This is a genomic window from Archangium sp. (assembly GCF_045802675.1).
Lineage (GTDB): Bacteria > Myxococcota > Myxococcia > Myxococcales > Myxococcaceae > Archangium.
In genome coordinates, this window is sequence record NZ_JBJMQO010000026.1 from 57672 (window position 1) to 115342 (window position 57671).

The following is a 57671-nucleotide window of genomic DNA, read 5'->3' on the forward strand; positions in this document are numbered from 1 at the left end:
CTGCGGCCGGAGCAGATTCTCGAGCAGGCGCGCACCAAGGAGCTGGCCGCCGAGGACACCACGGTGGAGCTGCTGCTCACCGCGCTGCTCGAGGACAACCAGCGCCGCATCGACGCGGGCCGCCGTCCGCAGTTCTCCTTCTCGAAGGAGACGGGGGCGGTGACGCTGGAGCGCGCCGGTGCGCCGAGCGAGGCCCCGCCGCTGGAGCTGCAGGCCGCCTTCGCCGCCGCGCTGGGGATTCCGCTCGAGGACGGGCGCCCGGTGCTGCCGAGGACGGGCGCCGCCGCCGCGGCGACTCCCGAGGCCCAGGCCGATGCCGTGCTGCTGACGACGGTGCGCACCGCGCTGAAGGACGCGCGCAAGGCCACGGCTCGGGCGCTGCGCAAGCGCCTGGGCGAGCTGGACGTGGGCACCTTCGAGAAGTCCGTCGTGAAGATGATGCACGCGCTGGGCTTCCGCGAGCTGAAGGTGGCCAAGCGCTCCAAGGAAGGCCCGCTGCTCACCGCGCGCAAGCGCGAGGGCAGCGTGGAGCTGCGCTACGCCATCCGCATGCTCAAGGGCACGCCGTCGCTGGACAGGAAGGCGGTGCAGGAGCTGCGCAAGGACCTCGGCCACTACTCGGCCCAGGTGGGCCTGCTGGCGTGCGCCGGGGACGTGCGCGGGGATGCGCGCACCGAGGCCCAGGCGAGCGGCTCGCTGGTGATGCTGTGGTGCGGGGACGCGCTCGGCGAGAAGTTCCTCGAGGCCAAGGCCGCGGTGAGCGTCACCACGGTGGAGCTGTACGACCTGGACGAGCGCTTCTTCGAGGTGGCGAAGCTCGAGGCCGATGAGGCCCAGAAGCGCCGCGAGGAGCGCCGCCGCGAGAAGCAGCAGGCCGCCCAGGCCGCGCAGCAGGCCGAGGCGGGTGCGTCCGTGCCCGTCGCCGCCGTGGCGCCCACCGAGGCCGTCGCGCCCGCCGCGCTGTCCGAGGAGGAGCAGGGCGAGGAGGGGGACGACGAGGGCGACGACGAGGACCTGGAGGCCGCGAGCGCCTTCGTCGGTGGTCCGGGCGGCGAGGCGGGTGCTCCGGGCGAGGCCGGTTCCGCGAGTGACCGCAAGCGCCGCCGCCGCCGTCGCCGGGGCCGTCGCGGCCGCGGGGGCAAGGGTCCCGAGGGGACTCCGGGTGAGGCCGGTGCCGCCGCCGTTGGGACGACGCCCGCCGAGGGCGCCGCTCCCGCCGAGGGCGCCGCTCCCGCCGAGGGCGCCGCTCCCACCGAGGGCGCCGCTCCCACCGAGGGCGCCACCAACGTCGCCGAGTCCTCCGAGGCCCTCGCGGCTCCGGGAGAGGGGATGAGGACGGCCGCCGAGTGGCAGTCGCCCTTCCCGAGCGTCGACAGTGCCGCTTCGGCCGAGGCCCAGCGCACCGCCGCGGAGGAGTCCGCCCGTGCGGCCGCGAGGCACGCCGAGTCCGCCGCCGAGGGGGCCCGTGCACCCTCGGAGCCGCCGGGAGAGCCGTCTGCGGAGAAGTCTCCCGAGACGTCCGGTGGGCCTGCTTCCTCGGGGGGCGGCGCGCCGGAAGGCGGGACGACCTGACATCCGCGCGCTCTCCTGAGGTGAGGGGAGCGCGGGACTGGGCTAGGGTAGGCCGGTATGAAGCCCGGCCTGCTCATCACCCTCGTGGCATTGATGCTCGGCGCCTGTCGCTCGCGGGAGCCGCGCTTTCCGGTGGAGCACGTCTCGCTCAAGGGCGCGACGGTGGTGGACAATGGCCTGCTCGGCCAGGCTCCATCGGAGGTCCGCGAGCTCTTCTCCGAGACGCTGCTCGACAGCCACCGCTTCGAGCTGCTCGAGGAGGGCGGCAAGAAGGGTAAGGGCAAGCGCGAGCAGGGTGCCTGGTCGCTCACGCTCGAGCTGCCCTTCACCCGCGAGTCACTCCGGGATGGCAGCGCGTACTCCTTCGCCGAGGTGGGCGCGACGCTGGAGTTGGAGCGCCGGGGCCCGGAGGGCGTCCAGCACTACCAGGTGGTGGGACTGGGCGAGGTGCGGGTGGAGAAGAAGGACGCCGAGGCGCGGCGCAAGGCCCTGCGCGAGGCGCTGAATCGGGCGCTCTCCCAGGTGGCCGAGGCGGCCGGGATGCAGCTGGCGGCGGCGGACCGGGAGGACGCGGCGCTGCTGCAGGACTTGCAGTCGCAGGATGACCGCGTGCGCGAGTTCGCGCTGCGGGTGCTCGCGGACCGGCGCAACCCGGCGGCGGCGCCGCTGCTCATCCGGCAGCTACAGGACGAGGATCCGCAGCTGGTGCGCCAGGCCATCGGCGCGCTGGTGGAGATGAAGGCGCGCGACGCGGTGCCGGCGCTCATCGAGCTGGTGAAGGACCGGGAGATTGGTTTCGTGCAGGAGGTCGTCTTCGCCATCGGGGAGATTGGCGGCACCGAGGCCGAGGCGTACCTGTTCACCGTGGCGCAGGGGCATGATCAGCCGGATGTGCAGGCCGCGGCGAAGCAGGCGTTGGACACACTCTACGCATCACACAAGCTCGCCACTCCGGAGGCGCGCGGTACGGACCGCGCGGAACACTGACGCATGAAGCTCTCGTCTGTCGTCGTACGGGTGGGCCTCGGGGCCGCGCTGGCGTTGGAACTGGGTGCCTGTGCGGGCCGTCAGCAGGTGGCCGAGGAGTCCGAGTCGCGCCCCTCCGAGTCCCTGGCGGCCTACTACCCGCTGGCCGTGGGCAACCGCTGGACGTACCGGGTCAATGGCCGCGAGGACAAGACCGTGGACGTGGAGGTGCTCAAGGAGGAGGACGGGTACTTCCAGGACAACCAGGGTGGGCAGCTCACGGTGGACGGCTTCGGTGTGCGCGATCGCAAGCGCTACCTGCTGCGGGGGCCGCTCGCGCAGGGCAACGAGTGGACCAACGTGGTGTCCGTATCCTCCACCGAGCGCTACCGGATTCTGCAGTCGGGGGTGCCGTGCGAGGCGCCCGCGGGCTCCTTCCGTCACTGCGTGCGGGTGGAGGCGCGCAACCGGGTGGACGCGAACACCACGCTGGTGAACGCGCTCACCTTCGCCGAGGGCGTGGGGCTGGTGCGCATCGAGGTCTCCGCCGAGAGAAGCAACGGCGAGCGCGTTCCGCAGACGTGGTTGGAGCTGGCTTCCTATAAACTCCAGGGCTCGGACCGCTGACGGAAGGTGAGGGCAGGGCCATGAAGGAGATCGGCATCGCGCTGTTGGGCCTGGGCAACGTGGGGTTGGGGACGTACCGAATCCTCGCCAACCACGCGAAGGACATCGAGCGGCGCCTGGGGGCCCGGGTGCGCGTGCGCCACGTGCTGGTGCGCAACGCCGGCAAGGCCCGGTCCGAGGACGTGCCCTCCTCGCTCATCACCCACGACATGAAGGCCATCCTCGCGGACCCGGACGTGTCGGTTGTCGTGGAGCTGATGGGCGGGCTGAGCCCCTCGCGCGAGTACCTGGAGCAGGCGATCGCCTCGGGCCGCCACGTGGTGACGGCGAACAAGGCGCTGCTGTCCGCGCACGGCGAGTCGCTCTTCTCGCAGGCGCTGGCGCGCGGGGTGGACGTGCACTTCGAGGGCGCTGTCTGCGGCGGCATCCCCATCATCCGCACGCTGCGCGAGGCGCTCGCGTCGGACCGGGTGGAGTCGCTCACCGGCATCGTCAACGGCACCACCAACTTCATCCTCTCGGCCATGGCGGACGAGGGGGCCACGTACGCGGACGCGCTGCGGCGGGCGCAGGAGCTGGGCTACGCGGAGGCGGATCCGACGCTGGACGTGAGCGGCATGGACGCGGCGCAGAAGCTGTGCCTGCTGGCCTCGCTGGCCTTCTCCGCGCGCGTGGCTCCCGAGTCCATCCTCGTCGAGGGAATCACCAGCCTCACCCCCACGGACATCTCCTACGGGCGCGAGGCGGGTTATGTCCTCAAGCTGCTCGCCCAGGCGCGCCGCTCCTCCGAGGGCCTGGACGTGCGCGTGCACCCGGCCTTCATCCCCGCGGCCAGCCCGCTGGCGGACGTGCGCAGTGCCTTCAACGCGGTGCTGCTCCAGTCGGCGGCGCTGGGGGCCTCGCTCTATTCGGGCCGGGGCGCGGGCGATATGCCCACGGGCAGCGCGGTGGTGTCGGACATCATCGACACGTGCCGCAACCTCCTGGCCGGTGTCTCCGGACGGCTGCCGCTGCCCGTCGCGCCCAACGTGCAGGACGTGCCCCTGCTGTCCTCGGGCGAGCGCCGTGGGCCCACCTACCTGCGCTTCTCCGTCAGCGACGAGCCCGGCGTCCTCGGCCGCATCGCCAGTGTGCTGGGCGAGAAGGGGGTGAGCATCAACTCGGTGCTCCAGCGCCCCCCGCGTCCCCAGGACACCCACGCCACCATCGTCGTCTTCACCCACGACACCCGCGAGGCGGACGTGCTCGCGGCGGTGACGTGGATCGACTCGCTGCGCAGCACACGTGCACCCACCCAGCTCATCCGCATCGAAGAGGGGCCGGGAGTGTTGCTCGGTGGCCGTTAGGAGGGCAGGCAGGCATCCGGCCGAGAGTCCACTCCCCGGCGGGGCTGTTGAAAGCCGGGCCGTCGATCCCTACCCTGGGAGCCCTTTTTCCAGGGAGGTTCGTGCCATGGGTGTCACCGAGAGCCCGGATCAAACGCAGCAGGAGCTCATCCTCGGCTTCCTCGCGGACGGACGAGACGAATACACCTCGGGAGAGGCGCTCTCGTCCAAGCTGGGCCTGTCGCGCACGGCGGTGTGGAAGCACGTGCAGTCGTTGCGCACCAAGGGCTACCGCATCGACGCGGTGCCCGCCCGCGGTTACCGGCTGGTGGACGTGCCGGATCGGCTCTCGCCGCTGGAGCTCACGCCGCTGCTGTCCACGCACCACCTCGGGCAAACCATCCACTTCCACGAGTCGGTGCCGTCCACCAACGAGGCCGCCTTCCGGCTGGCCGCGGACGGGGCCGAGCACGGGGAGGTCGTCGTCGCCGAGCAGCAGACGGCGGGCAAGGGCCGCCGGGGCCGCACGTGGGTGTCGCCCACGGGGCTCAACCTGTACTTCTCCGCCATCCTCCGGCCGGAGCTGCCCCCGCAGCGTGCTCCCGAGCTCACCCTGGTGGCCGCGGTGGCGCTCGCCGAGGCGCTGCGCGAGGCGGACGCCGACGCTCAAATCAAATGGCCCAATGACGTGCAGATTGGTGGGCGCAAGGTGGCGGGCATCCTCACCGAGCTGTCCGCGGAGCCCGAGCGGGTGCACTTCGTGGTGCTCGGCGTGGGGGTGAATCTCAACGCGGGCCCCGAGCACTTCCCGGCCGAGGTGGCCGAAACCGCCACGTCGCTCTCCCATGCGCTGGGGCGGCGCGTCAACCGCGCGCTCTTCACCACTGCCCTCTGGGGCCGCCTGGAGGAGTGGTTGGATCTGCACCACGAGGTGGGGTTCGATCCCGTGCGCCAGCGCTGGAAGGAGCTGTCCTCCACGCTCGGCCAGGAGGTGCGGGTGCGTACCGACCGATCGGAATTGCGCGGTGTGGCTGAAGACATCGACGTGTCGGGTGCACTGATGGTGCGGACGGCGGGGGGCTCGTTGGAAAGGGTGCTCGCCGGGGATGTGGAGCAACTGCGGCCCCGCTAGACTGCGCGGCGAGCCATGCTTCTCGCCATCGACGTCGGCAACACCAACACCGTCCTCGGGGTGTACGACGGCAAGCGCCTCCTGGACCACTGGCGCCTGGAGACGAGCGCCCGCCGTACCTCCGATGAGTACGGAATCCTGCTGCGGCAGCTCTTCCAGTCGAGCGGCATCGATGCGGACGGAGTGGCCGCGGTGGCCGTCTCCAGCGTGGTGCCGCCGCTGCAGTTCAACCTGGAGCGGATGAGCGAGCGCTACTTCAAGACGCGCCCCATGTTCGTCGGGCCCGGGGTGAAGACGGGCATGCCCATCCTCTACGACAACCCGCGCGAGGTGGGTGCCGACCGCATCGTCAACGCGGTGGCCGCCTACGACAAGCACCACCGGGGCCTCATCGTCGTGGACTTCGGCACCGCCACCACGCTGGACGCGGTGACGCCCAGGGGCGAGTACCTCGGCGGCGCCATCTGCCCCGGCATCAACATCTCCATGGAGGCGCTCTTCCAGAACGCCTCCAAGCTGCCGCGCGTGGAGCTCGCCCGGCCTCCGCACGTGGTGGGCCGCAACACGGTGCACTCCATCCAGTCCGGCCTCTTCTACGGCTACGTGGGCATGGTGGACGGCCTCTGCGCACGCATGCAGGAGGAGATTGGCTTCGAGGTGCGGGTGGTCGCCACCGGCGGCCTCGCGCCCCTGGTGGCCAGCGAGTCCAAGCTCATCCACGAAGTCGACGAGTTCCTCACGCTCGAGGGCCTGCGCATCATCTACGGAAGGAATCACGCCTCATGAGCACTGCTCCCCAGACCACTCCCTCGGCCGCTGGTGGCTGTCCCATCTCCGCGGAGCTCCTCCCGCCCAACATGCGCAAGCACGTGGACCCGGCCGCGCCCGCGCCCCTGCGGATGATGGCCGCCAAGTCCCTGGTGCCGCTGGCGCCCGCGGACATGCTCTGCGCCCTCTTCATGCTCACGTTCGATCCGGACGAGGGCGTGCGCGAGACGGCCTCCAAGACGGCCGCTGCCCTCACGGATCGCTTCTCCGCCGGCCTGCGCGACGAGAACGTCCCGGCCCCCGTGCTGGGCTGGTTCCTCCCGCTCTTGCGCGCCAAGGACGCCTACGCGGAGATGCTCGTGCTCAACCCCACCACGCCCGACGAGGCCGTGGCGGAGATCGCGCGCGATTGCAGCCCGAAGATCGCGGAGATCATCGGGCAGAACCAGCTGCGCGTGCTGCGCCACGAGAACATCATCCGCAACCTCTGCACCAACCCGAACGCCAGCCCGGCGCTGCTCGACAACGTCTGCGACTTCGCGGTGCGCAGCGGCGTGGCGCTCGCCGACGTGCCCCAGATGCAGGCCGCCCGCGTGCGCGTCTTCGGGCCCCAGGCCGCCGCCGCTCCTCCGGATCCCGGCCCCACCGCCGAGGAGATCCTCAAGGAGCTCCAGGAGGTGGCCGCCGCCACGGGCAAGCCCGAGGCAGAGGGAGAGGGAGAGGCCGCGCCCATTCCCGAGGCCAAGAAGCTCAGCCTCACCCAGCGCATCATGAAGATGAGCATCGCCCAGAAGATCAAGCTCGCGACGCTGGGCAACAAGGAGGCGCGCAGCTTCCTCATCCGCGACACCAACAAGCTCGTCTGCACCGCCGTCATCCGCAGCCCCCGCATCACCGAGGGCGAGGTCCTCAACAGCGCCAGCAACAAGGCCGTCAACGAGGAGGTGCTGCGCATCATCTACAACAGCCGCGAGTTCACGAAGAGCTACAAGATCAAGATGGCGCTGTTGAAGAACCCCCGGCTGCCGCTCTCGGTGGGCATGAAGTTCCTCAACACCCTGCGCGAGAACGACCTGAAGGATCTCAGCCGGGACAAGAACGTGCCGGCCGCCCTCCAGGGCGTCGCCAAGAAGATGGTGGAGAAGAAGAACGAGCCCAAGAAGGAAGAGAAGTAGCGGCTCGGAGTGGGGGAGGGGACGGGGGCCCTCACGGTTTCAAACCGGGGCCCCTGCTACCCTCACCCCGTCCCTCTCCCGAGGGAGAGGGGTAGTAGGGCACGGCAACGGCTCTCAGGCGACGGCTTCCTCGTCGTCCGCTCCCGCCGGCTGCTCCTCCAGCAGTTGCTGGGCGATCGCCAGCGCCTTCTTCGTCTTCTCGCGCAGCTTCTCGTCCGACTTGATGCGCGTGTAGAGCCGGGCCACGCGGTCCTCGTTGCGCGCCACCGACTCCTCCATCTCGGCGATGCGCTTGCGCAGCTCGTCGGCCTCGGCGCTCGACTGCGCCTTCACCGCCTCCAGCTCCTCGCGCGCGCTGTCCGCCTCGCTCCGAGCCGCCGCCAGCTCCGCGTCCAGCTGCTCGGCCCGCGCCCGGAGCTCCTCCACCTCGCCCGCCTGCGCCTGGTACTGCTCCAGCTCGGCCTGCATCGTCGTGGCCCGGGCCGTGGCGCCTCGCGCCTCCTCCTTGGCCGCGTTGAGCTGCTGCTCCACGCGCCGGCGCTCCGCCATCAGCTGATCCGCCTTCGTCTTCAGCGTCTTCAGCTCCGCGTCCCGCCGGGTGATCTCGTCCGTGGCGCCGTTGGCCTGCTGCTCCAGCGCGAGCTGGCGATCCTGCAGCTCGACGATCTCCTGCTCCTTCTGGTTCAGCTCCGTCTTCAGCCGGAGGATCTCCCGATCCTTGCGGTTGGAGGCCTCCTTCAGCGCCAGGGTGGCCGAGTCGTTCTTGCCGGCCGAGGCCTTCACCGTCTCCAGCTCCGTCGACCGGGTCTCGAGCTCGGACTCCAGCTCCTGCACGCGCGTCTCCGCGGTGCTGGTCTGGCTCCGCGCGTCCTCGAGGGCGCCTTCCAGCTCGGCCACGCGGGCGCGCAGGTTGCGCAGCTCGGCCGCGTCCGCCGCGGACATGGCCGGGGCCGCGGACGTCACCGGCGCCGCGCGGGGCGTGGGGGCCGGAGCCGTGGGGGTGGGGCGAGTCGGGGCCGGGGGCGTCACGGGCGCCGGCGTGGGCCGGGTCGCCGCCGGGGTGGCGCGGGCCACGGGAGCCGGAGCGGGCGTCGGAGCCGGCGGCATGAAGCCCACCACCGTCTTCTCGTTGTCCAGGTCCAGCGCGTCCAGCGCGTTGTCGTCCTCGCCACCGCCCAGGCTGTCCAGCCCGGAGAAGTCGTCCTCGGGCGAGCTGAGCTCCGGCGGGGCCTCCACCGGCTCCTCGAAGGTGCCCGTCACGGGCTGATCGCCGCTGTCGCCGAACGGATTGTCGAGCAGCGCCAGCTCCTCGCCGTGGCTCTCCAGTGGCTCGCCCTCGATGGCGAGCTCCTCGCCCTGCACCGGCTCCTCGCCGAGCCCATCCAGCCCGCCGTCCAGTCCGTCATCCAACCCGCCCAGCGACAGGCCGTCGTCGACGATGTCGCCCGCGGGCAGCTCCGGGAAGCCGATCAGCCCGCCCACGCGCTCCACCAGCTCCTCGGGGTTCACCGGCTTGGCCACGTAGTCATCCGCGTGCGCCTTGAGCTTGCGGTGCTGCGCGAAGCCATCCGGGTTGCCGATGATGACGATGGGAACCGTCTTGAGGTCGTCGTCCTTCTTCAGCTTGCCGCAGATGAGGTAGCCGTTCTGGCCCGCTGACAGGTCCACCGCGAGCACCACCAGGTCCGGCCGGTCGCGGCGGATCTGCTCCACGCTGCCCTTGCCATCGCTGGTCTCCTGCACCGCGAAGCCCCGGGCCTCCAGGGCCTGATGCAGCGTCGCGGAGAGGGTGGTGTCACTTTCGACGATCAGGATGTTCTTGGACATGGAAGGCTGCCGGACCTGGGAGGACGAGCGCGCCCCGCGTCAACTACGAGGGAACGGCGGCTCTGGAAAAGTCTCGGGGAGGCTATCGGTGCCTACCGGGACCGTCAATCTTCGGTCCAGTCGGATTTCCAGGCAGTCCTGCTCGTCGGGCGAGCGAGCGGCCTCCACGCGCGGGGAGGCCGCGGGGGTAGCGCTTCACGGCTGGAGGGCGACCGGCCGGGCCTGCACGTCCGGCGTCACCGGGCGCGAGGGCTTGTTCTTCAGGACATTCTGCTCGGCGATCATCCGGCGGATGTCCGACTCGTCGAGGTCCGACACCAGTTCGTAGACGACCTCGCCGTCGCGCCACACGGCCACGTTGTAGCCGAGGCTCGAGCCCACTTGCACGGAGGGCAGGGGAGGGGCCTGCACCTCGCGCTGGGCGTCATCGAAGACGAACAGGCCGATGCGCCGGGCGGGCGCGCCTTGCTTGTCCGGGTTGCGCTCGTAGCTGATGTACGCGGCGGGGCGATCCGTCACGTTGGAGATGCGCGCCCCGGACAGCTGCACGTTGGGAAGGTGGGGCACCGAGACGCGATGGTCCAGCTTCCCGTCGAACCAGGCCTCCACGTTCTCGTGCGAGGCGCCGGTGATCTCCACCGGCAGCCGCTTGGCGTGCCGCCGCGCGGCGTCCTCCATGAAGCGCTGATCCCTCTCGGGCCGCAGCGTGAGCCAGCTCCCGCCGGCCAGCACCACCACCGCGGCCGCGGCGCTCGCGCGCAACCACCAGGCCCGCGACACGCGGTGCTGCTCCTGGCGCAGGCCCAGCTGGAGGCGGGCGCGCAGGGCGTCCGGGGCGCGGGTGGCCTCCACGGCGTGGCGGGCGGCCCGGCGCAGCGACTGCTGCATCCGTGCCTCCAGGTTGACCCGCTGCGCGCACCCGGCGCAGCCGGTGAGATGCGCTTCCACGTCCAATCGCTCGTCGGGTTGGAACTCCCCGTCGAGGTAGGGGTAGAGAATCGAATCGAGTTCCTGGCAGGTCATGAGCGCTCAGGCAGGGGGCGATGGTGTGGGGCCCGTGCGGAAATATTGTGAAGAAATATTTCCGCGCCCATCAACCTCGATCTACCCCACCTTCTTCCTGCGACGGTATTCATCGAGGCTCGTGGCGGAGTTGGCGCCATTGCCCGCGCCCGCGTTCGCCCCTTGCTCGGCGCCCTCTTGACGCAGCACGCCAGTGCCCTCGGCGTACTCGCGCAGCGTCTTCTGCAGCAGCTTGCGGCCGCGGAAGAGCCGGCTCATCACCGTGCCCACGGGGCACTCGAGGATCTCGGCGATCTCCTTGTAGGAGAACTCCTGCAAATCCGCGAGGATGACCACCAGCCGGAAGTCGATGGGCAGCGCGTCGATGGCGCGCAGCACGTCATCCGACAGGAGACGGTCGAAGAAGTACTGCTCGGGGTTGGCCGCGAAGTCCGTGGCGTCCCGGCTGACGAAGCGCTCGTGGACGGCCTCGCGCTCCACCCCCTCCACCACGCTGCGCTCCTTCACCTTGCGCCGGTAGCGGTTGATGAAGGTGTTGGTGAGGATCTTGAAGAGCCAGGCCTTGATGTTGGTGCCCCGCTCGAACTTGTCGAAGAAGCGGTAGGCCCTCATGCAGGTGTCCTGCACCAGGTCCTCGGCGTCCCGCTCGTTCTTCGTCAGCCTCAGGGCCGCGGAGTACAGGGGGTCGAGATGGGCCAGGGCCAGCTCCTCGAATTCCGCTTTCGTCCGGTTGTTCTGCCTGAAGTCCAGCATGCTCCCGCCTTCCAGAGGCCTGAAATTAAAGGCAATTGAGTCGTTACCCACCCGGCAATGTATGCATGGGAACAGAGTGGGCAACAACACAAAGCCCGCTGGCGCCGTTTGCACGGCTGCCCCAGCGGGCGGGAGACAAACGACGGCGGGGATTATTCCCGGATTGGGGAGCAACCCCCGCCCTCGGGGTGTCGGACTGTTGACTACTTCCCCTTCGAGCCGATGGCGTCGAAGATGGACAGGTAGTTGTAGCCCAGGTCCTTGGCGACGGCCTCGTAGGTGACGTGGCCGTTGTAGGTGTTGAGGCCGCGGGCCAGGGACTTGTCGGCCTTGATGGCCTCGACGAGGCCCAGGTCGGCGATCTTCCGGGCGTAGGGCCGGGTGGTGTTGGTGAGGGCGTAGGTGGACGTCTGGGGCACCGCGCCGGGCATGTTGGCCACGCAGTAGTGCACCACGCCGTGCTTCACGAAGGTGGGGTTGTCGTGGGTGGTGGGCACGCACGTCTCGATGCAGCCGCCCTGGTCCACCGCCACGTCCACCACCACGGAGCCGGGGCTCATCTCGGCGATGAGGGCCTCGGAGACGAGCTTGGGGGCCGCGGCGCCGGGGATGAGCACGCCGCCGACGACGATGTCCGCCTCGCGCACGCTCTTGGCGATGCTCTCGGTGTCCGAGGCCAGCGTGGCCACGCGGCCGAGGAACACGTCGTCCAGGTAGGTGAGGCGCTCGAGGTTGACGTCGAGGATGGTGACCTCGGCGCCCATGCCCACGGCGACCTTGGCCGCGCAGGTGCCCACCACGCCACCGCCGATGATGGTGACGCGGCCACGGCGCACGCCGGGCACGCCGCCCAGCAAAATCCCCTTGCCGCCGTGCGCCTTCTCCAGGCACGCGGCGCCGACCTGGATGGCCATCTTGCCGGCCACCTCGGACATCGGCTTGAGCAGCGGCAGCGAGCCGTCATCCAGCTGGATCGTCTCATACGCCACGGCCGAGGCCTTCTTCTTCACCAGGGTGCGCGTGAGCTCCGGGTCCACGCCGGACAGGTGGAAGTAGGTGTAGATGATCTGCCCGTCCTGGATGCGCGCGTACTCGGGCGCGATGGGCTCCTTCACCTTGACGACCATCTCGGCGCGCTTCCACACCTCGTCCGCGCTCTGGACGATCTGCGCACCGACGCGCTGGTACTCGGCGTCGGGGATGCCGGAGCCGACACCGGCGTTCGTCTCGACAAGCACCGTGTGGCCCGCGCTGGTCAGGGCACGGACGCCCGCCGGAACCATGCCGACACGGTACTCGCGGGTCTTGATCTCCTTGGGAACTCCGACAATCACTTGAGCTGCCTCCGAAAGGTCCGCAATAAGAGCGGAAAAACGGGCGGACCCTAGGCAGGGCCCCAGAACGAGTCAAGACGCGCACCGGCAAGGAGCCGTACGCCTCGTGAATGCGCGCCGCGTCGAATGCTCCGCCCGGCAGTGATAGTTAACGAGGTCATGACTTTGGCACCGAAGCTGTTGTTCGCGGACTCGAAGGGGCGGGTGATGGAGCACCCCTATCTGCTCGCCACGCTGCGCAGCGGGGAGGAGCTCGTTCCCCCGCAGGACAAGCCCATTGCCTTGCCCTCGGCGGGCCGGCTCGTCCACCTGCCGGGCCGGCTGCCCGTGGGCATCGACCCGGAGACGGGCGAGCTGGAGCTGGTGCGCGAGATGAAGATGAACGGGAAGACCTTCGTGCCCAACGCGGTGGGCGCGCTGCTGCCCCCGGGCTACACGCGCACGTTCCTGCCCGGCGAGGTGAAGGCGGACGGCCCGGTGCTGCCGCAGTGGGCCTATACCGCCGCGGCCTGGGGCGAGGACGGCCCGGTGGCGTGGGCCATCCACACCGACACGCGCTCGCACTGGGATCCGGAGCGCTACTCCACGCCCGAGCTGAAGAAGATCGTCGACGCGCACCTGGCGCGCTTCCCCGGCAACCGCGTGCTCAAGCAGCTCACCACGTGCGCGATGCTCTACCGGTGTTTCACCTCGCAGAACATCTTCTACGTGCGCGACGAGGGGGCCATCCCCGCCTCGGTGATGTGCAACGCGCGCTGCGTGGGCTGCATCTCGGATCAGCCGGCGGACGGGCCTCCCGCCTCGCACGAGCGCATGGATGATGGGCCCTCGGCGGAGGAGATGGGGGCCATTGGCCTCTACCACCTGGAGCACGCCCCGGGCCGCACCATGGTCAGCTTCGGCCAGGGCTGCGAGGGCGAGCCCCTCACCCGCTGGAAGTACATCGCCGGGTCCATCCGCTACATGCGCGAGCGCACCTCGCGCGGCTCCATCAACATCAACACCAACGCGAGCCTCACCAAGGGACTCGAGGCGCTCTTCGACGCGGGGCTGGACGCCATCCGCGTGTCGCTCAACTCGGCGACGAAGGAGCTCTACGAGGCCTACTACAAGCCGGTGAAGTACGGCTGGGAGGACGTGGAGGCGTCCATCGCCCTGGCGCGCGAGCGCGGGGCGTACCTCGCGCTCAACCTGCTGCTCTTCCCGGGCGTCACCGACCGCGAGGGCGAGGTGAAGGCCCTGGAGCGGCTGGTGAAGAAGTACAAGGTGGACCAGGTGCAGACGCGCTCGCTGGCCATCGATCCCATCCAGTACCTCGAGGTGGCGCGCGACAAGGGCCCCGGTGGCGAGCCCGTGGGCATCCGCGATCTGCTGCGGCGGCTCAAGGCGGCCCGGCCGGGGCTGATCATCGGCAACTTCGCGCGTGGGCTCGACGAGCGGAGCAACGCGGCCAGCGCGCGGAGGTAGGGCGCCGGACTCCCTCTCCCCGGGTGGGGGAGAGGGAAGGGCCCGGGCCGCGAGCGGCTACTCCTCGTCGCAGGCCTGGGCGTTCACGTGCCGGCACTCGTGCAGGTTGCGCGGCACCACCATCCAGGAGACGTCCGGGGACACGTTGCGGCGCGTGCCCAGGTTCTCGGTGGTGGGCTGCTCGCCCGCGCCGGTGATCGCCACCTGGTAGCGGATGCGGAAGGGCTTGCCGTTGACGTTCAACATCTCGCGAGGGTTCGTCACGTCCAGCGCGACGAAGCGCTGGCCACCCGAGCGCTCCGAGAGGATGGCGAGCGTGTGGTACTCGCTCGGCTCCTTCACCCCGGCCTTGCCCGCCGAGCCGTCCACCCAGAGGTCGCGGACCATGGGGGTGCCATCCACGAAGAACTCGTGGCCGTTCACCATCAGGCCCAGCTTGGGCAGCAGGTCCGGCGGGATGAAGGCCCACAGCTCCTGGCCCGTGCCCAGGTCGTGCACGTCATCCAGGGCGCTCTCCCTGCTGCGGCTCAGGGCCGAGCCGGCGTGGATGGCGTGCAGCATGCCTCCGTTGGAGCCCACCAGCACGATGCCTCCGGCCTGCACGCCGGAGATGTTGGACGAGCCGAAGGAGGTGGACACCTCCTTGATGTCCCCGATGGCGGCCATGAGGGCATCGCGCAGCTCGGTGGGGTTGTTCACGCGGTAGAACTGGCCCTTGCCCGCTCAGGCGGGCCATGGGCTCCCTGGAGGGGAAGGCACTTGCTGACGGCGAGGAGACCCGGGCCGGGCGCGGGCTACTCCTACTCCTTGGCGGGGGCGTCGAGTTCCTTCGCCACCAGATGGCCGAGCACGGCGTCCTTGGGCACGTAGCCGTCGGCGCCGGCCTCGCGGCAGATGCGCTGGAGCTCCTCGATGTTCTCGCCGGAGCACAGCAGCACCTTGATGCCCTTGAAGAGGCTGTTGCTCTTGATGAAGCGGCAGAACTGCTCGCCGTTCACGTTGGGCATCCGCACGTCCAGCAGGACCAGATCCGGACGCGTCTGCTTCTTGAGGATGATCTTCGTCGCCTTGTCGGCGGAGTCGGCGATGTGGACCTCGAAGCCCTTGGTCACCAGGTCCGCTTCGATGATCCGCGCCGTCATCTCGCTGTCGTCGACGATGAGGATGCGGGGCTTGCGGCCCGCGGCCGCCGCCATCTTCGCGGCCGAGGGGAAGCCACCCGTCGCGGCCGGGGCGGGCGCGGGCGCCGGAGCGGCCGGGGCAGGGGGCTGCACCGGAGCGGGCGCGGCCGCCTGGGGGGCCACGGGGGTCCGAGCCGGGGCGGGCGTCACGGGAGGAGCCGTATGAGCCGGGGCCGCCTGAGCCGTGGCATGTGTCGGCGCCGGCGCCAGGGGTCTCGCCGGAGCCTGCGCCGTGGGAGCCGCCGCATGCGCGGTGGCCGCCGGAGCGGGCGCGCGAGGTGCCGCCGCCGGAGCCGGATGGGCGCCCGCCAGCGGAGCCTGCGCCGCCGGACGGGGAGGAGCGACCTGTCCCGCCACGGGCGCACGAGGCGCGGTGCCCGGAGCCGCATGAGCCGCGGCCGGATGCGCCGCCGGAGCCGGATGAGCACCCGCCGCCGGAGCCTGCGCCACCGGACGAGGCGCGGCGACCTGTCCCGCCATGGGCGCGCGAGGCGCGGTGCCTGGAGCCGCATGAGCACCCGCCGGAACCTGCGCCGTCGGACGGGGGGCGGCAGGCTGTCCCGCCACGGGCGCGCGAGGGCCCGGAATCGCCTGGGCCTGGGTCACGGGCGCGGGGGCGACGCGCGGCGGAGGAGCGACATTCGCCTGAGGAGTACCGGGAGCGACGGGCCGGGGAGCAGCAGCGGTGGCGGGCGGACGGGTTGCCGGAGCCACCGAGGGCGGGCGGGGAGCCGCCGCGGTCCCCATCGGCCGGGCGGCCTGGGCTCCTGGCTGGGTCACCGCGCGTGCGGGAGCGGCCGCACTCCCCGTGGGGGCGCCCAGGATCCGCATGATCCCGCCAATGACGGCCTCCAGGCCTCCGCCCTTGAGGATGTAGGCATCGGCGCCCGAGTTCCGGGTCTTCGCCGCCAGTTCCTCCTCGGAGATGTCCGAGTAGAGCACCAGCTTGGAGGTGACCTTCTTCTGGGTCCGGAGGTACTCGACGACGTCGTCGCCGAACATCTCCGGCATGTTCACGTCCATGAGGATGAGCGCGAACGGTCCCTCGGTGAGCTTCTGGTCGAGGCTCGCCAGATCCGTAGCCCCGGTCGCCTGGTATCCAGCCGAGGCCAGAGCCCGGACCGTGAGTTCCACCAGCATTGGGCTATCATCGATGACCAGTACGCGAGACATCTGCCTCCCCAGGAATACGGCCGTTACCCTACACCGTTGAGCGGGCCCGGACCACGCGTTTCGGTCCACCCTTGACCCACTTCGCTTGCCTCCGGATACTTTGGCGCCTTGACTAACACTCCCCTCCAGCGTGCGCTCCGGATGGCGCCCGACCGAGCCATCGCAGGCCAGGCCCGGCCGGAGCAGGAATTCTTCGGTTTCCGCGCGGGTGAGCTCCGCCTCGCGGTTCCCAGCGAGAATGTCCTCGAGGTCATCCGTACCGGGCTCCTGACGCCCCTGCCTCGAACCCCTTCCTTCCTCCTGGGTGTTACCGGCCATCGCGGCGAGGTACTCCCGGTGATGGATCTCCTGCGCTTCCTCGGCAAGGGAGAGACCCGCGTCGGGCCCAGGACCCGCCTCTTCATCGGCACCAGCGGCAACTACCGCGTGGGCGTGGTGGCGGACGCGGTGCTCGGCCTGCGGCGCATCCCCGTGGCCAGCATCCTTCCTCCTCCCCTGGGCGGAGACTCGGCCGTCGAGCACCTGATCGGCGTGACCGAGGGCACCTCGCCCCAGGAGTCCATCGCCCTCGTCAACTTCACCAAGCTGCTGCAGAGCGCGCGGCAGCGGGCGGTGGTGAGATGATCTACGGCGATGACTACTCGCCCGAGCCCGAGCTCAACGAGGTCGACGTCCTCTTCTTCGAGGTCGGCGACATCCTCTACGGCACGGATGCCTTGCAGGTGCTGCGCATCGATCGCTCGCACCCGGACGACCTCTCGCTGCCGGAGCTCGGCGCGCTCAAGCGCGGCAACCGCGCGATCGTCTTCGACACCCCCGAAGGGGAGGGCCACCTCAAGGTGGACGCCATCCGCGGCGTGCGCCCCGTCCCCATCATGGATTTGCGGCGGCTGCCCCAGGTGGCGGGCGCCGCGCCCTACGCGGTCGGCGTGTTCCTCGACCAGGAACGCCCCGTGATGCTCATCGATCTTGTTGAAACCTTGAATGCTCAAGGAAGGCACTGAAGGCAATGTCCCCCGCTGACACGAAGAACGAAGTTGTCCCGACGGAGGGGTCTGCCCCTCGTGCGAGCAAGAAGGCCGGCTCCTTCAAGCCCCTCACCGACACCGTGATCGCGGTGCTGGCGGGCAACCTCGAGGCGCGCGTGCCCAAGAACGCCGTCGACGAGGATGCCGCCGATCTCGCCAACCTCTTCAACCAACTGCTGGATCGTCACGCCGCCGCCGAGCGCCGCAAGCAGGTGGCCGCCCAGGAGATCGATCAGGCCATCGACGCGCTCATCACCCTGGTGCGCGAGGGTGACCTCGCCCAGTGGAACACCTCCACCGAAGACCCCCAGCTCGGGCCCCTCCTCGAGGGTTTCGGCAAGGTGATCGAGACGCTGCGCACCTTCGTGCGGGAGATCAACGAGGCGGCCCTGCGCCTGTCCTCGTCCGCCAACCAGGTGCTCGCCGCCTCCACGCAGCACGAGACCAGCTCCACCGAGCAGGCCGCGGCCATCCATGAGACCACGGCCACGATGGAAGAGCTCAAGCACGCCTCGGCGCAGATCGCCGAGAACGCCGGCAGCGTGGCGCGCGTGGCCGAGGAGACCCTGGGTGCCGCTCGCGCGGGCCGGGGCGCCATCGGCGAGTTCATCCAGGCCATGCAGCAGATCCGCTCCGACGGCGTCGCGGTGGCCGACTCCATCGCCAAGCTGTCCAAGCGCGTGGAGCGCATCGGCACGGTGGTCGAGGTGATCGACGAGATCGCCGACCGCTCGGACCTGCTCGCGCTCAACGCGGCCCTCGAGGGCAGCCGCGCCGGTGAGGCGGGCAAGGGCTTCTCCATCGTCGCGGCCGAAATGCGCCGCCTGGCGGAGAACGTCATGGAGTCCACCAAGGAGATCAAGAACCTCATCACCGAGATCCGCGAGGCGACGGCCGCCGCCGGCACCGCCGCGGATGCGTCCAAGGAGGCCACGGAGTCCGGCGAGAAGCTGGGCGCGGTGGCGGCGCAGGCCGTCGAGGGCATCCTCGCCGGCGTGCAGGAGACGAGCGACGCGGCCCGCGTCATCAACCTCGCCACCCAGCAGCAGCGCACCGCCACCGAGCAGGTGGTGGCCTCCATGGCGGAGATCGAGGACGTCACCCGTCAGACCACCCAGGCCTCCAAGCAGGCCACGGGTGTGGCTGCCGAACTCACGCAGCTCGCCGGTCGTCTCGCCGAGCTCATCAAGCGCTTCAAGGCCGACTGACAAGGGGAGGGGGAGGGGCACGGGGCGGATTTCCGTCCTGACTCCCTCCGGTCATGGACACCGAGTCCCTCAAGAAATCCCTCCTGAGCAAGTTCCAGGAGGTCAGCGCAGACCGTCTCCAGAAGATCCAGTTGGGCGTGCTCGATCTCGAGAAGCCCACCGCGGATCAGGCGGCGGACGAGGTCGCGCGCGAGCTGCACACGATGAAGGGCGAGGCCCGCATGTTGGGCCTGGCCGCCATCGGACAGCTCGCGCACGCGGCCGAGGACGTCCTGAAGGCCGAGCGCGACGGGAGGACCGCCACCGAAGTGGCGACGGACCTCCTGCTGCGCGCGTGCGACACCATCTCGGACCTCCTGGAGGACTCCGAGGGCGCGCAGTCCGGCACCCCGGCCTCCCAGGAGATGGTCGAGGCGCTCGCCTCGGCCTCCGGGCATGCGCCACCCGCCATCGCGGGCGCCAGGCCGTCGCAGACGTCCATTCCCGTGGTGCCCGCGGCCAACGTCGTCGTGGAGGCGGCCGCCGAGCCCTCGGAGCCCGCCTACGCGCCGCCGCCGGCACCGCCACCCGCTCCGGCCGCTCCTCCCTCGGCGCCGCCCCGGGCCTCCAAGCCCGAGCACGCCCATCACGAGGAGGGGCACGCCCCCAAGGCGCTCGCCGATCGCAGCATCCGCGTGAATGTCGAGGTGCTCGACTCGCTCGGCCTGCTCGCGGGCGATCTCCTGGTGGAGAGCGCGCGCGGACGGTTGCGCGCCTCCGAGGTGGAGGGGCTGCTCAACCGCTTCTCGCGCCTGGGCGATCGCTTCCTCAAGCTGGCGGATCTGCTCAACATCCCCAACTCGCTGCGCAATGACGTCGAGCGCCTCGAGAGCGACCTGCACATGCTGCGCGACGACGCGTTCCGCTTCGTGCGCAGCAACGGCGACGGGATCGAGACGCTCCACGGCAACCTGTCGATGATGGCGGACCACGTGGCCGAGGCCCGCCTCGTGCCGCTGTCCACCGTCTTCGATGCCTTCCCGCGGGCCGTGCGTGACATCGCGCGCACCCAGGGCAAGGAAGTGGACTTCATCGTCGAGAACGCCGACCTCGGCGTGGATCGCTCGATGCTGGCCGACGTGCGCGACGCCCTGGTGCACCTGCTGCGCAACTCGGTGGACCACGGCATCGAGTCCCCCGATGACCGCCGCATGCTCGGCAAGCCCGCTGCGGGCCGGGTGCGCATCCGCGTGCGCGCCGATGGCGACATGCTCAGCATCGAGCTGGATGACGACGGCCGCGGCATGGATCCGCAGAAGCTGCGCGAGGTGGCCGTGCGCAAGCGCCTGCTGACGGATCAACAGGCCGCCGCCCTCTCCGAGCGCGAGGCCATCGAGCTCATCTTCCGTCCCGGCTTCTCCACCCGCGAGGAGGTCACCGACATCTCCGGCCGCGGCGTGGGCATGGACGTGGTGAAGAAGAAGGTGGAGTCGCTGGGCGGCTCGGTGGGCATCTTCAGCCGCCTGGGCCGTGGCTCCGCCATCACCCTGCGCCTGCCGCAGTCGCTGGCGCTCATGAAGGTGCTGCTGGTGCGCCTGGGTGACGACGTCTACGGCATGCCCGCCGCCGACGTGGTGGCGGTGATGCGCGTGAAGCCGGACGACCGCATGGAAGTGTTCGGCACCCTGGCGGTGAAGCACCGGGGCAAGCCCATTGCCCTGGTGGGCCTGGGGCCGCTGCTGGGCGTCAACGGAGGCAACCGCTTCGACAAGCCGCCCGCCGTGGTGGTGCGTCACGGTGACGACTTCGCCGCGCTGGTGGTGGACGGCTTCGTGGACGAGCGCGAGGTGGCGGTGAAGCCTTGCGGCGGCGAGTTCCTCAAGGGCGCCGCCTTCATCGCCGGCACCGCCGCGCTGGAGGACGGCCGCATCGCCGTGCTCCTGCACGTCCCGGACATCATGACGGAGGTGCGCCGCATGGCGCGGCCCGTCACCCAGAACCAGGTCGCCAAGCGGCTGCGGGTGCTGCTGGTGGACGACTCGCCCATCGCGCGAGCCACCGAGTCCGCGCTCGTCAAGGCGCTGGGGCACACCGTGGACGAGGCCCAGGACGGCGAGGAGGGCTACCTCAAGGCCCAGTCCCAGCCGTACGATCTCATCCTCTCGGACGTGCAGATGCCCCGGCTGGACGGCTTCTCGCTCACGCGGCGGCTCAAGTCCACCGCGGGGCTGGCCCGCATCCCGGTCATCATCCTCTCCTCGCTCGCGTCGCCGGAGGACAGGCGGCGCGGGGCCGAGGCGGGCGCGGATGCGTACCTGGTCAAGGGCGAGCTCGGCGTGGAGAGCCTGGCGCAGACCATTGATCGTCTGACCTGAGGCATCTCAAGGGGGCTGTTTGGAGGTCGGAGCGTCCGCATACCGGGTGTTGCTCGTGGGCGAGGTCCTTCGGGGAGCCTCGCGGGGGTTGTTCGACGGGGTGGTGCTCGCCCCGGCCGGCAACGTCTGCGAGTTCTCCGAGGCCCTGGAAGGCGTCCAGCGCCTTCACCCGGACGTCGTCGTGGTGGACCTGTCCGGACCGGACGCCCTCAAGGCGATTCAACGGGTGATGGCGGAGCGGCCCGTGCCGGTGCTCGCGCTGCACCCGGGCGTGCTCTCCGGCGCCGACGCCTTCCAGGCGCTCGCCTTCGGGGCCGTGGACGTGGTGGAGCGGCCCACGGAGCCCGGTGTCGACTTCTGGCAGACGGTGAGCCGCAAGTTGATGCTGCTCGCCGAGGTGCGCGTGTCGCGCCCCGTGCAGGTGCAGCGCTCCAACGTGCGGCCCTCGCCCACCGAGGCACCGTACCCGCTGGTGGCCATCGCCTCGTCGCTGGGCGGGCCCAAGGCGCTCTCCGTGGTGCTCAAGATGCTTCCCAAGGACTTCCCCGCACCGGTGTGCATCTGCCAGCACATCAGCAACGGCTTCACCGAGGGCCTGACCCAGTGGCTCGGCTCCGAGACGCCGCTGCGCGTGGTGGAGGCCAACGACGGCGACGAGATGGCGCCCGGCTCCGTCTACATCGCCCGTTCGGGCACGCACCTGGTGGTACGCTCCAAGGGCCGGCTGGCGTTGGACCCGAGCCCTCCGGTGCGCGGCTTCCGGCCCTCGTGCGACGTGCTGCTCACCTCGGCGGCGGAGTCGTTCGGCACGCGCGTGCTGGGCGTCATCCTCACCGGCATGGGCCGCGATGGCGCCCGGGGACTGAAGGAAATCCGCGAGCGCGGTGGGCGCACCATCGCGCAGGACAAGGCGAGCTGCGCCGTGTACGGAATGCCCAAGGAGGCCGTGCGGCTTGGTGCCGCCGAGGAAATCCTGCCTCTTGATCAGATTGGACCAACGCTCGTCCAGTGGGTGCAGACATGCTGACGGTGACCTCCAAGGCCCTGCAGCAACTGGCCTCGCTCCTGCTGGAGCGCGCGGGGCTGAAGATCACTCCGGATGGCTTCCACAGCCTGCGGCTGGCGCTGACCACGCGCATGCCCGCGGTGGGTATCGAGGACGCCGAGGAGTACGTGCGGCGCCTGCGCAACGTGGAGGACGAGCTGCGCGCGCTGCTGCCGCTCGTCACGGTGGGACACACCGAGTTCTTCCGCGACCCCAAGCAGTTCCGGGCGCTGGAGAGCCGCATCCTCCCCGAGACCCTGTGGCGGGCGCGGCGGGAGAACCGCCGGGTGTCCATCTGGTCCGCCGGCTGCGCCACGGGTGAGGAGCCCTACAGCCTCGCCATGGTGCTGGTGGAGCTGGGCGCGCTCCCCATCGAGGTGGACCTGTGGGCCACCGACCTGAACCTCGCCGCGGTGGAGGCCGCGCGCCAGGGCCGTTTCTCGTCGCGGCGCGTGGCCGGCATGCACAACGATCGCCGCACGCGCTTCTTCCGGCCCGTGGATGACGGCTTCGAGATCGTCTCCTCGCTCAAGGACTACGTGCGCTTCGACGGGCAGAACCTCGCCGTCCCCGTCTTCGAGAAGGTGAAGCCGGAGTCGTTGGATCTCATCCTCTGCCGCAACGTCATCATCTACTTCGACCTGCCCACCATCCGCGCGCTGATGGACCGCTTCCTCGCGGCGCTGCGGCCCGGAGCCCTGCTGCTGCTGGGCTACTCGGAGAGCCTCTTCAAGGTCTACGACCGCTTCGAGATGGTCGAGGTGGAGGGGGCGTTCGTCTACCGTCGGCCCCTGACGCCGCTGTCGCCTCGCGCTCCGGGCTCCGGCCCGAGGACCATGACGATCGGCTCGCTGCCGGCCGTGGGCTCTCGCGCGGCGGACACCGCGGCCTCCTCGAGCGGCCTCAAGTCCCAGGCCCCGGTGTCGGCCCTGGCGCCGCACCCCAACTCGAGCCTCGCGGTGCTGCCGTCCACGCGGGCCCTGCAGAAGACGCTCGATGCGTCCAAGCAGCCCACGGTCAAGGCGCCCGAGGCGTCCCCGGCGGCGGCTCCTCTGGCTACCGGCTCCGAGCCGCCGCGCAGGCCGATGGAGATGACCTCGGTGGGCGGCGAGCAGCGCATGCGCACGGGGGAGCTGCCCGCGTGGTCGCTGATGCTGGCCCCGGGCGAGCGGCTCAACGCGGCCGTGCGGATGATCGAGCGCGGGGACTTCGTGTCCGCCGTGGCCACCGTGGAGCAGCTCCTGCTGGATGAGCCGAACCACCTGGACGCGCTGCTCACCGTGGGCAACCTGTACTCGCTCACCGGGCGCATCGTCGACGCGCGCGAGGCCTTCGCACAGGCCATCAACCGCGAGCCGCTGTGCGTGGAGGCGCGGGTGTTCGGCGGGCTGGCGGCGCTGCAGGCCGGAGAGCTCCCCGAGGCCCGCGCCGAGCTGGGCAAGGCGCTCTTCCTGGAGCCCTCGCTGGCCATCGGTCACTACCTGATGGCGCAGGTGCACGAGCGGCTCAAGGACCACGAGGCGGCGCGGCGCAGCTACCGCAACGCCATCTCGCAGCTGCGCTTCCCCCAGCGCCCGCTGGCCGGCCACTATCCGGAGCTGCCGGACTCGGCCGAGGCCATCTCCCGCGCGGCCCGCTATGCGCTCGCCGCGCTGGAAGAAGGGCCGCTGCCGTAGGCCGCGCTAGGCCAGGCCCTTGCCGACGTCGTCGGCGCTCTTGCTCGGGTCGAGCACGGTGCTGAACTTCTTCTGCAGGTAGGACTTGGCCTGGCCGCGCAGCAGCATGCCGGGGTCGGTGCCCTCGCCCTGGATGGCGCCGTCGGTGATCTTGAAGCTGGCATCCAGGTTGATGCCCATCACCTTGCCGATGACCTTCGCGCCGTCGGCGGCCCACTCGGTCTTCACGCCGTACTTGTCCGCCCAGTACTTGACGAGCTGCTCGACGCGCTTCCTGGCCTCGTCCTTGGAGAGGGTGTGGGGGACCTCGAACTTCATCGTGCCCATGTGGCGCTCCCGGGTTTCGTGATGTTCCCGCACCGGGGTGTAGTGAGGCCCGGACGGGATGGAAACCCGGGTCTCGCCGCCGGGCGCGCGGAAGTCAACAAAGCTCTCGCGCACTGTCCACCTCGCGAGATTCCCGCTGCATCGGTCCCGGGTTGGGGTTTGATGCCGGCAGGTCCGGAGAAGGAGTGTCTCGAGTGTCCTCGCTCATCCGCTGGCTGTCCCTCGCCGTCGTCCTCCTGCTCGCCGCGCCGGGCACCGCCCATGCCCAGGCGTATGCCTCCGATGCGCCGGTGCTGCCGCCGGACACGGCGTCGCTGCGCACCGAGCCCCAGGCGCCGCTCACCCCACAGGGCCAGCTGCCCCCCGCCGCCACGAGCGCCCCGGAGGCCGAGGGCAACGGCGCCATCCTCGATGGGCACCTGCGCTACGGCGCGTTCCTCTCCGGGCCGGGCAGCCTCACCTTCATCCTGCACCACTCGCTGATGGGGGCCGCGGGCGGCTTCGCCACCCAGGGCATCGCCCACGGCTTCAGCTTCGATCGCAGCGCGCGCGAGGCCATGCTGGCCGGCACGCTCATCGGCGCGGGGCTCGGCTTCGGCTCCTCGGCGTGGTGGCAGTTCTACAACTGGGTGGACAAGCCCATGGGCTACTTCGGCATCGCCAACTCCGTCGTCGGAGGCATGTTCGCCGCGGGCTTCATGGACACGCTCTCGCGCGATCAGAGTCTGCTGACCTGGTCCGCCTTCCTCGGCGCCGAGCTGGGCGCGTGGCTCACCGCGACGGTGGGCGGCGGGCAGCTGCCGCTCGATGACGGCCTGCTGATCTCCTCGGGCAGCGGGTGGGGCCTCATCTACGGCGCGCTGCTGCTGGCCATCGTCCACTTCTCCGGCTCGAAGATCTCCGGGAAGACGTGGACGGATGCGCTGCTCATGGCACCGGGCCTCGGCGCCACGGCGCTGGCGCTGGCCACGATGAAGTACAACCCCACGCCCTCGCAGATAGTGCGGGCGGACCTCTTCGGCGCGGGCGTGGGCGGCGTGGTGCTGCTGCTCTCCGCGCTGGTGCTCGGCGGATTCGATCAACCCACGCCCTACGTGCTGTCCTTCCTCGGCTCGGCCGCCGCCATCACCACGGTGAGTCTCCTCTGGGAGGAGGCCGCCGAGCGCCCCAGCCTGGCTCCAGGCGGCTCGGGACGCTCCAAGGCCTGGCGCTGCGTCTGGTGGTAGCTCGCCTGCTGCCCTGTCGAGAGGGCGGTGTGGCCGGGGGTGGAGCGCATTCACATTGTTGTGGATATGGCGCGCGTCCTTCCATTCTCCGCACTGCTACCGTCGCTCGAATCGCACCTGTCCGCCGATGACGATGGGTGCCCCTTCAACGCGCCGCCCCGCTCCGCGTTCATCCGTCCGCTGTTGGATCGGGTGGACCCCACGGCCGAGCTGGGACGGTTGAGGGACGCAGGCTCCGTCCTCCGCGACACCCGGCCGGCCCTGTACCTCGCCGAGGTGTACAGCTCGGCGGGACGGCTCGGAGGGCCGCCGGTGCGCTTCCTCCTGTGCGGACTGTCTCCCGACGCCGCCGAGCCGCTGGAGGTGGAGCCCTACCGGCCCCGCTCGGCGCAGGTGGAGCCGGCCGTCACCCTGGCGGCGGATGACCATGGGCTGCTCCGCGCCCTCCTGGCCGAGGCGGCCGAGCGCAGCAGCGTCGTGTGGCAGGGCACGTTCGAGGATGCCCCGGTGTCCCTGCGGCGCATCGAGCCCTCGCCGCTGGCCCGGCGCATCCAGCAGCTCCTCGACGAGGCGCCGCTGCGCCCGCTGGCGGAGCTGGACGAGCGCCGGACGAGTCTCGCGGCCATCGTGCCGCTGTCGGATCCAGGGCTGCACTTCGAGCCGGTGCACCGCGCCCTCCAGGGGGTGGAGACGTTCGAGGAGGAGACGTTCCTGGCGCTCGTGGCGGCGTACGCGCGCGTCTATGACCTGGAGGAGCCGCTCACGTCGCCTCGGGGCGTGGCGCTGGCCAACGAGCGCATGGGCACGCTGGTGCGGGGACACCACGCGGTGCTGCTGGTGCTGCCGGGAGGGCGGGGGAAGATCCTCCGCTTCCGGCAGGGGTTGGACCTGGCGCACCTGAAGGGCGCGCCGCGCAGCCCGACGCTGCGCAGCCTGGATCTGGCGCTGCTCAACGCCCTGGTGCTGCGCACGGTGCTGGGCATCCAGGACCCCGAGGAGCCGGGCCACCCGCAGGTGTTCGCGGTGCAGGGGCTGGCCTCGCTGGTGCGGGGCGTTCACGCGGGGACGTTCCAGGTGGGCTTCGCGCTCAACCCGCCGCCGTTGTGGGAGGTGCGCGCGGTGATGGAGGCCGCGCAGACGCTGCCGCCCAAGACGCTCCGGGTGGAGCCCGCGCCGCCGGCGGGACTGCTGTTCCTGGATCCGGAGGTGTGAGGGGAACGGGTGCACGTCCTCTCGCCAGAAGCACTGGAGTGGCCCCAGCGCACGCTGCTCGAGCTCCGGCCTGGCTCCGGAGAGACGCTGGATTCGGTATGCGGCGGCGAGGTGAAGGTGCTCCAGCGGCGCCGGGGCTATCGCTTCACGTTGGATCCGGTGCTGCTCGCGCACTTCTCCGTCTACGAGGCCGGGGTGATGCGGGGGCGGTTGATGGACCTGGGCACGGGCTGCGGCATCATCCCCCTCGTCCTCGCGCGGCGGCTGGGCATCGGGAGCATCACCGGGCTGGAGCTCCAGCCGCGCCTGTTCTCGCTCGCCGAGCGCAACGTGCACCTCAACCGCTGCGAGCGCGAGGTGTCACTGGTGCGGGGAGATCTGCGTTGCGCGGAGAAGCTGTTCCCGAAGGCGAGCTTCTCCCACGTGCTGTGCAATCCGCCGTACCGGGCGCGGGAGCAGGGGAGGATCAGCACGGACATGGAGAAGGCGCTGGCGCGGCATGAAATCGCCTGCGAGCTCGAGGACGTGGTGCGCTCGGCGGCGTACCTGCTGCGCTGCCGCGGGAGCTTCTGCGTGGTGTACCCGGCCTCGCGCCTGTCCGAGCTGATGGCGGCGCTGCGGGTGGGGAAGCTGGAGCCGAGGACCGCGCGCATGGTGCACTCGCGCGCGGGGCGGCCCGCGAAGCTCGTGTTGATGCACGCGGTGAAGGGCGCGCCCACCGGCCTGACCGTGCTGCCGCCGCTCGTCATCCACGCCGATGACGAGCAGGCCTTCTCGCGCGAGGTCAGCGCGATGGTGGAGTAGGGCGGGCCCTCACGGCGTGGGCTGCGCCTCCTGCTGCTTCGAGTCCTTGTCCTGCTGCTCGCGGCAGAAGGCGAGCTGCTGCTTGATGACCTCGAGCGGCACCGCCAGCTCCAGCTTGAACTCGTCGCCCTCGGGGCGCACCTTCGCGAAGTCCAGCAACTGCGCCAGTTCCTTCTCGCCCTCGGCCTGCGCCTTCATCCGCGCCAGCGACAGCACGCCTCCGAGCGACTTGCCCAGGTCCGTCACCTTGTCCGCGTTGGACCCCTTCACCTGCGCCGTCATCGCGAAGTCCGAGCTCGCGTCCACGTGCAGCTCCACGTTCTCCGCCACCTCGGCCAGCTTCGACGCCAGCTCCTGCTGATCCGGCGGGAAGAGCTTCTTGAGCTGCTCCACGGAGATGACGCCGTACATCTCGCCGTACGTGCTGCCCTCGGAGATGACGGGCGGCTCGTCCGGCCCGCGCCCCTCCACCCGGTCGATGACCTCCTTCACCCCGTTCGGGTTCTTGCCGAACACGAGCATCTGGTCGTTCCACATGCCCACCGGCGGTGCGGTCCTGCGCTCCACGCGGCCATCCGGCAGGGTGCGCTCGTACGAGTGCTCATACATGCGTGCCCCGGTGCCGTAGTCGTAGTGCGTCGCGTCCCGGCTGGCGAGCAGCTCCTTCAGGCGCTTGTCCCCGAAGTTCCCCGAGAGGATGACGCCGTCATCCGTGAGCACCATCCGGTCCAGGTCCTGGAGGGGATCCACGCCCGTCTGCTGCTTGAACTTCTCCAGCTCGGCGCCCTCGCGGCGCATCAGGCACTCCAGCAGCATCTCCCCGAGGGGCGAGTGCCGGATGGCGTTGGCCTCGATGACCACCGCCGTCTTGCCCTTGCCCCGGGGCAGCGCCGCGAGCACGGGATCTCTCGGCCGCACCGGCTGCGGCTCGGCCACCGTCCCCGCTTGCGCCAGCGGCAGGACGTACGTGCGCCGCTTCTCCATGCGCTCGCGCTCCCGCGGCCGCAGCCGGTTCGGGAACGTCACCTTCATCTCGGGAAGGGCCTCCTCCTCACCCTGTCCGGAGAGCATCAGCCACGCGGCCAGGCCGAACAGCACCACCGCGAACACCAGCCAGAGTCCACGACGCCGCTGCATCAGTAATCCCTTCCTTCGAACCACCAGAAACCCATGGTCAGCACGCCCAGGCCGAACACGAACACGCCCACCAACAGCATCGCCAGCGACTGCACCCCCAGCGGCGTCGAGGCCGCCAGGTCCATGCTCGCCTGGCCCAGCGAGGACAGCCGCGGCAACACCAGCGTCACCCCCTTGAAGAGGTTCCGGCTCAGCCCCTCCTCGAGGAAGGGGGCGATCTTCGTCCGGTTGCCCGCGAGGATGCCCGCCACCAGCGTGAGGCCACCGAGTGCCGCGCACAGGGCCGCGCTGCGCACCAGCGTCGCCGTCGTCAGCATCACCGCGTACACCGCCGCGAAGCTCACGCACGCCAGCAGCGCGGCGATCACCGGCCCCACCGACCAGTACCCCGTCTTCACCCCGAAGATGAGCACCAGCCCCACCGAGCCGTACAGCGCCCCCAGCAGCGCCAGCGTCATCACCCCGAGGAACGTGCCCGCCAGGATGTGCCAGCGGCGCAAGGGCAGGGCGAGCAGGTGCTCGATGCGGCCCGGCGACAGCAGGCTCGGCGCGAAGTCCGAGCACGACACGATGCCGAACAGGATGCCCCCGTAGAACACGACGGCCGCCGCCGCCATGAACACCGGCTTGAGCGCCACGTCCACCGCCTGGATGTCCGAGTCCAGCATCTCGCCGAACAGCCGCGAGGCCGCCAGCGCCCCATCCACCACCTCGATCTTCAGGCTCAGCGACAGCGTCAGCAGCACACCCGTGACGCCCAGCAGGAAGGCGAGGATGAACTTGCGCGAGGCCGCCTCACGCAACACGTAGGCCGCGATTCCCAACACGCCCCTCATGCCGCCACCCCCATGGTTGAAGCCAGCACGGACTCCAGGTCCTGCCCGTCCCGCTTGAGCTCCATCAGCAGCGCTCCCGACGCCCGCGCCTTGTCCAGCGCCGCGTTCAGCTCCGTCACGTTCGCCGCCTCCACGTGGTACAGCCCCTCGGGGCCCGCCGCCTTGAAGCCCGCCGCGCCCAGCGCGCCCGCGTCCGCTCCCGGCGCCAGGCGCACCATCCACCGCGAGCCGCCCCGCGCCAGTTCCTCCAGCAGCCCCTCGCGCAGCACCTTGCCGTCTCCGAGGATCGCCACCCGATTACACAGGCGCTCCGTCTCCGCCAGCAGGTGCGAGTTGAGGAACAGGGTGGTGCCGCGCTGCACCTCCTCCTGAAGAATCCGCCGCACCTCCACGCGGCCCATCGGATCGATTCCATCCGTGGGCTCGTCGAGGATCAGCAGGGCCGGGTTGCCCAACAGCGCCGCCGCGAGCCCCAGCCGCTGGCGCATGCCCTTCGAGTAGCCGCCGATCTTCCGGCCCACGGCGTCCGCCAGGCCCACGCGCTCGAGCAGGCGCAGGTTCGCGGCCTTGTCCGCCGTCTGTCCCTTGAGCCGCGCCACCGTGCCCAGGAAGGCCGGCGCCGTCCACGAGCCCGGCAGGTGCAGGCGCTCGGGCAGGTAGCCGATGCGGGCCCGGATGCGCGGGTCCTCGGGAGAACCGCCGAGCACGCGTATCGTCCCCCCCGTGGGCTGGACGATTCCCAGCACGCTCTTGATGAAGGTCGTCTTCCCCGCGCCGTTCGGGCCGATCAACCCGAAGGCACTGCCCTCGGGCACGGAGAGGTCCACGCCGCGCAGCGCCTCGTGTCCGCTGCGGAAGGCGCGCCGGTATGTCTTACGGAGTCCAATGACTTCGATGGCTGGCACGATGCCCACTCTACGACGGAGCGCGCCCCTCGATTGCCCCGCACCCCACACGAGCCACCGGCCGAGCCCGTGGCCCGCCCGCTCGCGACATCCGTTGCGCACCCGGGAAGGTCCATTCGCACCTTTTTTCCGGGTTTCAGTGGCTCTCCGGCCCCACAGGCTTCGGCGTTTCGCACCCTTGCGCGGGGAAATCACATGGCCCGGGCTGTGCATTCCCTCCAGGTACAGGAGGCAACACCCATGTCCACGATTGAGCTGATGGAGCAGGAGCTGCGCGAGGCGCGCCGGGAGCTGGCGGAGGCGGAGCGCTGTCTGTCGGAGAACACCGAGGCGGCCCGCCTGCGCTACGCCCGCGCGGTGCACGAGGCGGAGCTGGCCGAACGCATGGCCGCTCGCATGTCCCGTCAGCGAAGCTGGCTCAGCGAGAGCTGGCGCCTGGCTACTGTCTAGGCAGCCCTGAAAGGAGAATTCCTTCCCGGGGCGTGCCGAGGGTTTATACCGTCGGCACATGTCTTATCCGATCCACCGCCCCCGCAGGCTGCGCCGTTCCGCGGCGCTTCGAGAGATGGTGCGAGAGACCACGCTCGCGCCCTCGGACTTCATCTACCCGCTCTTCGTCGTCGAGGGCCGGGACGTCCGCCGTCCCATCGGCTCCATGCCGGGCATCTACAACCTGTCGCTGGAGCACGCCGTCGCCGAGGCGAAGCAGGCCCATGCGCTCGGGGTGCCCGCGGTGCTCCTCTTCGGGATTCCGGATCACAAGGACGCCCAGGGCTCGCAGGCCTACGCGCGCGAGGGCATCGTCCAGCGCGCCGTGCGGGAGATCAAGGCCGCCGTCCCGGACCTGCTCGTCATCGTGGACGTGTGTCTGTGCGAGTACACCGACCATGGCCACTGCGGCGTCATCGAGCACGGCCACGTCGCCAACGACGCCACGCTGCCGCTGCTCGCGCGCATGGCGGTGACGTGCGCCCAGGCCGGCGCGGACGTGATCGCTCCCTCGGACATGATGGACGGGCGCGTGGCGGCCATCCGCTCGGCGCTCGACGAGGTGCAGCTCACCGAGGTGCCCATCCTCTCCTACGCCGCCAAGTACGCCTCGGCCTTCTACGGGCCCTTCCGCGAGGCCGCCCAGAGCACGCCGAAGTTCGGCGACCGGCGCACCCACCAGATGGACCCGGGCAACGTGCGCGAGGCCCTCAAGGAGGTCGACCTGGACCTGGAGGAGGGCGCGGACATGATCATGGTGAAGCCCGCGCTGAGCTACCTGGACGTGATTCAGCGGGTGCGCGAGCGCGTGGACGTGCCGGTGGTCGCCTACAACGTGTCCGCCGAGTACTCCATGGTGAAGGCCGCCGCCCAGGCCGGGTGGATCGACGGAGATCGGCTGATGCTGGAGATTCTCACCTCCATCAAGCGCGCCGGCTCGGATCTGATCATCACCTACCATGCACTCGAGGCCGCGAAGCTGATCGGTTGACGATTCGGGCGTAGCATCTCGACGAGTTGCTTGCGCCTACCCCCGAGCGCGAGGATCCCTATCGGCCATGGCCACCCGCAAGAAGAAACGGCCCCCACCTCGAAAGGCGGCCCCCCCGACGGCGAACCGGCGCCCGCTGCGTGCCGGCAAGCGTCCGGGTGCCGCCCGAGCCGCCGTGCCCGCCGCCCCCGTGCGTCCGGCGGGCCCGCTCCAGTACAAGGTCGTCGAGCTGTCCACCGTGGACGAGGGGACGCTCGAGCGCACCGTGAACGAGTGGAGCGCCAGGGGCTGGACGCTGGATGGCGTGCAGTTCGCCATGCGCGAGTCCTCCAAGCGTCCGGCCATGGCCTTCGTCTTCTTCACCCGCGAGGGCGAGGCGGCCACCCATGACGTGGAGGCCGCGCGAGGCCGGCTGCGGGAGATGTCCGAGACGGGCTCGCCCACGGCCGCGCTGGTGGCCTCGCCGGACTTCACCGGCAACGCCGCCGCGTCCTCTTCCTCCCCCTACGTCTACCAGCGCCCGCCGGGCACGGTGAGCGCGCACGAGCGGCTCGCGCAGCTCGCGGGCCTGGACGAGCCGGAGCCCCCGGAAAGGGGCCTCATCCTGGAGCCCGACGAGTGAGCGCCTCCCAACCGGTCTTCTCCACCCCCCGCCGCCCTGGCCTGCGCGTGGTGGACAATGGAGAGGAGCTCGGCTCGCCCTATCCCAAGGCCTCGCTGTGGATGCGGCTGGGCGCACGCATCGTGGACGTCTCCGTGGCGTGGGGGCTGCACGTGGTGTGCGGCGCCGCGGGCGGCGTGGTGGCGCTGCTCTTCCTGCTGCTGGCCGACGGCATGTTGCAGGGCCAGAGCGTGGGCAAGCGCATCTTCGGCGTGAAGGTGATGCACCTGCCCACGCGCTCGGCCGCGCGCCACCGCGACAGCACCCTGCGCAACGCGCCCCTGGCGCTCATCGTCCTGCTCGGGATGATGCCTCCGCCGCTGGGCCTGGTGGCGGGGCTGGCGGGCCTGCTGGTCATCGGCGGCGTCGAGGCCCTGCGCGTGGTGAGGGATCCGCTCGGTTGGCGGCTCGGCGACACCTGGGCGCAGACGCAGGTGGTGGACGGGAAGGTCGTCGCCGGAGCAACCGTTGCAGCACGCACGCCCGTGACGCCCGCTCGGGTTCCGGGAAGGTTCTTGTCCGCGGCCCGGCTTCGCCGGATCCGCCATTTCAAGAAGTCCAGAAGGGGAAAGCCTTGCGCATCGCGCTGACCTACAACCTCAGGTTGTCCGACTCGGAAGACGAGGCGGAGTTCGATACCCAGGAGACGGTGAACACGCTGGCGGCGGCCATCGAGCGGCTCGGCCACCGGCTGGAGCGTTTCGAGGTGAGCGGTCCCGCTTCGCGCACCGTGGCGCGGCTCGAGGCCTACAGCCCGGACCTCATCTTCAACATCGCCGAGGGCCGCCGCGGCCGCTTCCGCGAGGCCTTCTACCCGGCGCTCTTCGACGAGCTGGGCTTCGCCTATACGGGCTCGGACGCGTACGCGCTGGCGGTGACGCTGGACAAGCAGCTCACCAAGCTCGTGCTGTCCAAGCACGGCATCCGCACCCCCGGCTGGCAGTTCGTCGAGAAGCTCAACGAGCTCAAGGTCGAGGACCTGCGCTTCCCCCTCATCATCAAGCCCAACTTCGAGGGCTCCTCCAAGGGCATCACCCAGGACTCGGTGGCCGAGACCGTGGAGCAGGCCCGCGAGAAGGTGGCGCAGGCGCTCGCGCGCTACCCGGCGGGCATCCTCGTGGAGGAGTTCATCGGCGGCACGGACATCACGGTGCCGTACCTGGGCGCGGTGCAGAACGACCATGACGGCGTGCTCAGCCCGGTGGAGTACGACATCGACCCGGCCGCCATCGCCGGCCGCAAGTACGCCATCTACGACTACGAGCTGAAGACGAAGAAGGAGAGCTCGGTCAAGGTGCGCGCTCCGGCCAACATCTCCCCGAAGGTGGCCGAGGAGATGCGCAACATGTCGAAGAAGATCTTCCAGGTGCTCGACTGCCGCGACCTGGGACGCATCGACTTCCGGCTGAGCGACGCGGGCGTGCCGTACTTCCTGGAGATCAACGCGCTGCCCAGCCTGGAGCCGGGGGCGGGCATCTACGCCGCCGCGGCCATGGAGGGCGTGCACCTGGACGGCGTGGTGAACGCCGTCATCCAGAGCGCGGCGCGGCGCTACAAGATCAAGGACGGCAAGCGCCAGGGGAAGCCGACGCGCAAGTCCGGCCCGCTGCGCGTGGGCTTCACCTACAACGTCAAGCGCGTGAAGCCGGTGGCGGCGGACGGCACGGCGCTGGAGGACAGCGAGGCCGAGTACGACTCGCCCACCACGCTACAGGCCATCCGCGAGGCGATTGCCTCGTGGGGCCACGAGGTGGTGGACCTGGAGGCCACGGCGGAGCTGCCCAGCGTGCTGGCGAGCACGCCGCTGGACATCGTCTTCAACATCGCCGAGGGCTTCAAGGGCCGTAACCGCGAGAGCCAGGTACCGGCGATGCTCGAGCTGCTGGACATCCCGTACACGGGAAGCGATCCGGCGACGCTGTCCATCGCGCTGGACAAGGCGCTGGCGAAGAAGATCGTCCGCCAGGCGGGCATCCACACGCCGAACTTCCAGCTGATGCACACGGGCAAGGAGCGGCTCGACAAGCAGTTCACGAGCTTCCCACTGATCGTGAAGCCGGTGGCGGAGGGCTCCTCGAAGGGCGTGGTGAGCAAGAGCGTGTGCCACAACGAGGCGGAGCTGCGCGAGGTGGTGAAGGAGATCGTCACCAAGTACCAGCAGCCGGCGCTCATCGAGGAGTACATCGGCGGGCGCGAGTTCACGGTGGGCCTGTTGGGCGAGCGGCGCCCGCGCGTGCTGCCGCCGATGGAGATCGTCTTCCTGGACCGGGAGGACAAGACGCCCATCTACAGCTTCCAGCACAAGCTGGATTGGAACGATCGCATCCGGTACGACGCGCCGGCGAAGATCGAGCCCGCGCTGTTGGAGAAGCTGAGGGCGGCGGCGCGCAACTCGTTCATGGCGCTGGGGTGCCGGGACGTGGCGCGCATCGACTTCCGCATGGACGACAAGGGCCGCATCTACTTCATCGAGTGCAACCCGCTGCCGGGCCTCACGCCGGGGTGGAGCGACCTGGTGCTGATCGCGCAGGGCGCGGGCATGGACTACCGGGGGCTGATCGGGGAGATCATGGCCCCGGCCATCCGCCGCTACAAGGAGCGCGAGGCCCGTCGCGCCGCCGACGAGAGCGCGCTGATGAAGCTGGCGATGGAGAAGGCCGCCATCGAGAAGGCCACGCTGGCCGAGGAGAAGGCCGGGGCGGCCGCCGCGGCGAGCAGCTCGGGCTCCGGCTCGTCCTCGGGTGGCGAGACGTCCGCCCGCGTGAGCATGGAGATGAAGGCGTCTTGAGCGGGGATTGACGCCCCTCGGGGCGTCTCGTCGTCACGGCCCGGCACGTGGGTGGCAACTCGCCCCGTGTGCCGGGCTGTGTCGTTTCTGCGCGGCCTTTGGAAATGAAAAACCCCTGCCGTCGGATGAGGACGGCAGGGGTCGAAGACGAGCTCGGGCTTCTTCAGCCCGGCATTGCCTTGGAACTCAGCTGCCCGGCGTCACTTTGAAGACCACGGTGCCGCTGCAGCTACCGCTGGAGAAGCAGCCCGCGCGCAGCTCATAGCTCCCACTGGAGGTGGCGGTGTACTGGAGGTAGGAGGCCACGCCGCCGCAGCTGTCATCGTTGTAGACCACCTGGGTGGCGCTGGTGCCAAACAGGCGCAGGTAGGTGTCTCCCGAGGCCGTCGCCCCCGTCAGGTTGCAGGTACCCACCTCCAGCATGTCCCCAGCGTTCAGGGTGAAGGTACGGTTGAAGGTGTTCTGCTGGGCGCTGTTGGTGTTGGAGGCGCTGTAGGTGAGTGGCTCGATCTGGACTGTGGACCCACTTGCGGAGAGCACGCGCACGGGGGAAGAGCGCTGGGTCGTGGTGCCATCACCGAGCTGCCCATAGCCGTTATATCCCCAAGCCCAGGCCGAATTGTCCTGCTTGAGCGCCAGGGAGTGGGCAGCCCCAGTGGAGATGGTCGCCACACCCGAGAGCCCTGGCACCTGCACCGGGGTCATGCGCCGGGTAGTGGTGCCATCACCGAGCTGAGCCCAGCCATTGTAGCCCCAGGCCCAGGCGGTGCCGTCCTGCTTCAGGACCAGCGAAAATCCGACACCCGCATCGATGGCCGTTACACCCGACAATCCCAACACCTGTACGGGCGTGGTGCGCTGAATCGTGGTTCCATCGCCCAGCGACCCATCACCGTTGCTGCCCCAGGCCCACACGGTGCCATCCAGCTTCAGGGCCATCGAATGGGTATTACCGACAGAGACCGCGACGACTCCCGTCAGCCCGCTCACCTGCACCGGCGTGGTACGCATGCTGGTGGTGCCGTCACCCAGCTCGCCGAAGTAATTGTAGCCCCAAGCCCACACGCTCCCGTCGCTGCGCACCGCCAGCGAATCCGTGTCGCCTTCGGCAATGGCCACCACACCCGTCAGCCCCACCACCTGCACCGGCGTGTTGCGATCAATGGTGGTGCCATCCCCCAGCGCTCCAGTTCCGTTGTAGCCCCAGGCCCACACGGTGCCGTCCTGCTTCAGCGCCAGGGACTGAACCCCACCCGCTGCGATGGCCACCACGCCCGTCAGTCCCACCACCTGGACTGGCGTGTATCTATCCGTGAAAGACCCGTCTCCCAGCTGGCCGAAGTCGTTGCCACCCCAGGCCCAGACCGTGCCGTCCTTCTTCAGTACCAGGGAATGACGGTCGGCCGCGGCAATGGACTCGACATTGTCGAGCCCCATCACCCGCACCGGCGTGTTGCGCTGAAGCGTCGTCCCATCCCCCAGCTGCCCACGCTGATTCGTTCCCCAGCCCCAGACCGTCCCATCCTGGCGCAGCTCCAGGCTGAAGTACCACCCGCCCGCGATGCGCGTGGGCTTCGGGTGTGCGGCACCCAGGGCGAAGGCCAGATCGTCCCGCTCGTCATAGCTACTCCCCGAGCAGACGCTCGCGGTGCCCCCATAGCGGAAGACCGCGCGCACGGCTTGAGTGCTTCCTCCCGCCGGGAGCGTGTAGTTCGCCCGGAGCGTCTGCACACCGGCCCCGGTTGGCACCAGGGTGGTGATGAAGTTCCAGGTCGGGTTGCTCGCGTCCGCCGCGTAGTACAGGTCCAGCGCGTCCGACGTGAATGAGGACCAGGCCCACACCTCGACTTCGATGGTCACCTGCTTGCCGGGCGCCAGATCGGTGCCATCGGTGGTGTAGACCTTCACCCGGTCCAACGACTCGTCGGAGTGGTAGGTGCCACCGGCGCCGTCTGCGCAGGTGCCTCCCAGGGTGTTGGGCGCGTTGAGCTCGGGCCCCACCGGTCCACGGCCATTGACGAGGCTGCCCGAGTCACAGCCCGAGGCCACCCCAAGGCACCGGGGCACCTTCAATGTCGAATCGTAGTTGGCCGTTGCCATCAATGCGGCCGAGGTGGTGCCTGGTGCCAGTACGGCTTGCGCCTCCTCGTCACTCGGTCCCACCTCTGGCAGTCCACAGGCCATCGTCATCAGGGCGCATATCAATGCGGCCCGGACACTCCCACCCAGCATTCGCTTCATGAATTGTCCCCCCCAGTAGCAGTTGAGCTCCGCTGGGGATGCCTCCGCATTGGTGGCGGGTCCCAGCAAGAGTGGCGGCCTTGTACGCGACTGGGTTCGACCTGCCTTCCGCCAAGCCGCCAACCGGTTGTGCCTGAGCGCCAGGACAGCATTCTGGCTCCCACACCTGTGCCTGGAGTGAGAACGGCCACATGGGGAGTGCGGTGCGCTTGCCGAACCCCAGGCATGGGGCGGTGCATTGCAGTGCCAGAGTGCGCTCGATACTCTTGCCCGCATGGCAGAAGGTGACGTCAGCACAGCGGAAACGCCGGACAACGGGCAGGTGGATGCCGTCGAGAGTGAACTCGAGAGCGTCGGCTCTCAGGCGGCGTACGACGCGTTCCTCGGCGCCGCGAAGGCTCTCGACCCGGGCGTCATCGAGGAGTGCTGCGCCGACGTCGTGCTCGCCTACCACAACGTGTCGCGCGGCGTTGAGAACGTGCTGGGCAGTGGGGCGGTGGTCGTCGGCAAACTTCCCGACGTGAATGTCGTGGAGCTCTCGCTGCTGCCGCGACTCGCCCAGGGGTTGGTCTTCGCCGCACTGCAGGTGCACCGCGAGCTCCGGAGTGCTCCGTTCGGGACGCTGTTCGAGCGGGCCCAACTCGTGCGTCGCAAGCTGCGCAAGGCCGCTGACGCCCTCGCCGAGGCGGGCCTGCTCGCCGACACCGATATCGACGAGGTCCGGCTCCAGGCCCGGCAGGATGTGTTGGAGGACTGCCTGGCGCTCGCCGCGGTCTTCCGGAGGAACGAGGCGAGGATCACCGGGCGCTCGCCCGTGGTGGCCGCCGATATCCGCGAGGCGGAGCAGGTCGCCGACAAGCTGCGCACGATGCTCGGGCTGCAAGGGGACGCGGCCGACGGCGGGGCACCGTCCCTCGTCAAGGTCATCGAGATGCGCGACCGGTTCTGGACGCTGTTGTTCCAGCGCTACGACGTGCTGTGGCGGTGCGGTGCATGGCTCTACGGCCGTGGGGTCGACGAGCGCGTGCCGCCGCTCCCGATCCGGCAGTCGGTATTCCGGAAGTTCAGGAGTGTGCCGGTCGCTCGTGACGCGACGCGGACGGTGTCGGAGCAGCGGCGGATCGTAAGCCCGCCCCCCCTCATGCCCACGCGCGTGAGTACGCCCTCCAATGCCCCGCGCGACTCGACCCGGCATCTGAGTGACTTGCAGCGGGAGTTGGAGCGGAAGACCCGGTTCCTCGTCCGGCTCGGCGCCATTCCGCCCCCGCGCTGAGCTCGCTCCATTTCCCGGAGGGCAGGGGAGGCGTGCTCCGGTTCCACGTGGAGACACGCCTTCGTCCCGCGCGGGAGTGCGCGCGGGCAGGGGAGGGCGTTACGGAGGCGAGACCTGCGTGGTGGCCGGTGCCTGGGAGGAAGCGGGCGCCGGGGCGTCGGTGATGACGAGCACCTCGGCACGGCGGTTGAGCTGACGCTCCTGCTCGGTGGCGGGCTTGGGGCTCACCGGCCAGTCCGCGCCGAAGCCGCGGATCCGCACCCGCGTCGAGGGGATGCCCTGATCGATCAGGTAGCGCCGGATCGCCTGGGCGCGCCGCAGGGAGATGATCATGTTGGACGAGTCGGAGCCCTCGGTGTCCGCATGTCCTTCGACGATGATGGTGCCGCCCCGGGCCTGTTCCGACAGCCGCAGCACGGTCTGGTCCAGCAGGGGCACCACGCCCGGCAACTCGGAGCTGCCCCGGCCGAAGTGGATCTCTCCGCGCAGCACGAGCTTGTCCTGGGGGCCGGGCTGGTAGGGTTTCGGCGGCTCCTGGGGCGCGCCCTCCTGGGCCTGGGCTTCTCCCGGAGTCAGGGAGTTGAACTCCCAGGTACCGGCCGGACGGACCCGATCCTCTTTCTGGGAGGGCGGCGGGGCGGCCAGTGAGAGTTGCAGCTCGCGATCCGCGTGCTCGTCGATGAAGGAGAGCCTGGGAGGCGGCTCGCTGCGGAAGGAGACGCCGGTGAGCACGCGGAAGAGCGGCGTGCCGGGGGCTCCGCCCATGCCGGGGCCCGCGAGGACGAAGGCGTCCAGGCCCATCAGCAGCGGGAAGCGCACGCCGCCGAGCATCTCCATCGACACCTGGGGGGCGAGCGTGGTCCGCAGGCCCAGCTCTCCGCGCAGCCCCGTGCCCGTGGTGGCTAGCGCGGCCCCCAGCCGGATCTCCGAGCTCGCGCCCGGTTTGGCCGTGTCCGCGGCGGTGTCCAGCTGGATGGTGGGGCGGAAGAGCACGCCGGCCTCGAGCGAGGGCTGCAGCCAGCCCAGGGTGGTGCCCACCGTCATCCGCACGTGGAAGCGAGGCCCCGAGTCCCCCGCCAGCGCCAGCCCGGTACCCACCGGAAATCCCACGCCGAGGTCCGCGGACAGGTCCACGGGTTGCCGCTGGCGTCGTGACAGCAGTCCCAGGCGAGCCTGGAACACGGGGGTGCCGAGCCCCTGGGCCGACAGCGGGGCGAAGCCGATCTCGCTCGGATCATCTCCCTGCTGCCAGAGCACGAAGGGGACCTGGGCGGACAGCTCGAGCCACGGCAACACGCCATAGCTGGCGGCGAGCAGCGCGGTCGCCCTGTCCTGCACCACGTTCAGATCCTGGAGGCCGTCGTTGAGCACCAGGGGCGTGCGCTGGTAGTGGCCGAGCAGGCTCACGCTCAGGCCTCCGGGCACCATCAGCTCGCCGTTGCCGACGAGCAACGTGCCGCGCCCCACGTTCGTTTCCAACCGCTCCAGGTCGAAGCCCGGCAGCTGCTCGGTGGACTGTGCCGACGCCAGCGAGCTCCCCAGCAGCACCGCGGCCACCGCCCCCCTGGTGGATGAATGTAGACGCATGTGAATCTCGGTGGCTCCCTGGGTCGTGGCGAGAAGTGGCCCGTGGAGACGCCGGAGCGTCCTCCCCCCGGAGCCACCTGCCCGGCGGTCATCCTAGCGCTCTTCCTGGGGGAAGGGACAGGTGCCCCGGCTCAATCCTGGCCGTGAAGGGACCGGGCCCGGGGTCCACTCCGGGAGGACCCCTGCCACCAGGAGGGCGGCAGGGGTCGAGGAAGGCTTCTTCAGCCCGCCACCCTCAGTTGTCGCACTGCGCTCCGCCGGTGTTGTTGGCGAAGGTGTTGTTGTACGTGGCCAGGGTGAAGTCCGTCGTCACCTGGGTGTCATTGGGGCGGCTGCCGGTGCTCCGGGTAATGCCACAGCCAGCCGAGTTGCTGAGCGTGCTGTTGGTCACGAAAGCGCCAATCTCCCTGAACACGTTCACATTGCCCGTGCCGATTGTGCTCGCCGCCCCGGCGTGGGTGACGGTCACGTGATCGAGGCGGCTTTCACCGGCATGCCAGAAGTGCAGCCCGTGCCAGTATCCCGGGGTGGGCGTGGCCGCGTCGGGCACGAAGCGGATCGGCGCCTGCGCGGTTCCCATCGCGATCACGGCACCGGGGAACCCCTCATCGGCACCGACGTTGAGGCCAGTGTCCGCAGCGAAGCGGAGCTCCGTTCCCGGGAGCAGGGTCAGCTTGCCCCCCACGTCGATCAACACGTTGACCACGTAGGGAATGCCCAGGTTCGGCCACGTCTGCGGGTCGTACATGTTCGGGAGGGCTTCCACCGCGTCGCGCGCGTTGACGCTGACGGCCGTGTCCGCGGGGATCGTACCGATGAAGTTGGCATTCGCCGAGATGGCATAGCCGCCGTTCTCGCGCACGACCAGTCCGGTCGAGCCCGAACCGATATTTCCTCCATCACCCAGGTAGAGGCCTTGCTGGCTGCTCTTCCTCACGACGACGTGGTCGAGGCGGGTTCCGGGTCCGAGATCAACGAACTCTCCATACAGGTTCAGGTTGCCCGTCCCCTCCAAACCGCTGGCAACGGCGCCCGCGTATTCGATGGTGGCATGGGAGATGTGGCTGGGACTGGAGGCGTAATAAACGATGTGCACGCCCTGCCAGTGGCCGGGCTGGGGACTGGCGGAGTCGGCGGTGAGGAGGACAGGAGCGGCCGCGGTACCGTCCACGCTCAGCCCACCCGGATTCGTCTGGCCAACGCGCAGCGAGGCGCCGGACTTGAAGCGCACCATCGTGCCGGCGGAGAGGGTGAGCGTGGGGGCAGCACTGGCGTTGCCCACCTCGAGGGCTCCCTGCACCACGTGCGGGTTCTCGGTCTCACGCCAGGTCTCGTTGGCCGTGATGGGGGAGGAGTGGAGGGTGGGCTGCTCCGCGGTGACGGTGAGGGAGGCCTGCCCCTGTTGAGTGACACCGTCGGCGGTGGCACTGGCTCGGAGGGTGGCAGGTCCCGCGGTGAAGGTGGTGACCTTGCCCGTCGAGCCCACCGTCGCCACGGACTCGTTGCTGGACGTCCAGGTGTAGCTGGAGACGGTGAACGGCTTGCCATACTGGTCCGTGGCGCTGGCCGTGCACTGCGCGGGCCGGGTTGCCGGCACGGACGTCGGGTCACACGTCACCGTGACCGCGCTCAGCCGGGGCGGCTGCGGGGTGACGGTCAGGGTGGCCTGCCCCTGCTGGGTGACACCGTCGGCGGTGGCACTGGCGCTGATGGTCGTCGTACCGCTGGTCAGGCTGGTGGCCTTGCCCGCCGAGTCCACCGTCGCCACGGCCCCGTTGCTGGAGTTCCAGGTGTAGCCGGAGACGGCGAACGGCTTGCCGTCCTGATCTGTGGCGCTGGTCGTGCACTGCGAGGACTGACCGGCCACCACGGAGGCGGGATCACAGGTCACCGTGATCGCGCTCAGCTTGGGGTTGTCGCACCCTCCGAGCATCAACAGTGCGGAGAGCCAGAGGGATGCCTTGTTGAACCTCATGGATTGTATGCTCCTTGTCATCACCAGGGCCCGGTATCATAGGCGGGATCGAGCGAGGGGGCGGATCTGTCGTAGCGACCCTCGAGCCGTTGATGCCCGCATGCCTGGCTGCTCTGGTGCTCCACGTCGATGCCCGGCAACCGCTCGACGGAGCTTTCCTCCACGCTGGCGATGGGCTCACCCGCAGTGCCGCGGTCACCCTTCTTGGGGTGAAAGGTGTGGTTTTATGTGGGATGCCTTGGCCCCTGACGAAGTCGGTGCTCTGTGACCGACCAGGGGGAATGCAATGGGGTCTCTCCCTGGTGCCATCCACTGGGCTACACTCCTAGCGCTCGTTTTTTAAAGGTGGGGAGGGACAAGTGCTCCGAATCAACTTCCTGGCCGTCCTGTGTCTTGGCCTGCTGATGGCATGTGGGCCTGGTGAGCCTGGGGAGGGTGGGGCGCGCTCCGAGGAGTCGGTGGGGCAGGTTCGTGCGGCTTCACTTTCGACGACCACCCTGAGTTTCTCCAATCAAAAGAGAGGCGCTGCCAGTACGTCCAAATCGGTGACGGTGACCAACAACGCCGGCAGCGATCATCTCTGCGATCTCAGTATCATCGACGCCGATCCCTTCTGGCTCGTCTCGGGCGTCAGTCTGGTCAAGAGGTTGGACAATCAGAGGGTAAACTCCGGTGGTGGCACCAAGAGCTTCTCGGTGCAGTTTGTTCCTACCGCCGTTGGGGGCGCCACTGGCACTCTCTCCATGGCCAACTGCCCTTCGGGCGGTTCGGTCAACCTGACCGGCACGGGGACGTCATCCGCGTCGGTGGCCCCCACCTCGCTGACCTTTGATGACCAGAAGACGGGCACCAGTAGCCAGCCCCAGTCGGTGGTGGTGAGCAACAGTTCCACGGCCTTCAACATCACCGCCATCGCCGCCACGGGCGATTTCGAGGTCACCGACCCCGTCACCGCGAGTCTTCCGGTCACGGTCGCAGCGAATGGCACTACGACCATTTCCGTGAGGTACCGGCCCACTACCGCGGGATCGTCCTCGGGCACCCTCACCATCACGACCAACGAGGCGTCCACCCTCACCGTGCCGCTCTCTGGCAGCAAGGTTGCGCTCGCCACCCAGGTCAGCCCGACGACGGTCCCTTCCTTTGGCGAACAGCGCCTGAATGTCACCAGTGCGCCGTCTTCGACGACGGTGACGGTGCGCAACGCGGGCGGCACCGACCTCACAATCACCGGCTTCCCCATCACGGGGCCCTTCGCGCTCGTCTCCCCTCCGACTACGCCGCTCGTGCTGGCTGCGGGCGCCACCAGCCAGCCACTTCAGGTGACGTTCACGCCCACCACCGAGGGGGACGTGACGGGCGCTCTCAACATCACCACCGACGAGACGGACCCGACTGACTCGACCAAGAAGGTCTCCGTTCCCGTCAGTCTCTCCGGCAAGGGGGTGAAGCCCAATCTCGGCCTGGTACCCACCGGCCCGGTGGCGTTTGGCGAGCAGCGTGTGACCACCTCGGTCACGAAGACGGTGAAGGTGAGCAACACCGGCTCTGGCCCCATCGCCATCTCCAGCATCACCAAGACGGGTGCCGCGGCCTTCACGTTCACCTCGACCCTGACCGCGCCGTTCACCCTGGCAGCGGGTGCCGACGTGAACCTGTCGGTGACCTTCCTGCCCACCAGCGAAGGCGATGCCGTTGGCACCCTCAATCTGGTCACCGCGGACGCGGATTACGCGCCCAGCTTCGTCGTCGACCTCACCGGCAAGGGGGTGAGGCCCAACCTGGTGCTGGACTCCGATCCGCTCGCGTTTGGCGACGTGCGAGTGAACGCCAGCTCCACGAAGACGGTGAAGGTGACCAACATCGGTACCGGCCCCATCACCCTCACTGGCGTCACCAAGGGCGGCCACACGGCCTACTCGCTCCTCTCCCCGCCGAGCACTCCGTTCACCCTGGGCGTGGGCGATAGCCAGACCTTCTCGGTGAAGTACAGCCCCGTCTCCGTTTCAACCGGCACGGACACGGGCACCATTTCCCTCGCCACCGCGGACCCGGGCTACACGCCCAACTTCGTCATCAACATCACGGGCAAGGGGGTGAAGCCCGTCATCGGGGTAAACCCCAGCCCGCTCGCGTTTGGCGAGCTGCGTGTGACCACCGAGGACACCAAGACGGTGTCGGTGAACAACACCGGTAACGGCCCCATCACCATCACCGGCATCACCCAGAGCGGCAGCTCGGCCTTCACGCTCGTCTCTCCTCCGGCCACGCCTTTCACCATCGGGGCGAACTCGGCGCAGGGCTTGTCCGTGAAGTTCAGCCCCACCACCGAGACGGCGGAATCGGGCACCCTCACCCTCGCGACCTCGGACCCGGACTACTCAGCCGGTATCGTCATCAACCTCTCGGGCACGGGAATCAACCCCTCCCTGTTTCTGGACCCCAGCCCGCTCGCGTTCAGCGATGTGCGGGTGGGCACCAGCTCCACCAAGACGGTGACGTTGAAGAACAACGGCACCGGCACGATCTACATCACGAGTCTCGGCACCAGCGGCCACTCGGCCTACTCACTCGTCTCTCCGCCGGGCACGCCGTTCTCGCTGGCCGGGGGCGCCACCACGACGCTGTCGGTGAAGTACAATCCCACCGTTGAAACAGCGGCCGGGAGTACGGACACGGGCACCCTCACCGTCCTCGGTGGAAGCAACCTGGGGACGACCTGGACCTCGGCGACCGCCACCCTCACAGGCAAGGGGGTGAAGCCCAATCTGGTGTTGAGCCCCAGTCCACTCGGGTTTGGCAACGTGCGGGTGAGCACCTCCGCCACGTTGCCGGTGACGGTGAAGAACACGGGCACTGGCCCCATCACGCTCTCCGGCTTCTCCATCACGGGCAGCTTGTTCTCGCTCGTCTCTCCTCCGACCGGCTCGGTGCCGCTGGCGCCGGGGGCCGAGCAGGTGCTGACGGTGAAGTACAGCCCCACCGCCGAGTCGACGCTCGCGGACCAGGGCGTCCTCACCGTCACCAGCACGGACACGGACTTTCCCAGCCGCACCGTCAATGTCACCGGCAAGGGGGTGAAGCCCAACCTGGTGTTGGATCCCGGTCCACTCGCGTTTGGCGATGTGCGGATGGACACCGAGAGCACGCTGTCGCTGACGGTGCGCAATACGGGCTCGGGCTCCCTCAACATCACCGAGATCGCCCAGAGCTCCAACCCGGTCTTCACGCTCGTCACGGCTCCGACCCTGCCCCTGCCGCTGGCACCGGGCGCCAACACGGTGCTGTCCGTGAAGTTCAAGCCCGTCACCCTGCTGGCAGCGGAAACGGCCGTCCTCACCGTGGCCACGGATGACCCGGACTTCCCCAGCCGCACCTCCGCGCTCTCCGGCAGGGGCGTGAAGCCCAACCTGGTGCTGGACACCACTACGCTCGCGTTTGGCGAGGTGCGTGTGGGCACCAGCCCCACGAAGACGGTGACGCTGACCAACACCGGCTCCGGCCCCATCTCCATCACCGGCCTCTCCACCGGGACGGGTTCCCCCTTCTCGCTCGTCAGTCCGCCGGCCACGCCGTTCACGCTGGCGGCGGGGGGCGGCAACAAGGTGCTGACGGTGAAGTTCAGCCCCACTGCCGAGGCCTCGAGCACTGGCACCCTGACCATCACCAGTCCGGACGCGGACTTCACCACCAGCACCGTCGCTCTCTCCGGCCAGGGGGTGAAGCCCAACCTGGTGCTCAGCCCCAGCCCGGTCGCGTTTGGTGATGTGCGTGTGGGCGAGGAGCTCACGAAGCTGGTGCAGATGAGCAACAACGGCACCGGCCCCATCACCATCTCCGGCATCTCCGCGGGGTTGAGCAGCACCTTCACGCTCGTCAGTCCGCCGGCTACTCCCTTCACGATGGCGGCGGGCGACACCAAGGTGCTGACGGTGAAGTTCAGCCCCAGTGCCGACGCCTCGGCCACGGGCACCCTCACCGTCACCACCCAGGACACGGAGCAGGTGAGCGTCACCGACAGTCTTACCGGCAGGGGCGTCAGACCCGCCATCGTGATGAGCCCCAGTCCCCTCGCGTTTGGTGATGTGCGCGTGAGCACCGTGAGCACCAAGACGGTGACGGTGAGCAACAACGGCTCCGGGCCCATCCTCATCTCCGGCATCACCAAGACGGGAAGCTCGGCCTTCACGCTCGACACCGCACCGGCCACGCCGTTCACGCTGGCGGCGGGCGCCAATGAGGTGCTGACGGTGAAGTTCAGCCCCCTTATCGAGGCAACGGCCTCGGACACGGGCGTCATCACGCTCACCACCCAGGACCCTGGCCTGCCCAGCGTCACGCTCAACATTACCGGTAGGGGCGTGAAGCCCACCCTGGTGCTCAGCCCCAACCCGCTCGCGTTTGGCGATGTCCGTGTGAATACCTCCCTCACGAAGACGGTGACGGTGAGCAACACGGGCACGGGTCCCATCTCCATCTCCGGCCTCTCCACCGGGACGGGTTCTCCCTTCACGCTCGTCAGCCCGCCGAGCCTGCCGTTCAATGTGGCGGCGGGTACCAACACGACGCTGTCGGTGAAATTCACCCCCACCGCCGATGCCTCGGCCGCGGGAACCTTGACCGTCACCAGCTCGGACTCGGACTTCGGCTCCAGCACCGTCGATCTCTCCGGCCGAGGGGTGGTGCCCAACCTCGTGTTGGACCCCAGCCCACTGGCCTTTGGACCGCAGATCGTGGGCACGACCAGCACGGCCCGTACGGTGAAGGTGACCAACAGTGGCACCGGACCGGTGCGCATCAACGGCATCTCCATCACCGCGGGAACACCCTTCTCGATTGTCTCGAGTACGGCGGCGTTCGACCTGCCAGCGAGCGAGAGCGCGGACATCCAGGTGAAGTTCAGCCCCACCACCAAGGGGGACTTCACGGCCAACCTCATCCTCTCCACCGACGATGCGTCCCGGCCCTCCGTGACCGCCAGCCTCTTGGGCAAGGGGACGACCTCGCTGAGAGTCGATCCCGCCGAGCTGCTGATCGACTTTGGAGAGGTCGCCAAGGATCAAGAGGTCACGCGCACCGTCACGCTCACCAATGACAGCGCGGCTGCCATCACGGGCTTGTCCGTGTCGTCGGTGGCCGCTCCGTTCACGGCCGGTTCACCTGGCTCGGCGACGCTGTCCACCCTCGGTGCCGCCACTTCCTTCACGGTGAAATTCAAGCCCACAGCTGAGGGGCCGTTCTCCGCGCTCGTCACCGTGCAGAGCGACGCCTCCAACGGCCCTCACGTGTTGACGCTCAAGGGTACGGGCACCGTACCGATGGCCAAGATCTCCCTTCCGGTCGTGGACGCTCCCGCCATCGCCTCGTACGACTTCCAGGGTGTGCGGGTGAACGCCACCGCGCAGACGACGTTGCGGTTCACCAATACCGGCAAGGCCCCACTCACGTTGTCCGTGAAGCCCAGCATTTCGTCCACCGCTGATGCTGGCACCTCTGTCTTCTCCTACCTCGGGCCGGACACGATCAGGCTGGAGGGGGGCACCTACTTCGATTTCCAGGTGTCCTTCCAGCCGGCGGCTCGAATCACCTACACCGCTACCCTCACCATCTCGTCGAACGCCACGAACAGTCCGACGGTGTTGAGCCTGACGGGTTTTGGGGCTGACCCGGAGCTGACGCTCGATCGCACCTCGGTCTTCTTCGGAGACGTGCGCGTGGGCTCTCGGAGCGCTGGGGTTCCCGTCACCATCAACAACACGGGCAACGCCCCGGTGAGCCTGCAGAACCTGCCCGTCGCGGGCCCCTTCGAGGTCGTTCTTCCCAAGGAGACTGACGGTGGGACCGTCTCGTTGCCCAAGACGATTGCCGTACGCGGCTCCTTCACCTTCGACACGGTCTACAGACCGACGGCGGAGGCCACTCAGGACGGCACCGTCTCCATCATCACCGACATGACCCAGACGGCGGACGCGGGGACGTTGGCGGTGGCGCTCTCGGGCAATGGCACCACTTCGCGCCTGGCGACGTCCGTGAGCGCGCTCGATTTCGGCGGGCAGCGTGTGATGCGGACCAGTGGTGTCCTCCCGGTGGTCCTCTCCAACCCGGGCAGGGCCGATTTGTCGATCACGGATTTCATCTTCTCCAACCCCGCGTTCAGCGTCGCCCCCGCATCGCCGGTCGCGATGCCGCTGACGATTGGCGCGGGTCAGCAGGTGCCCATTTCCCTGGTCTTCACCCCGAGCACGTTGGGCTCGGCGACGGGTCAGTTCTTCATCATCAGCAATGCCGCCAATAGTGCCGACGCTGGCACGCTGGGCCTGGCGGGCAAGGGCATCGATGGCCAGCTCACCCTGACGCCCTCCGTCGTCTCCTTCGATGGGGATGGCGGAGTGGAGGTGGGGGCAGGGGCGCAGCAGACGGTGATGATCACCAACTCAGGCGAAGCCACGCTGACGATCACGGGCATGGATCCTCCCGATGGTGGGGCCTTCACCGTGTCCGGGCTGCCCACGGGTCAGACGGATGCGGGAGTGATTCTGCAGCCCACCAGGCAATGGCCGATCACCGTCACCTTCACTCCCGAGCAACGTGGCTACGTCTCCGCGTCCGCCATCATCCGGAGCGATTCCGTCATCAGCCCCGCCTACAACATGTTGCTGAGGGGCACGGGCGTGGCCGCGGCGGTGGAGTTGCTGCCCTCGGACATCTACTTCGGCAAATCCAACGTGGGGGTGTCCACCGGCCAGGACATCTCCATCAAGAACGTGGGCGAGCGGGACCTGTACGTCTCGAACATCTCCTTCGTGGATGTGGATGGGGGTGTCACGGACGGGGGCACGAGCGCTGCGTTGGACTTCAGCATCGGCGGCGGCGATGGAGGCACTGGGTTCTCCTCGATGGTGGTGGCTCCCGGGACGAGCCACCTCGTCCCGGTGAAGTTCACCCCGCAGGAGGTGGGCGTGCGCAGGGCCCAGGCCCTCGTGTTCACGAACGACAAGGTGGCGGTGGCGAACCTCACGGGAGAGGGCGTCTCGCCGAACCTGGCGCTGTTGCCGTCTGCGGAGCTGGACTTCAAGAGCGTGGTGGTGAACAAGCCTTCCGCGCCCCGGATCCTCACGCTCAAGAACACGGGCAACGGTACGCTCACCGTGTACTCACTGACGGTGGGTGGAGCGGACGCGACCGCCTTCATCCTGACGACGCCCACGCTTCCCCTCCCCCTCCAACCGGGGGCTTCCACGGACGTGTCGGTGCAGCTGAAGCCAGACGCGGAGCGGCAGTTCACGGGTCAGCTCGTGATCAGGTCGAACGACCCGGACGCACCCAGCGTGACGGTGCCCATGTATGGCACGGGAGTCCGTCAGCAGATCCTGCTTTCGAAGTCGGCGCTGGAGTTCGGGCAGCAGCTCCTCAACAACACCTCGCTCCCACGCAAGGTGCTCATCACCAACAGCAGCGACACCAACGTCACCCTCACGGCGCTGACGGTGGAGGGAACGGGGGCCTCGCAATTCACGCTGCCGTCGCTGGGGCTGCCGTACGTCCTGACTCCAGGCAGGGATTTGGAGGTGGGATTGACCTTCACCCCGTTGGACACGGTCGAGGTGAACTGCACGCTGAAGATCTCCTTCAGCGAGCTGCCGTTGAGCGTGGCGCTGCATGGCACGGGAGTGGGTTCCGTGCTCTCCATCACTCCGTCGTCACTGGAATTCGGCGGAGTCCGTGTTGGAGGCGTCAAGCGTGAGCAGTCACTGACCATCACCAACCGGAGTGGCGATCCCATCGTTCTGGCAGCGCCAAGGGTGACGGACACCACCGGCGAGCCCTTCACCTATGACGGTGACAGCCTGGCGGGACGCGAGCTCGCTCCGAGCATGTCCGTCATCGTCCCGGTGGGTTACCAGCCCATGGTGGAAACGTTCTCTCAGACCACTCTGTCCTTTGCCACCACCACGCCCGCGACGTCCAAGTCCGTGGAGGTCACGTTGAAGGGCAACGCGACGAAGCGCCTCCTCAGCGTCGATCAGGACAGCCTGGACTTCGGCTTCGTGCCCGTGAACAAGACGGTGGATCCCAAGGAGGTCATCATCACCAACAAGTCCGCCCAGCAGCAGCGGGTGGTGGTGATGCTGAAGACGACCGAGGGCTCGCCCTTCGCGCTGGGGACGAAGGCCCTGGCCGATGCCATCCCGGCGGGAGGGACCGCGACCTTCTCGGTGGCCTTTGATCCCGACAAGGCGGGTGAGGCCTCCAACGATGTGCAGGTGTACCTGCAGGGGGCGAACGATCCCGAGGTGGTGATCCCCGTGAAGGGCGTCGGCCGTGCGGTCACGGGAGGTGGCGGTGGTTGCTCCTGCGACAGCACCGAGGCGGCGGGCAGCGCGGGCCTGCTGATGCTGCTGGCGCTGGTGGGCTCGCGGCGGCAGAGGCGCCAGTAACGGATGGCCTTCGACGTCAGGAAGATCCTCGAACAGCTCGAGACGGGCACCCCCGCAGATCCAGGGGTGCCCGCCTGGCAGCAGGAGAGCTGGGAGGATCCCGAGGGGTTCTCCGCCGCGCTCGCCGTGGCCCACGTGGGCCGCGGCGCGCCCCTGAAGAGCCGCGCGGGCCAGCACTACGATTTCTTCCATGATCTCGTCGTGCGCCACGGCGCCACGGACCGCATCGCCCTGCGCAGCTACGACCGGAGGAGCGGTTGGCAGACGCTGGGCTACAAGCAACTGCATGAGCAGGCCGCGCGGCGGGCCACCGAGTGGGCGCGGCAGGGCGTCAAGCCCGGGGCCAAGGTGTGCCTGGTCTACTCGGTGGGCAGCGAGCTGCTCATCTCGCTCGTGGCCGCCCTCGGCCTGGGCGCCTGCATCAGCTTCCTGCCGCCCGTGGGCCGGCGCTTCATCGCGCGCCGTCTGGCCGCGCTGAAGCCGGAACACATCGCCGCCGAGCCGCATCAGGTGCTGCTGCTGCAGGGCCACGAGAAGAAGCTGCTCAACAGCCAGGGCCAGGCGTCTCCGGCCTTCACCTCGCACACCTACAAGCCGCAGGAGCCGGTGGGCCTGCTCTTCTCGCCCCTGGTGGAGCCGGCCGGCACGCCCGCGCCGCTGCTCGCGGAGGACGCCTGGCGCGGGGCGCTCGTGGACGGGCTGCTCACCTTCGGCCTGGGTTCCGGCGAGCACCTGGCCGCGCCCGGTTTCCACCTGTTGCAGCACCTGCCGGCCTTCCTCTTCGCCACGCTGCTGCGCGGGGCCACGTACCTGCACCTCGAGCCGCAGGACGTCGAGGCCAACCCCGCGCTGCTCACCGAGCACCCGGTGCGCGCGCTCGGCGTCACCCCGGCCCTGAGGGACGTGCTGCTGCGCGCCCGCACGCAGCTCAAGAACGTGGCCCACTGGTTCCGCAACCCCGAGGAGCCCATCGACTGGCAGTCCTGGCGCGCCTGGGTGAAGCAGTGCGGGCTGGCCACGGTGCCGTCCTCCAACGTGCTCGTGGATCCCTGCGCGGGAGGCGCGGTGCTCGTCTCGCCGCGGCGGGTGAGGGACGTGCACACCGAGACGCCTCCGGCTCCGGGGCGCCGCTGGGCGCTGCACGACGTCAACATGAGTGGCCAGTTGGCGCCGGGAGACCTGGGCGTCTTCACCCTGCTGCCGAACGAGGAGCGGCCGCCCGCCTACCTGGTGCTCACGCGCTCCTACGGCCTCTTCCACTACGGGGGGCCTCGCACGGCGAGGAGGGAAGGGCGCGTCTATCCGGCCGCCGAGGTCGCCGAGGCCATTCGGGAGTTGGCCTTCGTCCGGGGCGCCACCGTGGTGCCTGCTCCCACGGGTGGTGTGGCCGGCCACTACCGCTACGTGCTGCTCGTCTTCACTGGAGCCCAGGCTTCGCAGGCGAGCACCTGGCTGCAGGAGCTCCGCCGCTGCATCGAGCTCAACCTCGGGGCCGAGCACCTGCCCGATCGGACCGAGCTCCTCCCGCTCTACCCTCGCATGGTGGACGGGCAGGTGGACGAGGCCTGGTGCCACGCGCAGTACCTGACGGGCGCGCTGTACCGGAAGAGCTCGGATCCGCTCTTCCAGACGCTCACCGCGCTGCGGGGCCATCTGCTGGAAAAGGAAGGGTAGGGTGTGTGAGGATGGCGTGTCCCGCGAATGTTCGCGAGGGGGTGCGCCATGGGAGTCCAGGTCGTCACGGGGGCCATGCTTCAGTGCAGCTTTGGAGCGGCCCCGTCATCGCTGATGGTGTTGCCCACCAACAAGGTGTTGGCCACCACTCCGGCGGCCAACATCATGGACAACAAGCCCATGCTGAACGTCATGCCCTTCGGCATGTGCATGTCGATGGCCAACCCCATGGTGGCCGCGGCGACGGCGGCGGCCATGGGGGTGCTCACGCCCATGCCGTGCGTGCCCGCCACTGCGGCTCCCTGGGTGCCGGGTTGCCCCAAGGTGCTGATCGGCAACATGCCGGCCGTGGACAGCAACTGCAAATTGATGTGCAACTGGGGCGGCGTCATCCAGGTCGTCTCCCCCGGACAATTCACGGTGCAAGATGGGTGATCCCGCGAAGAACCTTCCGCCTCCTCCGCTCGAGCTCCACCTGCTGGACAAGCCTCTGGACGTCGAGGCGCCGGACCTGGAGAGCTCGGATGAGCGGCTGGAGAAGGTCAGCGATCTGGTGACCCGGAGCGCCTACCTCGATGCGGCGCGGGCCGCCGAGGCCCTGCTGCGCGAGGGCGTGTACGACGTGCGGCTCGTGGGCTCCTACCTGCTCGGGTTGTTCCTCGAGGGGGGCTTCGAGGCGATGCCGGTGGTGTTCCACTCGCTCTCGAACACGCTGCTGGGCAACTGGGAGTCCTTCGGGCCACGCGAGCGCAAGGACGTCTACGCCGACGGCAGTCTGCGCTGGCTGCTCAAGGTGCTCAACAAGCACATCGAGCACCACGAGCGGATGAAGGACGAGACGTGGCAGCGCTGGTGCGCTCCCAGCAACCGCGAACCGCTGGAGCGGGCGCTCGCGCTCAGCGAGGAGATCTTCTCCGCGTTCGGCCGGGCGATGCCGCGCAACGGCTGTGAGGCCGGGTTCCGTCGCCTCTCCCAGTGGATGGAGGGCCACCTGCAGGCCCTGCCCGCCGCGCCCTCGGAGGAGCCCGCGCCGGAGGAGCCCGTGGACGAGCCCGCGCAGGAGGATACCTCCGCCAGGGCGCGGTCGTCCGAGTCCAGGCGCTCCGCTCCCGCGTCGGCCGGGCCCTCGCTCCCGGTGTCGCCCGCGCTGGCGCAGTTGATGGACAAGCTGGCCGCGTTCAACACGCTCGTCGAGCGCCAGGACTTCCAGCGCGCCAGCGTGGTGGCGGCGGACGTGCTGAACGTGGTGGAGCACTTCGATCCGCGCGTGTACCTGCCCGCGATCTTCTCCCGGTTCTTCGCCGCGCTGAGCACGAACGCGGAGCAGGTGGAGCCGGTGCTGCAGAGCACCGAGACGCTGTCGTTCCGCGCGCTGGATCAGCTCTACCGGGTGGATCTGGAGACCTTCCTCGCGCAGAGCACGGGGCCGGGCGAAGTGGAGGAGTAGGGCTGTATGAATGGCCCCCTCGAGCAGCGCATCCGTGCGCGCATCCGCGGCTTCGACGTGCCCGCGCTGCTGGAGCTGCTGGCCGCCTCCGGCTACGGGGACGCGGAGATCGAATACCGCAGCCACCGCACCACGGTGCACCAGTCGCACCTGGTGCACGACATCCAGTTCATCCACCGGCCGCGCAAGCGCATCATCATCACGGTGAACATGGGACTGCTCAGCGCGCAATCGCCGCTGCCGTCCTTCCTGATGCGGACGATGGATCAGCTCGATCATGATCGGCTCGAGCGCTTCATCGGCTTCTTCGATCACCAGCTGCTGCAGGAGTGTTTCGCCGGGCTGTTCCCGGAGCGCAGTGGTGGGTTGCTGCCCGGCTGGCCGGAGGCGGCGAAGGACCGGTTGCGCCTGCTGCGCCCCACCAGCCCGAGCACCCTGCACTGGCTGTTCTACAAGGCCTTCCCCGAGACGGAGCTCTCGGTGCGCCGCGAGGTGCGCCGGCAGCGGGTGCCCGCGCGCGAGATGCGGCTGGGGGCCAGCGCGCTCGGCGAGGGGGACTCCATGGGTGGCTTCGCCTCCATCCCCACGGGTGGCATGGAGGTGAGGATCCACTGCGACGAGCCCTTCGCCAGCAGCGGCGTCTCCTGGGCCGTGGAGGCGCAGCGCCGCTTCCAGAGGGACCTGGTGCCACTGCTCTCCGAATCGGTGTTGATGCTCACCGTGATCCTGGTCCTGCGCGATCAGGAGGGCTTCCTGAAGCTCGAGCGCGACAGCCACCTGGGCTACGACCCTCTACACGGCGCTCCCATTCAGACCCAACAAGTCCTGCTCTTTTCGGGTGACACGTCGAGTCTTCGAGCGAGCGGCGCAGCGGATAAGGGGTGAGCTACCTTGACCGTGGTGATCGCTTCTCCTTAAAGTCTCGGCCAGAACACAGCGGGCTGGGTCCTGCGGTGGTGGGGGAGGGCGATGGTTTCCCAGGACGCGAACCGCCACGTGTAAGGAGAAGCCGTGCCCATCCAGGACAAGCTGCCCAAGTCTCGCATCACGCTGGTCTACCGCACCAACATCAACGGCCAGGAGGAGGACGTCAAGCTCCCCTTCCGCGTCGTGGTGCTCGGTGATTTCTCTCTCGGCAGTGCCACGGATCGTCAGGTGGATCTGGAAGAGCGCAAGTTGCGCTCCGTCACCGGCTCCAACCTCAACGACCTGATGGGCGACATGGGGATGTCCATCCAGTTCGAGGTGGACGACAAGGTCAGCGCGGATGGCGAAGGGAAGATGGCCGTCGAGCTGCCCATCGACCGGATGAAGTCCTTCCACCCGGATGAGATCGTCCACCACGTCCCCAAGCTCAAGGCGCTGCTGCTGATGCGCAAGCTGCTGCTGGAGATGCAGTCGGACATCGACAACCGCAAGGATCTGCGGCGCAAGCTGTACGAGCTGTTCTCCAACAAGGAGGAGCTCAAGAAGCTCCTGGAGAGCGAGCAGCTCAAGAGCTACGCGAGCATGCGCCTGCCGGTGGCCGCCAAGCCGCAGGATGGCAGCGCCCCCGTGCTCGCCGCCGAGAACGTCCCCGCCGTGGCCACCGCCAAGGCTTGATCCTTCCCCCCGTCCAATTTTCACGCCGAGGAGCCGTAGCTCATGGCCGAGACAGATTATCTGAGTGAGTTGTTCAAGGTTCGCGGGCTCGATATGCCCACCAGCGCCCAGCCGATGATTGGCACGGGTCTGGTCCCCATCAACACCGCCACCGAGACGAACGTCAGTGGCAACGAGCGCTTCATGTCGTCCCTGGCGGCGCTGCTCTACAACGTCGAGCCCATCAAGGACGACGTGGGGCAGGTCCGCTTCGACAAGGGCGAGGTGATGAAGGCCATCGCGCGAATCGATGAGCTCATCGAGTCGCAGATGAACGAGATCCTCCACAACGAGAAGTTCCAGAAGATGGAGGCCTCCTGGCGCGGTCTGGAGGACCTCGTCAACAACACCAACTTCCAGGCCGACATCACCATCGACATCCTGGACGTGGACAAGGAGGAGCTGGCCGAGGACTTCGAGAAGAACTCGAGCAGCATCTTCTCCAGCGCGCTCTTCGACAAGATGTACATCAAGGAGTACGACCAGTTCGGCGGCCGTCCCTACGGCGTGATGCTGGGTCTGTACGAGTTCTCCTCCTCGCGCGCGGACATCACCTGGCTGGAGCGCATGGGCAAGGTGGCCAACGCCGCGCACTGCCCGTTCATCTCCTCGGCCAGCTACAAGTTCTTCGACTGCGACAGCGTCGAGCAGCTCGAGTCGCTCAAGAACCTGGACGGCGTGCTGAGTCACCCGCGCTACAGCAAGTGGAACGAGCTCCGGGAGAAGGAAGAGGCGGCCTACATCGGCCTCACGCTGCCGCGCTACGTGGTGCGTCCGCCGTGGGATCCGGACCGCAACCCCTGCGACGTGCTCAACTTCAAGGAGGACGCCCAGGGTGACTCCAAGAAGTACCTCTGGGGCAACGCGGCCTTCCTGCTGGGCCGCAACCTGGTGAAGTCCTTCGAGCAGTCCGGCTGGTGCCAGTCCATCCGCGGCCCCAAGGGCGGCGGCCTCGTCACCGGCCTGCCGGTGGACACCTTCACCCTGCGCGGCCAGAAGATGATCCAGGCGCCGGTGGAGATCGCCATCCCGGACTACCGCGAGTACGAGTTCGCCCGCAACGGCTTCATCCCGCTCGTGTACCGCAAGGGTTCCAGCGAGGCGACCTTCTTCAGCACCCAGTCCGCCAAGCGGGCCAAGAAGTTCAAGGACCCGAAGGACTCGGAGAACTCGCAGCTGGTCACCAACCTGGCCTACACGTTCTCCATTACCCGGCTCGCGCACTACATCAAGAGCATCATGCGCGACAACATCGGCAGCACCGCCGATGCCGGTTACGTCCAGCGGCAGATCGACTCGTGGCTGACGGGTTACGTCACCACGGTGGTCAACCCGGACGACCTCACGCTGCGGCGCTTCCCCTTCAAGGCCACCAGCGTGCTGGTGGAGGCCAAGGCGGGGGAGATCGGCTGGTACGACTGCAAGGTCGCCGTCCTGCCGCACATCCAGTTCGAAGGCCTCAACGTGGAGCTGATGCTCGAGTCTCGCCTGGGATGACCGGGTGCCCGTAGTCCCCATTCACGAACAAGAAAGAGGGAGCAATGCCTCAATTCGCTCGTTCCCTGGACGTCTACCAGGGCTTCAACTTCAAGAAGGACAAGCAGGTACCGGTCGGCTACATCACCAAGCTCAAGGTCGGTGACGTGGAGCTGAAGGCCGATCAGGAGTCCATCAAGGATCCGGAGCAGCCGGACAAGGCCCTGAGCAACAAGGTGGTGGGCGTTCTCAACCACTACATGTGGGAGACGGGCATCACGGATGCCATGTACTTCTCCGCCCAGATCTCCACCGGCAACAAGCAGACGATCTCCGCCGCGCTGCTGGGCACCTGGTCCAACGTCGAGGTGCTGTTCACGTACACCATCTACGAGTACGACCCGGCCCAGAAGAAGTATTTCAAGTCCAACTACATCGACAAGGAGCTCAAGGGCATCCTGGAGAAGAACGGGGATGAGCTGAACCTGTCGGTGGCGGATGATCCCTCGCACGAGGTGCAGTCGCCCAAGAACTTCACCTTGCAGGTCGGCATCAAGCCGGCGACGACCGAGCAGACGGTGAACATTGCCACCGGTTCGGGCAAGAACCTGGTCAAGCAGTGGGGCGTCACCGAGACGGCCGCCTAGTCTCCCAACACGACAGGAATCAATGCCATGCAGCGCCACAAGCTCGCGCGGGTCCGCTGGCAGGTCGGCCAGACGCTCCTTCCCGAGCACTTCCGCGCTCAGGACGAATCACTCTCGGCCGAAGCGCGGCTGCATGCGCAGCTGTCCGGACTGCCCCAGGTCGGTATCGCCTCGCTCGCTTGGAGCGAGGCGCTGCTGGCCGAGGGCAGCCTCTCCATCTCGTATCTGACCGCCGTCATGCCGGGCGGCTTCCTGGTGGATG

Annotated in this window: 44 protein-coding genes and 3 pseudogenes (2 of these 47 cut by a window edge); 33 read left to right on the forward strand and 14 right to left on the reverse strand. The window is 69.0% G+C overall.

Annotated features, from left to right (window positions below; translation table 11 throughout):
- The 7 genes from ACJ8AN_RS07135 to ACJ8AN_RS07165 all read left to right on the forward strand — a co-directional run.
- A protein-coding gene (locus ACJ8AN_RS07135; RefSeq protein WP_407754490.1) for a restriction endonuclease crosses the window boundary here: on the forward strand, positions 1 to 1572 show its 3' portion. The gene continues 444 nt to the left of window position 1, outside the view; the window shows 1572 of its 2016 coding nt (coding positions 445-2016); the start codon falls outside the window, past its left edge; it ends in the stop codon at positions 1570 to 1572.
- A gap of 57 nt (positions 1573 to 1629) precedes the next feature.
- Positions 1630 to 2559 (forward strand): HEAT repeat domain-containing protein, encoded by a 930-nt coding sequence (locus ACJ8AN_RS07140; RefSeq protein WP_407754491.1) that lies wholly within the window; start codon positions 1630 to 1632, stop codon positions 2557 to 2559.
- Positions 2560 to 2562: 3 nt separating this feature from the next.
- Entirely contained in the window at positions 2563 to 3165 is a 603-nt protein-coding gene (locus tag ACJ8AN_RS07145; RefSeq protein ID WP_407754492.1) for a hypothetical protein, read from the forward strand.
- A gap of 20 nt (positions 3166 to 3185) precedes the next feature.
- Positions 3186 to 4511, forward strand: coding sequence for a homoserine dehydrogenase (locus tag ACJ8AN_RS07150; RefSeq protein WP_407754493.1), 1326 nt, complete (start codon positions 3186 to 3188; stop codon positions 4509 to 4511).
- A 106-nt stretch (positions 4512 to 4617) separates the two neighbouring features.
- Positions 4618 to 5622, forward strand: a complete 1005-nt coding sequence (locus ACJ8AN_RS07155) for a biotin--[acetyl-CoA-carboxylase] ligase (protein WP_407754494.1) — start codon at positions 4618 to 4620, stop codon at positions 5620 to 5622.
- Between the two features lie 15 nt (positions 5623 to 5637).
- Positions 5638 to 6408: a type III pantothenate kinase gene (locus ACJ8AN_RS07160; protein ID WP_407754495.1), complete on the forward strand. Its 771-nt coding sequence runs from the start codon at positions 5638 to 5640 to the stop codon at positions 6406 to 6408.
- Positions 6405 to 7565 carry a hypothetical protein gene (locus ACJ8AN_RS07165; protein WP_407754496.1) on the forward strand — a complete coding sequence of 387 codons (1161 nt, stop codon included), beginning with the start codon at positions 6405 to 6407 and terminating at the stop codon, positions 7563 to 7565. Before ACJ8AN_RS07160 ends, ACJ8AN_RS07165 begins: the two co-directional genes overlap by 4 nt.
- Positions 7566 to 7679: 114 nt before the next feature.
- On the opposite strand, the gene ACJ8AN_RS07170 is transcribed toward ACJ8AN_RS07165, so the two are convergent.
- The 4 genes from ACJ8AN_RS07170 to ald form a co-directional block, all read right to left on the reverse strand.
- Entirely contained in the window at positions 7680 to 9392 is a 1713-nt protein-coding gene (locus tag ACJ8AN_RS07170) for a response regulator (RefSeq protein WP_407754497.1), read from the reverse strand.
- A gap of 195 nt (positions 9393 to 9587) precedes the next feature.
- Positions 9588 to 10415 (reverse strand): anti-sigma factor family protein, encoded by an 828-nt coding sequence (locus tag ACJ8AN_RS07175; protein ID WP_407754498.1) that lies wholly within the window; start codon positions 10413 to 10415, stop codon positions 9588 to 9590.
- An 81-nt stretch (positions 10416 to 10496) separates the two neighbouring features.
- Positions 10497 to 11168, reverse strand: a complete 672-nt coding sequence (locus tag ACJ8AN_RS07180; protein ID WP_407754499.1) for a sigma-70 family RNA polymerase sigma factor — start codon at positions 11166 to 11168, stop codon at positions 10497 to 10499.
- 203 nt (positions 11169 to 11371) lie between these two features.
- A complete protein-coding gene (ald, locus tag ACJ8AN_RS07185; RefSeq protein WP_407754500.1) occupies positions 11372 to 12502 on the reverse strand; it encodes an alanine dehydrogenase in 1131 nt (376 codons plus the stop codon).
- A 159-nt stretch (positions 12503 to 12661) separates the two neighbouring features.
- Here ald and ACJ8AN_RS07190 point away from each other — a divergent pair, with 159 nt between their 5' ends.
- Positions 12662 to 13969 (forward strand): radical SAM protein, encoded by a 1308-nt coding sequence (locus tag ACJ8AN_RS07190; RefSeq protein ID WP_407754501.1) that lies wholly within the window; start codon positions 12662 to 12664, stop codon positions 13967 to 13969.
- Between the two features lie 57 nt (positions 13970 to 14026).
- Here the strand turns inward: ACJ8AN_RS07190 and ACJ8AN_RS07195 are convergent, their stop codons facing one another.
- The 3 genes and pseudogenes from ACJ8AN_RS07195 to ACJ8AN_RS07205 all read right to left on the reverse strand — a co-directional run.
- Entirely contained in the window at positions 14027 to 14668 is a 642-nt protein-coding gene (locus ACJ8AN_RS07195; protein WP_407754502.1) for a hypothetical protein, read from the reverse strand.
- A 101-nt stretch (positions 14669 to 14769) separates the two neighbouring features.
- Positions 14770 to 15294: pseudogene (locus ACJ8AN_RS07200) on the reverse strand (response regulator); the annotation flags it as partial.
- Positions 15295 to 16020: 726 nt separating this feature from the next.
- Positions 16021 to 16323, reverse strand: a pseudogene (locus ACJ8AN_RS07205) (response regulator); the annotation flags it as partial.
- 141 nt (positions 16324 to 16464) lie between these two features.
- On the opposite strand from ACJ8AN_RS07205, the gene ACJ8AN_RS07210 reads away from it, so the two are divergent.
- From ACJ8AN_RS07210 to ACJ8AN_RS07235, 6 genes are read left to right on the forward strand one after another with little or no spacing between them, the layout of a single operon-like run.
- Entirely contained in the window at positions 16465 to 16947 is a 483-nt protein-coding gene (locus ACJ8AN_RS07210; RefSeq protein ID WP_407754503.1) for a chemotaxis protein CheW, read from the forward strand.
- A complete protein-coding gene (locus ACJ8AN_RS07215; protein ID WP_407754504.1) occupies positions 16944 to 17327 on the forward strand; it encodes a Frizzy aggregation protein FrzB in 384 nt (127 codons plus the stop codon). The genes ACJ8AN_RS07210 and ACJ8AN_RS07215 overlap by 4 nt, the downstream gene beginning before the upstream one ends.
- A 5-nt stretch (positions 17328 to 17332) precedes the next feature.
- Positions 17333 to 18559 carry a methyl-accepting chemotaxis protein gene (locus tag ACJ8AN_RS07220; protein ID WP_407754505.1) on the forward strand — a complete coding sequence of 409 codons (1227 nt, stop codon included), beginning with the start codon at positions 17333 to 17335 and terminating at the stop codon, positions 18557 to 18559.
- 53 nt (positions 18560 to 18612) lie between these two features.
- Positions 18613 to 20913, forward strand: coding sequence for a hybrid sensor histidine kinase/response regulator (locus ACJ8AN_RS07225; RefSeq protein ID WP_407754506.1), 2301 nt, complete (start codon positions 18613 to 18615; stop codon positions 20911 to 20913).
- A 19-nt stretch (positions 20914 to 20932) separates the two neighbouring features.
- Complete coding sequence (locus ACJ8AN_RS07230; RefSeq protein ID WP_407754507.1) at positions 20933 to 21940, forward strand: chemotaxis protein CheB; 1008 nt, start codon at positions 20933 to 20935, stop codon at positions 21938 to 21940.
- Entirely contained in the window at positions 21934 to 23634 is a 1701-nt protein-coding gene (locus tag ACJ8AN_RS07235; protein WP_407754508.1) for a CheR family methyltransferase, read from the forward strand. The genes ACJ8AN_RS07230 and ACJ8AN_RS07235 overlap by 7 nt, the downstream gene beginning before the upstream one ends.
- A gap of 6 nt (positions 23635 to 23640) precedes the next feature.
- On the opposite strand, the gene ACJ8AN_RS07240 is transcribed toward ACJ8AN_RS07235, so the two are convergent.
- Positions 23641 to 23961, reverse strand: a complete 321-nt coding sequence (locus ACJ8AN_RS07240; protein ID WP_407754509.1) for a polyhydroxyalkanoic acid system family protein — start codon at positions 23959 to 23961, stop codon at positions 23641 to 23643.
- A gap of 194 nt (positions 23962 to 24155) precedes the next feature.
- Here ACJ8AN_RS07240 and ACJ8AN_RS07245 point away from each other — a divergent pair, with 194 nt between their 5' ends.
- From ACJ8AN_RS07245 to ACJ8AN_RS07255, 3 genes are all read left to right on the forward strand, one after another.
- Complete coding sequence (locus tag ACJ8AN_RS07245) at positions 24156 to 25187, forward strand: hypothetical protein (RefSeq protein WP_407754510.1); 1032 nt, start codon at positions 24156 to 24158, stop codon at positions 25185 to 25187.
- A 66-nt stretch (positions 25188 to 25253) separates the two neighbouring features.
- On the forward strand, positions 25254 to 26399 hold the full coding sequence (locus ACJ8AN_RS07250; RefSeq protein ID WP_407754511.1) for a DUF1015 family protein: 1146 nt from the start codon (positions 25254 to 25256) through the stop codon (positions 26397 to 26399).
- Between the two features lie 9 nt (positions 26400 to 26408).
- Positions 26409 to 27203: a tRNA1(Val) (adenine(37)-N6)-methyltransferase gene (locus tag ACJ8AN_RS07255; RefSeq protein WP_407754512.1), complete on the forward strand. Its 795-nt coding sequence runs from the start codon at positions 26409 to 26411 to the stop codon at positions 27201 to 27203.
- 9 nt (positions 27204 to 27212) lie between these two features.
- Here the strand turns inward: ACJ8AN_RS07255 and ACJ8AN_RS07260 are convergent, their stop codons facing one another.
- The 3 genes from ACJ8AN_RS07260 to ACJ8AN_RS07270 are packed head-to-tail and all read right to left on the reverse strand — an operon-like array spanning position 27213 to position 30081.
- The gene (locus ACJ8AN_RS07260) at positions 27213 to 28340 is read right to left on the reverse strand and encodes a hypothetical protein (RefSeq protein WP_407754513.1); all 1128 of its coding nucleotides are present in this window, start codon (positions 28338 to 28340) and stop codon (positions 27213 to 27215) included.
- A complete protein-coding gene (locus tag ACJ8AN_RS07265) occupies positions 28340 to 29176 on the reverse strand; it encodes a hypothetical protein (RefSeq protein ID WP_407754514.1) in 837 nt (278 codons plus the stop codon). The genes ACJ8AN_RS07260 and ACJ8AN_RS07265 overlap by 1 nt, the downstream gene beginning before the upstream one ends.
- Positions 29173 to 30081, reverse strand: coding sequence for an ABC transporter ATP-binding protein (locus tag ACJ8AN_RS07270; RefSeq protein ID WP_407754515.1), 909 nt, complete (start codon positions 30079 to 30081; stop codon positions 29173 to 29175). The genes ACJ8AN_RS07265 and ACJ8AN_RS07270 overlap by 4 nt, the downstream gene beginning before the upstream one ends.
- A gap of 240 nt (positions 30082 to 30321) precedes the next feature.
- Between ACJ8AN_RS07270 and ACJ8AN_RS07275 the strand changes: the two genes are divergently transcribed.
- The 5 genes from ACJ8AN_RS07275 (at position 30322) to ACJ8AN_RS07295 (ending at position 35010) form a co-directional block, all read left to right on the forward strand.
- On the forward strand, positions 30322 to 30531 hold the full coding sequence (locus tag ACJ8AN_RS07275; protein ID WP_407754516.1) for a hypothetical protein: 210 nt from the start codon (positions 30322 to 30324) through the stop codon (positions 30529 to 30531).
- 58 nt (positions 30532 to 30589) lie between these two features.
- A complete protein-coding gene (hemB, locus tag ACJ8AN_RS07280) occupies positions 30590 to 31561 on the forward strand; it encodes a porphobilinogen synthase (protein ID WP_407754517.1) in 972 nt (323 codons plus the stop codon).
- Between the two features lie 67 nt (positions 31562 to 31628).
- Positions 31629 to 32183 carry a hypothetical protein gene (locus ACJ8AN_RS07285; RefSeq protein WP_407754518.1) on the forward strand — a complete coding sequence of 185 codons (555 nt, stop codon included), beginning with the start codon at positions 31629 to 31631 and terminating at the stop codon, positions 32181 to 32183.
- Positions 32184 to 32224: 41 nt separating this feature from the next.
- A complete protein-coding gene (locus ACJ8AN_RS07290) occupies positions 32225 to 32812 on the forward strand; it encodes an RDD family protein (protein WP_407754686.1) in 588 nt (195 codons plus the stop codon).
- On the forward strand, positions 32797 to 35010 hold the full coding sequence (locus ACJ8AN_RS07295; protein ID WP_407754519.1) for an ATP-grasp domain-containing protein: 2214 nt from the start codon (positions 32797 to 32799) through the stop codon (positions 35008 to 35010). The genes ACJ8AN_RS07290 and ACJ8AN_RS07295 overlap by 16 nt, the downstream gene beginning before the upstream one ends.
- 186 nt (positions 35011 to 35196) lie before the next feature.
- Here the strand turns inward: ACJ8AN_RS07295 and ACJ8AN_RS07300 are convergent, their stop codons facing one another.
- Positions 35197 to 37251: an RCC1 domain-containing protein gene (locus tag ACJ8AN_RS07300; RefSeq protein WP_407754520.1), complete on the reverse strand. Its 2055-nt coding sequence runs from the start codon at positions 37249 to 37251 to the stop codon at positions 35197 to 35199.
- 274 nt (positions 37252 to 37525) lie between these two features.
- On the opposite strand from ACJ8AN_RS07300, the gene ACJ8AN_RS07305 reads away from it, so the two are divergent.
- Positions 37526 to 38524, forward strand: coding sequence for a hypothetical protein (locus ACJ8AN_RS07305; RefSeq protein ID WP_407754521.1), 999 nt, complete (start codon positions 37526 to 37528; stop codon positions 38522 to 38524).
- A 99-nt stretch (positions 38525 to 38623) separates the two neighbouring features.
- Here ACJ8AN_RS07305 and ACJ8AN_RS07310 read toward each other — a convergent pair whose 3' ends face one another.
- Both ACJ8AN_RS07310 and ACJ8AN_RS07315 read right to left on the reverse strand, forming a co-directional pair.
- Positions 38624 to 40111: an OmpA family protein gene (locus tag ACJ8AN_RS07310; RefSeq protein WP_407754522.1), complete on the reverse strand. Its 1488-nt coding sequence runs from the start codon at positions 40109 to 40111 to the stop codon at positions 38624 to 38626.
- A gap of 235 nt (positions 40112 to 40346) precedes the next feature.
- Entirely contained in the window at positions 40347 to 42086 is a 1740-nt protein-coding gene (locus ACJ8AN_RS07315; RefSeq protein WP_407754523.1) for an Ig-like domain-containing protein, read from the reverse strand.
- A gap of 404 nt (positions 42087 to 42490) precedes the next feature.
- On the opposite strand from ACJ8AN_RS07315, the pseudogene ACJ8AN_RS07320 reads away from it, so the two are divergent.
- The 10 genes and pseudogenes from ACJ8AN_RS07320 to tssK all read left to right on the forward strand — a co-directional run.
- Positions 42491 to 42826, forward strand: a pseudogene (locus ACJ8AN_RS07320) (hypothetical protein); the annotation flags it as partial.
- 3 nt (positions 42827 to 42829) lie between these two features.
- The gene (locus ACJ8AN_RS07325; RefSeq protein ID WP_407754687.1) at positions 42830 to 50524 is read left to right on the forward strand and encodes a choice-of-anchor D domain-containing protein; all 7695 of its coding nucleotides are present in this window, start codon (positions 42830 to 42832) and stop codon (positions 50522 to 50524) included.
- Between the two features lie 3 nt (positions 50525 to 50527).
- Positions 50528 to 52198 carry a long-chain fatty acid--CoA ligase gene (locus ACJ8AN_RS07330; protein WP_407754524.1) on the forward strand — a complete coding sequence of 557 codons (1671 nt, stop codon included), beginning with the start codon at positions 50528 to 50530 and terminating at the stop codon, positions 52196 to 52198.
- Between the two features lie 48 nt (positions 52199 to 52246).
- The gene (locus tag ACJ8AN_RS07335; protein WP_407754525.1) at positions 52247 to 52633 is read left to right on the forward strand and encodes a DUF4280 domain-containing protein; all 387 of its coding nucleotides are present in this window, start codon (positions 52247 to 52249) and stop codon (positions 52631 to 52633) included.
- Complete coding sequence (locus ACJ8AN_RS07340) at positions 52626 to 53645, forward strand: type VI secretion system protein IglI family protein (protein ID WP_407754526.1); 1020 nt, start codon at positions 52626 to 52628, stop codon at positions 53643 to 53645. Before ACJ8AN_RS07335 ends, ACJ8AN_RS07340 begins: the two co-directional genes overlap by 8 nt.
- Positions 53646 to 53651: 6 nt before the next feature.
- Entirely contained in the window at positions 53652 to 54530 is an 879-nt protein-coding gene (locus tag ACJ8AN_RS07345) for a hypothetical protein (protein WP_407754527.1), read from the forward strand.
- A gap of 126 nt (positions 54531 to 54656) precedes the next feature.
- A complete protein-coding gene (gene tssB, locus ACJ8AN_RS07350; protein ID WP_407754528.1) occupies positions 54657 to 55247 on the forward strand; it encodes a type VI secretion system contractile sheath small subunit in 591 nt (196 codons plus the stop codon).
- Positions 55248 to 55289: 42 nt separating this feature from the next.
- Positions 55290 to 56783 (forward strand): type VI secretion system contractile sheath large subunit, encoded by a 1494-nt coding sequence (tssC, locus tag ACJ8AN_RS07355; RefSeq protein ID WP_407754529.1) that lies wholly within the window; start codon positions 55290 to 55292, stop codon positions 56781 to 56783.
- Between the two features lie 44 nt (positions 56784 to 56827).
- Positions 56828 to 57409 carry a hypothetical protein gene (locus tag ACJ8AN_RS07360; RefSeq protein ID WP_407754530.1) on the forward strand — a complete coding sequence of 194 codons (582 nt, stop codon included), beginning with the start codon at positions 56828 to 56830 and terminating at the stop codon, positions 57407 to 57409.
- A gap of 27 nt (positions 57410 to 57436) precedes the next feature.
- On the forward strand, positions 57437 to 57671 hold the 5' end (the start) of the coding sequence (gene tssK / locus ACJ8AN_RS07365; protein ID WP_407754531.1) for a type VI secretion system baseplate subunit TssK. 1019 nt of this gene lie beyond the right edge of the window; only the first 235 of its 1254 coding nucleotides appear in the window; its start codon is at positions 57437 to 57439; its stop codon lies beyond the right edge, outside the window.

Excerpts from the sequence above, each read along its gene's own strand:
- ACJ8AN_RS07215 (WP_407754504.1), top strand. The coding sequence starts at position 16,944 with ATGATCTACGGCGATGACTACTCGCCCGAGCCCGAGCTCAACGAGGTC.
- ACJ8AN_RS07250 (WP_407754511.1), top strand. The coding sequence starts at position 25,254 with ATGGCGCGCGTCCTTCCATTCTCCGCACTGCTACCGTCGCTCGAATCG.
- ACJ8AN_RS07240 (WP_407754509.1), bottom strand. The coding sequence starts at position 23,961 with ATGGGCACGATGAAGTTCGAGGTCCCCCACACCCTCTCCAAGGACGAG.
- ACJ8AN_RS07310 (WP_407754522.1), bottom strand. The coding sequence starts at position 40,111 with ATGCGTCTACATTCATCCACCAGGGGGGCGGTGGCCGCGGTGCTGCTG.
- ACJ8AN_RS07235 (WP_407754508.1), top strand. The coding sequence starts at position 21,934 with ATGCTGACGGTGACCTCCAAGGCCCTGCAGCAACTGGCCTCGCTCCTG.
- ACJ8AN_RS07335 (WP_407754525.1), top strand. The coding sequence starts at position 52,247 with ATGGGAGTCCAGGTCGTCACGGGGGCCATGCTTCAGTGCAGCTTTGGA.
- ACJ8AN_RS07330 (WP_407754524.1), top strand. The coding sequence starts at position 50,528 with ATGGCCTTCGACGTCAGGAAGATCCTCGAACAGCTCGAGACGGGCACC.
- ACJ8AN_RS07165 (WP_407754496.1), top strand. The coding sequence starts at position 6,405 with ATGAGCACTGCTCCCCAGACCACTCCCTCGGCCGCTGGTGGCTGTCCC.
- ACJ8AN_RS07275 (WP_407754516.1), top strand. The coding sequence starts at position 30,322 with ATGTCCACGATTGAGCTGATGGAGCAGGAGCTGCGCGAGGCGCGCCGG.
- ACJ8AN_RS07150 (WP_407754493.1), top strand. The coding sequence starts at position 3,186 with ATGAAGGAGATCGGCATCGCGCTGTTGGGCCTGGGCAACGTGGGGTTG.
- ACJ8AN_RS07155 (WP_407754494.1), top strand. The coding sequence starts at position 4,618 with ATGGGTGTCACCGAGAGCCCGGATCAAACGCAGCAGGAGCTCATCCTC.
- ACJ8AN_RS07160 (WP_407754495.1), top strand. The coding sequence starts at position 5,638 with ATGCTTCTCGCCATCGACGTCGGCAACACCAACACCGTCCTCGGGGTG.
- ACJ8AN_RS07285 (WP_407754518.1), top strand. The coding sequence starts at position 31,629 with ATGGCCACCCGCAAGAAGAAACGGCCCCCACCTCGAAAGGCGGCCCCC.
- ACJ8AN_RS07260 (WP_407754513.1), bottom strand. The coding sequence starts at position 28,340 with ATGCAGCGGCGTCGTGGACTCTGGCTGGTGTTCGCGGTGGTGCTGTTC.
- ACJ8AN_RS07190 (WP_407754501.1), top strand. The coding sequence starts at position 12,662 with ATGACTTTGGCACCGAAGCTGTTGTTCGCGGACTCGAAGGGGCGGGTG.
- ACJ8AN_RS07315 (WP_407754523.1), bottom strand. The coding sequence starts at position 42,086 with ATGAGGTTCAACAAGGCATCCCTCTGGCTCTCCGCACTGTTGATGCTC.
- ACJ8AN_RS07325 (WP_407754687.1), top strand. The coding sequence starts at position 42,830 with ATGGCCAACTGCCCTTCGGGCGGTTCGGTCAACCTGACCGGCACGGGG.
- tssC (WP_407754529.1), top strand. The coding sequence starts at position 55,290 with ATGGCCGAGACAGATTATCTGAGTGAGTTGTTCAAGGTTCGCGGGCTC.
- ACJ8AN_RS07300 (WP_407754520.1), bottom strand. The coding sequence starts at position 37,251 with ATGAAGCGAATGCTGGGTGGGAGTGTCCGGGCCGCATTGATATGCGCC.
- ACJ8AN_RS07145 (WP_407754492.1), top strand. The coding sequence starts at position 2,563 with ATGAAGCTCTCGTCTGTCGTCGTACGGGTGGGCCTCGGGGCCGCGCTG.
- ACJ8AN_RS07340 (WP_407754526.1), top strand. The coding sequence starts at position 52,626 with ATGGGTGATCCCGCGAAGAACCTTCCGCCTCCTCCGCTCGAGCTCCAC.
- ACJ8AN_RS07305 (WP_407754521.1), top strand. The coding sequence starts at position 37,526 with ATGGCAGAAGGTGACGTCAGCACAGCGGAAACGCCGGACAACGGGCAG.
- ACJ8AN_RS07360 (WP_407754530.1), top strand. The coding sequence starts at position 56,828 with ATGCCTCAATTCGCTCGTTCCCTGGACGTCTACCAGGGCTTCAACTTC.
- ACJ8AN_RS07345 (WP_407754527.1), top strand. The coding sequence starts at position 53,652 with ATGAATGGCCCCCTCGAGCAGCGCATCCGTGCGCGCATCCGCGGCTTC.
- ACJ8AN_RS07140 (WP_407754491.1), top strand. The coding sequence starts at position 1,630 with ATGAAGCCCGGCCTGCTCATCACCCTCGTGGCATTGATGCTCGGCGCC.
- ACJ8AN_RS07210 (WP_407754503.1), top strand. The coding sequence starts at position 16,465 with ATGGCGCCCGACCGAGCCATCGCAGGCCAGGCCCGGCCGGAGCAGGAA.
- ACJ8AN_RS07265 (WP_407754514.1), bottom strand. The coding sequence starts at position 29,176 with ATGAGGGGCGTGTTGGGAATCGCGGCCTACGTGTTGCGTGAGGCGGCC.
- ACJ8AN_RS07170 (WP_407754497.1), bottom strand. The coding sequence starts at position 9,392 with ATGTCCAAGAACATCCTGATCGTCGAAAGTGACACCACCCTCTCCGCG.
- ACJ8AN_RS07180 (WP_407754499.1), bottom strand. The coding sequence starts at position 11,168 with ATGCTGGACTTCAGGCAGAACAACCGGACGAAAGCGGAATTCGAGGAG.
- ACJ8AN_RS07175 (WP_407754498.1), bottom strand. The coding sequence starts at position 10,415 with ATGACCTGCCAGGAACTCGATTCGATTCTCTACCCCTACCTCGACGGG.
- ACJ8AN_RS07225 (WP_407754506.1), top strand. The coding sequence starts at position 18,613 with ATGGACACCGAGTCCCTCAAGAAATCCCTCCTGAGCAAGTTCCAGGAG.
- hemB (WP_407754517.1), top strand. The coding sequence starts at position 30,590 with ATGTCTTATCCGATCCACCGCCCCCGCAGGCTGCGCCGTTCCGCGGCG.
- ACJ8AN_RS07220 (WP_407754505.1), top strand. The coding sequence starts at position 17,333 with ATGTCCCCCGCTGACACGAAGAACGAAGTTGTCCCGACGGAGGGGTCT.